Here is a 54,833-nt window from a genome sequence, read left to right as displayed (position 1 = left end):
AATTGCGAATAGAATAATGATTATAGCGGGAAACCACATAATACCGTTGCGAAAATAGTTGAATTGGCCCTGAGCTTCTTTGAAGCGCCGAACATGATATTGAACAATATCCAGCCCGGACAACAACAGATCAAAGAATGAGGCGCTTACGACCAAATATGTCAGGTAGTCGTCCCATCCCCAAGTGCCGTTGCTTTCACCAAGAATCGCCAATGCTGTAGACGCAATTAAAATCACCAGCGGCAGGCAAAATCGAACGACCTGGAAGGTGAGTTTGTCCCCAATAGTCGCGATACAATGGAAATGCATTGGGGTTTTGGTTCTTGTTCATGGTCTTATCCGGTTGAATGAAGGGCGCAGAAAATCGAACAGACAGTTCAAACGCAAGTGCATGGGTGTCGTGCGGTCGAGAATCGGTGTTCAATGAAGGCGAGTACGGTTGTTTGGATGTAGTGAGTTGTGCTCAGGACGTCACAGAAGCCCCTCGGTTCTAAGCAATTCCTGCATATTCGCCTCGGGCCGCGGGCCGATATGGCTGATCACCTCGCGGGCGCAAACATTGCCGATGCGGGCACAGGTCTCGTAATCGCGGCCTGTTGCCATGCCATAAAGGAACCCGGCGGCGAATTGATCGCCCGCGCCGGTCGCGTCCACGGGTACGACCTTTTCAACCGGTACATCGATGCGCGCGTCGCCGTTCAGAACGGTCACCCCGTCGCCTGACCGGGTGCAAACAACCAGAGGGCAAATCTCGGCTGTCTTGGCCAATGCCTCTTCCAGATCGTCGGTTTCGAACAGCGATTTGATCTCGGCCTCGTTGCCGATCACAAAATCCAACTCGTTCTCGATCAGCAGCAGGAAATCCACCCGGTGCCGTTCTACGCAGAACGGGTCAGAAATGGCGATACCCGCCTTGCCGCCGCCCTTGTGGCAGTTGCGCGCGGCCTCCAAGAACGCCGCCTTGCCCTTTTCCTTGTCGAACAGATAGCCTTCGAGGAACATGATCTGGCTATTGCCCGCCACCTCTTCCGAGACGTCCTGAGACGACAGTTCAGACGAAATACCCAGATAGGTGTTCATTGACCGCTCACCATCGGGCGAGACAAAAATCATTGAACGCGAGGTCGGCAGCTCTCCGCCCGGCACTGGCGGGTTGACGAAATCCACGCCATCCTCGTTCATCGCATCGGCATAGAACCGGCCCAGCGCGTCATCATGCACCCGCCCGATGAAAGCGGAATCCAATCCCAAAGCGCCCGCCCCGGCGATGGTATTGGCGACCGAGCCACCCGGCGTCTGAACCCTACCCTCCATCGAGGCATAGAGTACCTCGCCGCGTTCCTGCTCGATCAGCTGCATAATGCCTTTTTCGATGCCCATCAGCTCGAGGAAACTGTCATCGGCCTGGGAAATCACGTCCACAACGGCGTTTCCGATGCCGGTCAGTTGGTAGGTTTTCATTCGGTTTTGTCCTCAAATTCGCAGAGATCGCGGATGATACAGGTCGGGCACTGCGGTTTGCGTGCCTTGCAATGATAACGGCCATGCAGGATCAACCAGTGATGCGCATGCAGCTGGAAATCGGTCGGGATGTTGTCTTCGATGGCGCGCTCAACCGCGTCCACGTTTTTGCCCGGGCAGATGCCAGTGCGATTGCCAACGCGGAAGATATGCGTATCAACCGCCTGCGCCGGATATCGCCACCACATGTTCAGCACCACATTGGCCGTCTTGCGCCCCACACCGGGCAGCGATTGCAGCGCAGCGCGGGAATTGGGCACCTCGCCACCATAATCTTCGACCAGAATGCGGCTCAGCTTAATCACATTCTTGGCCTTCTGGCGGAACAGGCCGATGGTCTTGATATGCTCGATCAGACCCGTTTCGCCCAGATCCAGCATTTTCTGCGGGGTATCGGCGATGTTGAATAGCTCGCGTGTTGCCTTGTTGACCCCGGCATCGGTCGCCTGCGCCGACAGCGCGACAGCCACCACCAGTGTATAGACGTTCACATGATCCAATTCGCCCTTTGGCTCGGGATCAGCCTCCTGAAACCGGGTAAAGATCTCGCGGATCCGGTGATATCCAAGCTGTTTTGCCATTCCGGCCTTAATGCCGCCCGCCGGGCCGCGATACAAGCCCAAAGCCATTGCGCATGTTCCGGGTCGCGGGGGCGTGACCTGCACGCTATGATTTACCCAAGCGAATGAGGTGAGACCCATGAACATCCAGAACCCGGAAAGCGGATATCACTACAACGTCATGCGGCGCGCGATTGAGCTGATTGATCAGGGTGGGGAAAGCCTCAGCCTTGATGAGCTGGCGCGCCAGATGGACATGAGCCCGGCGCATTTCCAGCGCCTGTTCTCGCGCTGGACCGGGGTATCGCCCAAGCGGTATCAGCAATACCTGACGCTGGGCCATGCCAAGGCCTTATTGCGGGAACGGTTCACCACCTTGGAGACCGCACATAACGTGGGTCTGTCCGGCAGCGGGCGCCTGCACGATCTGTTTCTGAAATGGGAATCTATGAGCCCCGGCGAATACGCCCGCAAAGGTGCGGATCTGACAATCTATTGGGGCTGGTTTGAAAGCCCCTTTGGCCCCGCGCTGGTTATGGGAACCGATAAAGGTATATGTGGCATGGCCTTCGGCGCTGAAACCGGCGAAGAAGACGCGATGGAAGACATGCTGTCCCGCTGGCCGCAGGCCGCGTTTGTCGAGGACCCTATGCGCCTGCGCCCGTGGGTGCTCAGCGCCTTCGGTGCAGCCAGCGACCGGTTGGAGCCGACGCCTTTGTACCTGATCGGCTCACCGCTGCAGATCAAAGTGTGGGAAGCGCTGATGCACATCCCCTCGGGCCAGGTCACCACCTATTCCGAGATCGCTCAGCGCGTGGGTTCGCCACAAGCGGTGCGCGCCGTGGGCACCGCCGTCGGTCGCAACCCGGTCAGCTGGCTGATCCCGTGCCACCGGGCCCTGCGCAAATCAGGTGGCTTGGGCGGCTATCACTGGGGCCTGCCGGTCAAACGCGCCATGCTGGCCTTTGAGGCAGCCCAAGCCGACGCCTGATTGACATTCTGGCGCGTCGTTGCCATATGGCACGGCAGGTTCGGGTCCCCTGCCGTTCGCGGCCTTTGGCTTTGGTGAAACCCGGTTGAATCACATCTGTTGCCTTTTCCAGGCGCGCGGATGGCAATGCGAACCCCGTCCAGATTTCGCGCCCGTTTCAGGAAACGAGGCACATTATGACACATACTCAAAACATCGCTCCGGTTGCTGGGCTGAAAGAGCAGGCAAAGCGCTTGCGCAAACGTCTGCAGGACACCGGAGTGAAGCTATCACATAGCGAAGCACTGGAACTGCTGGCGCATCAACACGGTGCGCGGGATTGGAACACACTGCATGCCATGGCCGGTAACCGAATGCAGTTGCGCGTCGGTGACCGGGTTGAAGGCCGCTATCTCGGGCAGCCGTTCACTGCTGAAATCCGTGGCCTGACACTGTTGGGTGATGGATCGCATCGCCGGGTGACCCTTCAGTTCGACGCGCCCGTGGATGTGGTCCGGTTTGACAGCTTTTCGTCCCTTCGCCAGCGTGTGACCGGAGAAATTGGCTGGGATGGCCGCTCCACCCGCCACACCTCGGACGGAGAGCCGCAGCTTATCGTCCGACCTGCCTAAAAACAAAGCGAGGCACCCTTGGGGTGCCTCGCATTTTTGATACCACCAAAACCGGGTTATTCGGCGGCCCAGCCCCCGACGGCCTTGACCTCAAGAAAGTCCTCCAGACCCCAAACTCCACCTTCGCGGCCGTTTCCGGACTGTTTCATCCCACCAAATGGGGAGCCCGCGCTGCGCGACTGGCCATTCATTTCAACCATGCCCGAGCGCAAGGCCCGCGCCATGCGATTGGCACGTGCACCGTCTTGGGTCTGGACATAGTTGGTCAGACCATAGGGCGTGTCATTGGCAATCTCGATGGCCTCTTCCTCGGTGTCGAAGGGGATCATGGTCAGAACCGGGCCAAAGATTTCCTCGCGCGCGACGGTCATCTGGTTATTGGCATCCGCAAAAACCGTTGGCCGCACATAATAGCCTTTGTTCAGCCCCTCTGGCCGGCCCGTGCCGCCCGCAACCAGACGTGCACCCTCATCAATACCCTTCTGGATCAGGTCCTGAATCTTGGTCCACTGCACCTCATTCACCACCGGCCCGATATGGCGACCTTCCTCGGATGCGCTGGCAACAGTCACCTTGCCCGCCACCTCGGCGGCCGTCTCAACCGCCTTGTCATAGACCGGGCGCTGCACCAGCATCCGGCTGGGCGCGTTACAGCTTTGGCCGGTATTGTTCATCATATGCAGCACACCGCGCTTGACCGCCTTTTCATCCGCATCCGCGAAAACCACATTGGCGCCTTTGCCGCCCAGTTCCAGATGCACTTTCTTCAGTGTATCCGCCGCGTTCTTGGAAATCGCGGTGCCCGCGCGGGTCGAACCTGTGAAGCTGACCATATCCACATCCGCATGCCCCGAGAGCTGAGAGCCTACGCCCACGCCATCGCCATTAACCAGATTGAACACACCCGCGGGGAATCCAGCCTCATCCATCATCTCGGCAAAGATCATTGCGTTCAGCGGACTTTGCTCGGACGGCTTCAGAACCATCGTGCAGCCCGCAATCGCCGCCGCGCCGACTTTGAGCGTCACCTGATTCATCGGCCAGTTCCAAGGGGTGATCAGGGCGGCCACACCCACCGCTTCATAGATGATCCGGTCATTCGGCGCATGATCGCCCAAAGGGCGCTCGAATTGGAACGCCTTCGCGGCGCGGACAAAGTTTTTCAGGTGAAAGATACCCGCGCCCGATTGCTGGCTGCGCGCCATATCGATCGGTGCACCCATCTCCATCGACATCGCCTGTGCCAGGTCCTCGGAACGCGTGGCATAGATATCGACCAGTTTCTCGACCAACGCGATACGCTCTTCGACCGGGGTTGCCATCCATCCGGGCAGGGCGGCTTTGGCCGCAGCAACCGCGGCGTTTGTGTCCGCCTCTGATCCCAGCGAGATCACCGCGCAGGGCTCTTCGGTCGATGGGTCGATCACCTCGAAATCATTCGGTGCTGAAGGGGCGACCCATTTGCCGTTAATATAGAAGTTTCGTTTTTCGATCATGGCTCATCCTCCGGAACAGGAATCAATCGACCGGTCGGTCGGTTTTCAAGTGCACTCTGTCACCCAGCCGGGTGTCGGGCAAGGGCAAATCATAATTTGATCAAATTATCTATCCACCGAATCTTCTGACAGAGCAACATGAATGGTTTAACCTGCGCACAAAGTGATTAGGTTGGCAGCAACCGACTCGCGATTGTTCACAGGAGAGGAGTTTCCCAATGGGTTTGCGCATCAACGATACGGTCCCGAATTTCACCGCAGAAACGGATCAGGGCACCATTCAGTTTCATGACTGGATCGGCGACAGCTGGGCCATCCTGTTCTCGCACCCCAAGGACTTTACCCCTGTTTGCACCACCGAATTCTCAGCCGTTGCTCAGCTGAATGATGAATGGGCCGCGCGGGGCACCAAGGTGATCGGCGTTTCGGTCGATGGGGTTGAGGACCACAAGAAGTGGAAGAAGGACATTGAGGCCTATGGCAACGCCAACCCTGGCTTCCCGATCATCGCTGATGACGGTTTGGCCGTGTCCAAAGCCTTCGACATGCTACCGGCCGAGGCCTATCTGCCCGATGGCCGCACCCCTGCCGACAGCGCGACCGTGCGTTCGGTTTTTATCATCGGACCCGATAAGCAACTGAAACTGTCGATGACCTACCCGATGACCGTGGGCCGCAACTTTGCGGAAATTCTGCGCGCACTCGATGGCCTGCAGATGAGCGCCAAGGGTGTTGCCACCCCCGCCAACTGGGTGCCGGGTGAGGATGTGATCATTCCACCTGCGGTCTCCAACGATGAAGCCAAAGAGAAGTTCGGCGAGTTCGAGACGATATTCCCCTATCTGCGCAAAACCAAAGCGCCATCGTGATTGGATAATGGGCGGGGGCGCAAGCCCCCCGCCTTCTTAGTGCGCAAATGCTGTAGTAGCTCCACAAGGGGCACATAATTCCGGGCGCAGCATCTGCACTTCGAACGGCTTCAGAACCGGCAGCACAGTATCCCCATAGCCGCTTGCGCCAGACTGCAGCTCAGGGAACAGCTCGAACAGTTCCTTTTGCACCGCTTTGCTCATCGCACCCAGCGTGCAACCGCCGGGGTAAAACGATTCCGACCACAGGCCTTCGACATTCACAAGCTCATGCTGGTCGAAGAGGATGTGTATATATTCGACGCCTCCCTCGGGTGGCACTTGAATGATGGTCCTGCCATTGATCAAGGATTTGGCCGTTGCCAGCATCATCTGGTGACTGTGATGCAGCTCCATTGCAGGAGAAGACACCACTACCCGATGCTGTGGCGACAGCAGCATATCCCGCGACGGTGTCTGCGGCCCAAGGCTGCCCGCACTGATCCGGATCGGACAGTGTTTTGGGCTCCGCTTCAAATCGGCTTCGCTCAGACGCCGCCGGCCAACCCAACGTACGGCTTGGCTGCTGCCATCCGCCGTGATCACATGATCCCCTGCCTTGAGCTTCTCAATTAGACGACGCCCCGAAGGTGTCAGAATATAAGACCCTGCGGTAAAGCAGACAAAGCTCGGCAGGCTGTCATAAGCCACTGGCGGCGCGGTGCCTTGCACCAGCGCGTTGCCCGACAATGTGCTGCCGACAGTCACATCGCCCGAGGTCACAACGATATACTGCGTGCCTGAAAAGTGGATCAGTGTATATGTGACTGGTGCGCCTGCAACTGTGGCGCTGTAGCCTTCAAAAATCTGGAAATTGGCCGAGTTGTTCAGGTTGGGCAGCGAACTGGTATCAAACTGTGGGTTTGTATCCGGGTCTTGCAGAAAGTTGTCATCATCGGTGATTTCGACTTGATATCCTTGTGTGACCGTCACACTCGGATTACCGAACGGGTCTCCGTCGATTTCGAAAATTGTGATTGAGGCCACTGCAGAGCAATTTCCCGGATGGTTTCGAATTCCTTAACTTCCGGCTAACTCAACTTATAAGTGTTAACATATCGTTTACCTTGACGGTCTGCATCCTGGCGGCAATGAAGGCTGTCTCAGAATTTGAATTGATTAGCCGATGCATACCTTTCGAGGCCGACAATGAGTTCACTATCCACGCTTGGGCAGCGCATCGTTATCGTTGGCCCGTCAAATTCTGGCAAATCGACACTTGCGGTTGCGATTGCCCAAAAGCTGTCGCTTCAGGCAGTCCATCTTGACCAATTGCGGCATTTGCCAAACACCAATTGGCTTGAGCGCCCTGACGAGGAATTCGCGCAGCAGCATGATGCCGCGATCTTGAAAGAAAGCTGGGTAATGGAGGGGAACTACTCGCGCCTTGTACCTCAGCGCCTTGATCGCGCATCCGGTATCATCCTGCTCACTTCGAGTGTCTGGCTGCGTTACTATCGATATCTCAAGCGTACATTGAACAACAACAGCACGCGTGCGGGTCATCTAGAAGGTAGCCAAGACAATCTTTCATGGAAGATGACCAGATGGATCATCAAGACCCGCAACAAAGCCGCCAGGTATGAGGAGATCATCCGCAAAACTGGTAAGCCCTTTGTAAAGTGCAGCACGTCAAAAGACTTGCGTACTCTCTACCGCGATTGGGATTTGTCGCTGCGTTGACAGCCGCCACAAAAAAGGCCCCGGCAGATCACCGGGGCCTTCGCTTTCATGAAAGAGGGCAGATTACTCCGCGCTTTCCTCTTTCTTTTCTTTCTTCTCGGGAACGATCTCTTCGCCGGTTTCCTGATCGACCACTTTCATCGACAGGCGCACCTTGCCGCGATCGTCAAAGCCCAGCAGCTTGACCTTCACTTCCTGACCTTCCTTCAGAACATCCGACGGATGGTTCAGGCGGCGGTTTTCGATCTGGGACACGTGGACCAGACCGTCGCGCTTGCCAAAGAAGTTCACGAAGGCACCGAAATCGACGATCTTCACGACCTTACCGGTGTAGATCTGACCTTCTTCCGGTTCAGCGACGATCGAGTGGATCATCTCATAAGCCTTCTTGATCGATTCACCATCCGGCGAGGCGATCTTGATCACGCCGTCGTCGTTGATGTCGACTTTAGCACCCGACACTTCAACGATTTCGCGGATGACCTTACCGCCCGAACCGATCACTTCGCGGATCTTGTCGGTCGGAATGTTCATGGTCTCGATGCGCGGAGCGTGGACCGAGAACTCGTTGGTCTCGGACAGGGCTTTGCCCATCTCACCCAGGATGTGCATCCGGCCGTCCTTGGCTTGCGCCAGGGCTTTCTCCATGATCTCGGGTGTGATGCCCGCAACCTTGATGTCCATCTGCAGCGAGGTGATGCCGTTTTCGGTACCAGCCACTTTGAAGTCCATGTCGCCCAGGTGATCTTCGTCACCCAGAATGTCCGACAGGATGGCGTATTCGCCGTCATCTTCCAGGATCAGACCCATGGCCACACCGGCAACCGGTGCTTTCAGCGGAACACCCGCATCCATCATCGACAGCGAACCGCCGCAGACCGACGCCATCGAGCTGGAGCCGTTGGATTCGGTGATCTCCGACACGATGCGGATCGTGTAGGGGAAGTCGGTTGCCGCAGGCAGAACCGCCTGCAGGGCGCGCCATGCCAGCTTGCCGTGGCCGATCTCACGACGGCCGGGGCCACCAACGCGGCCAACTTCACCTACCGAATAGGGGGGGAAGTTGTAATGCAGCAGGAAGTTCGATTTGAAGTTGCCATGCAGCGCGTCGATGAACTGCTCGTCATCACCGGTGCCCAGCGTGGTCACGGCCAGCGCCTGTGTCTCACCACGGGTGAATAGGGCGGAACCGTGCGTACGCGGCAGCATCGAGGTTTCCGCAACGATCGAACGGATATCGGTGGTCGAACGACCGTCGATCCGCTTGCCGCCTTTAACGACGTCGCCGCGCAGAATGCCTGCTTCCAGCTTTTTCATCGCGGACCCGAGGTTGCCGTCTTCCAGCTGTTCTTCGGTCAGCGCTTCCTTGATCGCTTCACGGGCAGCGGCAACAGCGGCGGTGCGCTCTTGCTTGTCGGTGATCGCGAAAGCTGCGCGCATCTGCTCTTCACCGGCGGCCTTAACGGCAGCGGACAGCTCGGAGTAATCCGGCGCCTGGAAGTCAAACGGCTCTTTCGCGGCTTCTTCGGCCAGCGAGATGATCAGGTCGATTACCGGCTGAATCTGCTCATGCGCAAAGTTCACCGCGCCCAGCATTTCCGCCTCGGACAGCTCGTAGGCTTCCGATTCCACCATCATCACGGCGTCTTTGGTGCCGGCCACAACCAGATCCAGGCGCTGTTCGGGGTTCAGACGCAGGTCCTGCATGTCGTCGACGGTCGGGTTCAGGACGTATTCGCCATCCTCAAATCCAACACGGGCACCGGCGATCGGGCCACGGAACGGCGCGCCGGAAATGGTCAGTGCAGCCGAGGCAGCGATCATCGCAACGATGTCGGGATCGTTGACCAGATCGTGGCTCAGCACGGTGCACATCACCAGAACTTCGTTCTTGAAGCCGTCAACAAACAGCGGACGGATCGGACGGTCAATCAGACGCGCGGTCAGCGTCTCTTTCTCGGTCGGGCGCGCCTCGCGCTTGAAGAAGCCACCCGGAACCTTACCGGCGGCATAATATTTCTCTTGATAATGTACGGTCAGCGGGAAAAAGTCCTGACCGGGCTTTTGGCTCTTGGCAAAGGTCACGTTGGCCATAACGCTGGTTTCGCCCAGCGTGGCAATCACGGTGCCGTCCGCCTGACGGGCAACCTTGCCGGTTTCCAGTGTCAGCGTCTCTTCGCCCCACTGAATCGATTTCTTTGTTACATCAAACATATGCGTATCCTAGAACGGAGCACTCCCGCCCCTGCGGGTCTCCGGTTTGCATGGCGGCCCCATTGCCGCCGACCCCACTTTATCTTCCATTCGAGTGCCGGGGTCAGGGCACAACGTCTCAGATGACTGGCCCATACATCAGTTTGGAGGCTTTGGAAAGTCGGGAGTTTTTGGGGGCAGGGGATTGCCTAACCCCTGCCCAAGCAGGGCAGGGGCTGATATATCAAAGGATCGCGTGCGCCAATATCATCACCACGCCGCAGCCCAGCGCATAGCCGGTGTCGACCGCGATGGCGAAGCCGCTTTTCTGCGCCCATGCCCCGACCGATGCGGCCTGAGCAGCCACCGCAAGGATCGCCAGTACCGCAACGCCAAGGCTGTTGGTGGTCTCGGTCACCGCGATCACGGCGGCCAGCAGGATCAGGAACACGATTTGGGCCGCCATCTGCGGCAGGGGTGGAGATTCGGGCGGGGTGGGGTCGATCCGTGTTCCCTCGGCCCAGCGTTTCTGAAAGCCGACGGGTCCATAGACCAGCCAGCCCAGCAGAAAGGCCGCGATCACACCCACGCCAAGGGCCAGCCAGTTGATCACAGCGCACCCTCCAGTGTCTCAAGGATACGGGTCCAGCCGCCTTCATGGTTGTTGCGGCTTTCTTCTGAAGGGAAGCGGATGTGGTGCAGGCGCAATTCCGTACCCTTGTCGGTGGGTGTGAAATCCAGCGTCACAGTGGAATCGTCCTGACTGTAGGGTGAATTCCAGGTGAATTGCAGCCGGTTGGGCCGGTCGATCACCTTGTATTCGCCTTCATGCGGCAGATCTCCTGCCTCAGGCGCGCGCATGATGATCTTGAAACGACCGCCCACCTTGGCGTCGGATTTCGCCTCGGGTACGGTCATATTGGGGCCGGGCAGCATGAACTTGGCCAGCATTGCCGGGTCGAGCCACGCATCAAATACCTTTTCAGGCGGGTGCGGGATGGCGCGGGTGATTTCAAGGGACAGTTCCGTCATCTTCTGGGTCCTCCAAAGCAGTTTCCAAGGCGTCCAGCCGAAGCGCCCAGATCGAACGCAGCCCGGCGAACCAGTCATCCACGGCTGACAAGGGGGCCATCTGCACCTCGATCAGATGCTCGCGCCATTCCGTCCGGCGCTGCACCAGCCCGGCATTCTCAAGCACCTTGATGTGCTTGGATACCGAGTTGAGGCTCATATCGAATTGCCGCGCGATATCCGTCACCCGCAATGGTCCCTGCTGCGCAAGCATCGTCAGGATCACGCGGCGGGTCGGGTCGGATGCGGCCTTCAATATTGCATTGAGGTCATAGCGACTCTCTCGTTCAACCATTTGGATGAATTACCTGCCTTTTCTGCTTCAGTCAACCTTTTGGGTGAATAACAATTTATCCACGGTACTGAAAGCTGAATCTACAGCTTTCCCGGCGTAAGCATTCGTAAAATCGAATATATTTGGTGAAAATTTAGTATCCGTATAGGCTGAAACCACCATACCTGCGGTCGAGACGACGGAAACGCGCCAAGGGACTACGAATACCACCTCCGTCCGCCGGTCGAATACCTTGGCGTTTGCATATTGCGAACAGAAGGGTAGACGCATGGCACAAACCAAGAAAATGCTGGATCCGGATCCCCGGATTTACGATTTTGAGACCGAATATGAGCTCGGGCAAGACAATGTCCGGCCCTTCGGTCTGGATATCCATAACCCGGTCTTTTTGATCTCAAGCATCCTGATCTTTGCGTTCGTCCTGATCGCGCTGGCAAATCAGGAGGCAGCGGCAACCTTCTTCGGCTGGCTCCGGCCCTGGCTGACCAGCACGTTTGACTGGTTCCTGGTGCTGTCAGTTGACGCAATCACCCTGTTCTGTCTGGTGCTGATCATCCTGCCTGTCGGCAAAGTTCGCATCGGCGGCAAGGACGCCAAGCCTGACTATTCCTATGCCGGTTGGATCGCGATGATGTTCGCCGCCGGTATCGGCATCGGGCTGCTGTTCTTCGGTGTGATGGAGCCGGTCTATTACAACTTCGCCGAAGGCGGTAATGCACGACCCTTAGGCATCGATATCGCGGTGCCTGGCAATGAGTATATTGGCATCGTTGGCACGATCCACCACTGGGGTCTTGAAGGCTGGGCAGTTTATGCCGCAGTTGGTTTGGCACTGGCGATCTTCAGCTACAATCTCGGTCTGCCGCTAACCCTGCGCTCGGCCTTCTACCCGATCTTGGGCGAACGAGTCTGGGGCTGGTGGGGCCATCTCATCGACACGCTGGCCGTGTTTGCGACGCTCTTTGGCCTGACCACCTCACTGGGACTAGGCGCTCAGCAGGTGGCTGCTGGCTTGAACGAGGTCTTTGGCATCGAACCCAGCCCCACTGTCACCGTCCTGTTGATCATTGGCATCACCTTGATCGCATTGGGATCGGTCCTGATGGGCATGGATGCAGGTGTCAAACGGCTGAGTGAGATCAACATGATCATGGCCGTGGGCCTGTTCATCTTCGTCATCGTTGTCACCGGTGTTGGCACCGCCATCGCGCGGTATTTCAACGTAATGGTGGATTACGTGACGCACCTGCCTGCTCTGTCCAATCCGTTCGGTCGGGAAGACACCAGTTACTTCCACGGTTGGACAACCTTCTATTGGGCTTGGTGGATCGCATGGTCGCCTTTTGTGGGCATGTTCATCGCCCGCATCTCCAAAGGTCGCACAGTGCGTGAATTCGTGATCTGTGCCTTGCTGGCTCCCACTGCGGTATGCGCCTTGTGGATGTCGACCTTTGGCGGCGCAGCCATCGACATGCTGAACGCAGGCGGCGCAGAAGGTGTCCGCGCCACGGTGATCGACAGTTACGCCCCAGAAGGTGCGCTGTTCGGGTTCCTGAAGGAACTGCCGCTCTATGGCATCATCGCACCCATCGCTCTGATCCTGATCGTGGTGTTCTTTGTAACCTCGTCGGATTCGGGCTCGCTGGTGATCGATACGATTACCGCAGGCGGCAAGATGGATGCACCGGTTGTGCAACGCGTGTTCTGGTGCACGCTTGAAGGCCTTGTTGCAATCGCACTGCTGCTGGGCGGAGGGCTCTCAGCCTTACAAGGGGCCGCTGTTTCGACCGGCATTCCGTTCACCTTGGTGGTTCTGATCATGTGCTACTGCCTGTGGCTGGCGCTCAAGTCAGAGAAGGCCAAGATGTAGCTGAAGCAACCCTGAGAAAATCGAAGCGCCCGCCAAATTGGCGGGCGTTTGTCTTTCATGACAGAGAATTCGTGTCCGTCTTATACGGCATCAACACAGATACACTTCTAATGTTAGTGCAGCGAATCCTCTTGGATGCGCTGGGTCGGATGCTGCATTTGTTCATCCTCCAAAATCCCCTGAAGGATTGCGGCGGTCTCTGTTTTCGTGATCGTTTCTTTCGGTGCAAACGGATCGTCCAGAATCGCGGGTGCTTTTGCGACTTTGGTATCGCCCATAGCTTTGGCCGCGCGCAGTCGGTTCAGAATTGTCTTAAATGGCATTATTCCCCTCCAGCAATTTATCGTCGTCAAATCCTTGCCGCTGCGGGCCAAGTCCGAACCACGTTTGGAAAGGGCTCAAAGACCTACTTCCGTGAGTGTGAACCCGCAGCGACACCGCCCATGTAAGAAAAAGCAGAACCAGAAATAGGGGGAAGAAATCGGTGTTTCGCATCATTTTTTGACCGCCTGATCAAAAGTGAAGAGATTGCTTACGCTTACGTCAACATTCTAAGCCAAGGCCGTACATTCATGACGCCACGTCACAGCCCAGGACCCGATGGTTGCACGCATGCTCGAGGTTCTTGGGCTAAAAGAAAAAACGGGCGCGCCCACCACAGGCACGCCCAGTCAACAGGGAGGACTATTAAAAACCTGACGCTCGAAAAAAAAGAAGCGCCTACTCAGTAACAAACCCAGAATGACGCATTCCTGGGTTTCGTTCAGTGAAGTGGTTCACATGAGTCTAAGAAAATTTGCAGTTTTTTGAGTAACCGAAAAATTGCCAGCCAAGGGCAGGCGCGTGGTGGCCGTCAAAATAGCTCATGGTTTCTTGCCGCGCCGCGAATAAGGAACCGGATCAGTACGCCTAAAACAAATACGCCCACCAGATGGCGGGCGTAAAAGATGTACAATTTGTACAAAAGGGCTTTCAGAGCCTGTACAACACGAACAATTCGCGTTTAGCGGCGGATGCCCAGCTTTTTGATCAGGTCCTGGTAACGCGCTTCTTCTTTGCCCTTCAGATAGTCCAGCAGTTTACGGCGCTGGGCAACCATCTTCAGCAGACCACGACGACCGTGGTTGTCTTTCTTGTGGGTCTTGAAGTGCTCGGTCAGGGTGGTGATGCGCGAGGTCAGGATAGCGACCTGAACTTCAGGCGAACCGGTGTCGCCTTCTTTGGTTGCGAATTCTTTCATGACGCGTGCTTTTTCAGCGGCAGTGATCGACATCGGGGTCTCCTTTGAAGGTTAGAGTTGATGGCGCAGGCCGGGATGTCGTCCAGCACAGGCCCATGGAGAAAACCGCACCGATTCCGATGCGGATGGGCGCGTATAGGCGCATTTGGGGCAAATGGCAAAGGGATTCTGCCGGGTCAACCCGCGAAGGCAAATTGCTCTAGTTGCGCCTCGGTTACGAACTGAATGTCTTCAACGGTTAACCCTTCGGCCCTATAAAGCTGCGCGACGTCTTCGCCATTGACCCGAACATGGGTCAAGTCATTGTTTTCACGATCCTGTTCGATCGTCAGGTCTGGCTCGTCATGGCTGTCCCAGGTGATCAGAAGCTTGTCATGGCCGATCTGGAAATCCATGATTGTCGTGGGTTCTTGCGTGGGTTCGGATTGCACAACGATCTCGTCGTCGCCTTCCCCGCCGGTCACGACGTCGCCGCCCTCTGCCAGAATGACGTCATCCCCCGCGCCCCCGTTCAGAAAATCGGGTGACGTCTCATCTGGGCCGTCATCACCGCTTAGGATGTCATCGCCGTCGCCGCCGAACAGGGCGTCCTCACCCGCACCCCCGACGAGGTTGTCATCGCCATCGCCCCCTTGCAGCGCATCGTTTCCGTCATCGCCACGCAGCGTATCATCGCCCTGACCGCCAAAGATTTCGTCATCTCCTTCGCCCCCGTCCAGTTCGTCCGCGCCGTAATGGCCATAGAGGGCGTCTTCGCCCGACCTTCCGTCCAGACTGTCATCGCCATATTCGCCATGCAGCACATCATCCCCCAGATTGCCAAACAGCTGATCGTCTCCATCACTGCCATAAAGGACGTCATTGCCAGCCCCGCCGTCGATGACGTCGTCGCCACCATATCCGTTGATCTGGTCGTTTCCGTCTTGCCCGGTCAGAACATCCGCACCCTCATCGCCTGCGATGACGAGATGGCCATCATGTTCGGAAATAACTTCGCCAGAATCGCTGTCATCGGGCGAAACGGGATCTTCTACATTCTCGTCCGCGTCCAGGAGGTCGCCTTGCGTTGCCTCGTCTTCGGCGCTTTCCTCTATTCGCTCTTCTTCATCATCATCGCTCGCGTCTTCTGGCACAAGAACATCGCTGAGCGCATAAGCGGCGCCACCCATGGCCGCCATTCCGAACAAGCCGATCAGAAACATGATTACCCTCCGCAAGCACATTGGCTCCGAGTGTAAAACATCTCATGCAATCAAGAGGTTGGTCAAAGCCAAGTTGCAGGCGTGGTTAACCCTTTGTCACCACGGTTCCGGCTGCTGGGTGTAGGCGATATAAAGCGGGTGTTTCGGGTGCCCGCCCTTGGTCAGCCCAAGATGGAACAATGGCTGACCGGTATCCCGCAGCAGAGATTCAACGGCGGAGCCACGATCCAGATGCGCGCCATGGGTGCCCCAGGCAGCGATGACCTGATCGGCCCATTGTACGCCATCCAAGATCGCCCGGTCATTCTCAGAACCCACCGGATCAGCGGCAGCGCGCATCTTGCGGGGGTCGGTATCGCGCCAGGCAAAGATGTTGGTGACCTGAAAAGCACCGAATCCCAGCGCCCGCGCGCGGCGTTCGCAACGCTCCACCGTGGGATCGTTCTGAACCTCGGTCGCAGTCGACGGATTCAGCATCACAAACAGCGCCTTGCGCCCACTCTCGTCCCACACACGCGTCAGGCTATAGCGATAGTTCTCGCAGTCCGAATAGACAGCGGTCGAGGGGGCATCGCCCTTTGTGTGAGTACGGGTGATCATGCAGCCGGGTTTGGCCGGAATTTAGCAAGTTTACAAGGGGCGATGCCGTGATCCTTAACTTGTGCTATACCTGCCGTCATTTGATCGACATTTTCTTGGGGGGTAAGATATGACATTTGAAACACTGGATCCGGCAGATTGGGAACAGACCCGAAATTTGGCGCATGAGATGTTGGATATGGCGTTGGATCATACCCGCGACGTGCGTGATCGGCCAATCTGGCAGGATATGCCAGATGCGATACGCAGCGGTTTTGAAACACCCGCACCTCAGCAGGGTATGCCGCTGGCTGATGTGATGGATGATGTTCAATCTCAGGTCATGCAATATCCGATGGGCAATATTCATCCCCGGTTTTGGGGCTGGTATATGGGCGCGAGCAACTTCACAGGCGCGATGGCCGACTTTCTGGCGGCGGTGCAGGGGTCGAACTTAGGGGGCGGAAACCATGCGGCTGCCTTGATCGACCGGCAAGTCGTCGACTGGCTGCGCGAAATGATCGGATTGCCGGACGGGGCCAGCGGAACATTGGTAAGCGGTGGCAGTGTGGCCAACATGATCGGGCTGACGGTGGCCCGTAACGTGAAATCCGGCATCGACATGCGCGAAGAGGGTGTTGCCGCCATGGAAAAGCCGATGCGGTATTACGGATCGGATCAGATGCACAGCTGCCATCAAAAGTCGCTCGAAACACTGGGTCTCGGCAACAAAGCGCTGCGGCGTGTTCCTACACGGAACGATCTGACCATGGACCTTGAGGCGCTTGCCCGCTTGGTCGCGCAGGATCGCGCAGATGGCCTTAACCCCGCCTGTGTGATTGCCACTGCCGGGACCGTGAACACCGGTGCCATTGATGACCTGTCTGCGATCGCGGATTTTTGCCGAAACGAGGGTCTTTGGTTCCATGTCGATGGTTGTATCGGTGCGTTGATTGCAATCGCCCATGACAACAGTTGGCGCGTGTCCGGTATTGAGCGCGCAGATTCCGTCGCGCTTGACCCACATAAATGGCTGCATGCCCCGTTCGAAGTGGGCTGTGCTCTCGTGCGGAACCATGATGCCCATCACGCGACATTTACCCTGACCCCGGAATATCTCAAGCCGCAGACCCGTGGTGTCGCGGGCGCGGCCTTCTTGCACGATTACGGTATTCAGACATCACGCGGTTTTCGAGCCCTGAAAGTTTGGATGTCATTGAGGGAACACGGCGTTCAGAAATTCGGCAGGCTGATCGATCAGGATATCGAGAAGGCGCACTATCTCACGTCACTGATCGAAGCTGAGAATGACCTAACGCTGATGTTTCCGACCAACATCAACATCGTCTGTTTCCGCTATGATCCGGGCGGGCTAAACCCCGAAACTCTGCGTGCAATAAACTCAGAAATCATGTTGTGCCTGCAGGAAGAAGGCACAGCGGTTTTGTCTGACACCACAGTTCATGGTGCACATTGCCTGCGGGTTGCTGTCAATAATCACCGCACGCAAAAGCAGGACCTAGAGCTTCTGGTTTCCGAGATACTTCGGCTGGGTCAAAAATTGCGGGCTGCTGCCTGAGCCGACATCAAGTGGCGACAAAGACGCGGCTTGGGTGCAATTCGCCCGACTTATAAATTCCCACGGCCACTGCCTTGCCGTCCAGCGAGGCCCAGGCCTCGTCGCCGTATTCCACGTCGGACGCCAGCACCATGCCCGGGTTGCCGTTGCGCAGACGCGTGGCGCCTTCGGGGGTGCACTTTAATTCTGGCAGGTCCGACAGGCCGGTTTCCAGCGGATGCAGATGGTCGTCCAACGCAGTGGTTTTTGCCATCTCGTCGATCTGTTCGATGCTCAGCCCGTCTTCGGCTTCGAACGGGCCAGACCAAATACGCCGGAGTTCTTTGACATGACCGTGACAGCCAAGCGCCTTACCCAGATCGCGCGCAATGGAACGGACATAGCCGCCTTTGCCGCAGGTCATCTCCAGTACGACATGGTCATCGTCGGGTCGGTCGACGAGGATCAGTTCCTCGACCCACAAGGGGCGGGCAGACAGTTCAACTTCCTCGCCATCGCGGGCTAATTTATACGCGCGCTGGCCGTCGATTTTGACAGCGGAAAACTTAGGTGGGACCTGCATGATCTCACCCAGAAACGGGCCCAACGCCTGTTTGATATCGTCATCTGAAGGGCGCGCATTGCTTTTTGCGATCACCTCGCCCTCGGCATCGTCGGTGTTGGTGGCTTGACCCAGACGCACGGTGAAGGTGTAGGCCTTCAGCGCGTCGGTGATATAGGGAACGGTCTTGGTCGCCTCACCTAAAGCCACGGCCAAAACGCCAGTTGCTTCGGGGTCCAGCGTGCCCGCATGGCCTGCTTTCTTGGCGTCCATCGCCCAACGCACTTTGTTGACCACCGCAGTCGAGGTCATACCCGCGGGCTTGTCCACCACCAGCCAGCCTGAAATGTCGCGGCCCTTGCGTTTGCGTCCCATTTTACATCCTGAATCTTATCGAGGCGCGCGAGTTAGCGGATCGCCCAGCCGCTGTCAATTTGCCGGTACGTCCTCAACAACGCCCACGATGGGACCCAGCGAAAACCCGATATCTGATCGGTTGCTGGCGCGTTCGTACATGCGCGAGATATTGCCATCGAGAAACAGCGCATTTGGCATCTCAAGCACATCGCGGAACAACCTGCCGAATTCGTGGAATGTCACCGAGTCTTCGGAGATGGCAAACACCGCTCGCGCGCCATCAGCGCTGGTACCCACCCCGTTACGTATATAGCGCGAGGTTGAATCGGGCAGAAAGCGCGGATGCAACTCGCCTTCGATCACCAACATGGGGCCGGATTGCGTGGCAAAGCGGCACTGGGGTGCCTGCTCGACGAATTCCAAAGTCTCAAACACATCTGCGCGGGTTTCACGAATACAGAACACGCCATTGGGTAGCAGGCCGAAGTTGCCCGGCCCAGCATTCGGAATCACGCGCATCTGTTCCTGCCCGTCTTCGACATAATGGCCAACGGGCGCGCGGTCGTCATGGTACATCCCCGCGTTCATCGCAAAAGCAAGCCGCTTGCCCTGCGGCTCCAGCGCCTCGTTCACCGACGAAAAATGGCCCAGCAGATCGCCATTTTCGTCGTTCAGAAACAGGCGCAAATCTTCCGAGGCATCCACCTCGCAAATGGTATAGCGCTTATCCTCATGGGTCAGCTTCTCGCAGGTGACTGCGGCGGCTTGCGCAGCCCACAGAACCGCGCCCAGCGTGACAAGCGTGCGGATCACTCGTCCAGATCGCGGCGCACCGCGTCCTGTTCGAACATGCGACGGGTATCGTCAAGACGGTCGAACGTGTCGTCCAGACGGAACCGCAGGTCGGGCGAGAATTTCAGGTTAAGCTTTTTGCCGATCACACGCCGCAGCTCTCCCTTATTGCGGGCCAGCAGATCGATTACATCCTCCTGCCCCTTACCGCCTAGGGGCAGCACATAGGCGGTGGCGATCTTCAGATCGGGCGAGGTGCGCACCTCACCCACGGTGATCGACATGCGGTTCAAGTCGGGGTCGTGGACATCTCCGCGTGCCAGAACTTCGGACAGGGTGCGACGGATCAGTTCGCCGACGCGCAGCTGTCGTTGGGACGGGCCGGGGCCATCGTGGAATTTGTTCTTTGCCATAAACCTCGATCTAAGCGCAAAGCGGGGCTTTGCCAAGCGGGTGCGAACGGGGTAGGAGGCTTTGAGCCGACTGCAACAAGGGAACAAAGCAATGACCCATATTCCGGGGATCGTCATCACAGGGGCTTCGGGCCGTATGGGGCAGATGCTGATCAAGACCGTAACGGACAGCGATCAGGCGCGTCTGGTTGGGGTGGTCGAGCGTAAGGGCCATGACTGGATCGGTCAGGACGTCGGCGAGGCGATGGGCGGGCAGGCACTGGGTGTGAATGTGACCGACGACCCGCTTGAGGCGTTTGCACAGGCGCAGGCGGTGATCGATTTCACCGCGCCAGAGGCCACGCTGGAGTTTGCGGCACTTGCAGCGCAGGCGCGCTGCGTTCATGTGATCGGCACCACAGGCATGAGCGATGAACAGATCGCCGCGCTGGAGCCCGCCGCACGTCATGCGGTGATTGTGCGGGCGGGTAACATGAGCCTTGGCGTGAATCTGCTTGTGCAGTTGACCAAGAAGGTTGCCGCCGCGCTGGATGAGGATTTCGATATCGAAGTGATCGAAGGCCACCACCACCACAAGGTCGATGCCCCGTCGGGCACAGCGCTGATGCTGGGCGAGGCCGCCGCCGAGGGGCGCGGGGTCAAGCTGGCAGACGTAGCTGACCGGGGCCGCGACGGCATCACCGGCGCACGTAAACGCGGTGACATTGGTTTCCACGCCATTCGCGGTGGAGATATCGTGGGCGAACACGACGTTCTGTTCGCCGCGCCCGGTGAGCGTATCGTGTTGCGCCATCTGGCAACCGATCGCGCGATCTTTGCGCGTGGGGCGCTGAAAGCAGCACTTTGGGGGCAGGGCAAAGCACCCGGTCAATATGATATGGTGGATGTTCTGGGGCTTTAGAGTTTACCGGAACGCAGCCAATCCAGGCGGCTCCGCGCCGTCGTGACTGACCTGCGCAAACAGAGCGTCCAGCCGTTCATCCCATGTTGGGAACTGGCCTGTCAGCGCATAGGTCAGCCGCTCGGCCCCGATGGAAATGCCCAAGGGTGCCGCTTCGCCGCCAATGATGATCTCTCCGATCTCGGTCCAATTGGCGGATGGGGGATAGGCTGTAGGTGCCGGGGCGTCCTCATCGCCCATGCGATAATAGACGCCCATCGTCACCAGATAATCCTCGCCAAACGGGTCAGGAAAGAAAAAGCCCGAGGCGTCGCGCGCGGCCAGCGCCTCGGCCTCGTCGCGTAGCAGGACCTTTTCCGCAAAGGGCAAGTCCATCGCATCCAGCACCGGGCGCATCTCATCTGCCTGTGGGACGCTGACAAAGGCGATGCGTCTGAGGTCGAGGCCAAATGCCTCGGTCAGAAGGCGCAGCATCAGTTGGGTTGTGTCCTGACCACTAACCGCTCCGCCCGGATGGCAACCGACCTCGTGAAACAAGGGCAGAACATCAAGGCGAGTTTTCTCCGCGACATCACCGACGCGTGCCAGAGGTTGCACGATAAACGCATTTACCGGCAGCACGGATTGGTCGAAATCGTGCCTGAGCCCGCCATTGTAGTCAGCATTTCCGGTGACGATCGGCAGGGGCTGACTTTCGGCAAAGCCCAGATCCGTGAAGGCTGCGCGCAGCCGTGTGAGTGTGCTGTCGAACGCGCTTTCAAACCCTGAGTTCTGTGCCGAAACCAATCGAGGCATCAGCGTTCCCGCCGCGGCGGCGGACCCGAGCTGAACGGCTTTGCGTCGGCTTAGTCTCATCAGAACTCTCCCGATTGCGATTGATGCTCTCGGGAACAGTATCTCAGAACTTTGCGCGAAGGGTTAAGGAATTCTGAATCTTGCCGCGTGTGGCCACTCACCCAGCGACAAGGTGCTTGTCGACCATCCGCTGCACCATCGGGGCAAAGTGAGAGAAATCGGGTGTCTCCATATCGGCGCGCTTTCCTGCCTCGTCCAGATACCTGACCTGAATGATCTCCTTCAGATTGGGATTGGCTTCGAACGCGGCGACCTCATCGGTAGTCATCGGACCGCCTTGCAATTCAAGTGTATGGACGGAAGCGGCGGATAGACGATTGAAATAGTCCGGCTTGGTGGCGCAAAGGTAGCGTTTTGCCGCCACATGATACCGGCAGCAATCGGTGATGACCGATGGGAAAAATTGCTCCAGCACCTCGGCACCCGCATCCTCGTGATGGCGGTCTTCGGTGTCATCCGGATGATAGGTGCCGAATTCCGAGGTGAAGTGACCGATATCATGCAACAGCGCGCCGACGATGATTTCTTCCGGCATCCCGTTCTGCTCGGCAATTGTTGCGCCTTGCAGCATGTGTTGGGCCATCGTGACGGGTTCGCCTAGATACTCCTCGTCCCCTCGACGATCGAAGATATCACCGATGAAAGCCACGATATTGTCCCGGTTCAGGGTCGTGAAATCGGGTTTCATTCCGCGGCCTCCGGCTGTGTCATTTGCATCGCCGCCAGGGTGGACAGAAGACCATCCTTGTCAGCATAACATCCCTGCAACCAGCGCGAGCCTGCGCCGGAGTAGCCAAGCCGGGCATGCAGGACGCGGGTGTTGTCGACGATAAAGCTTTCGCCCGGTTCCAGCTTGAACGACACGCCCATCGCAGGATCGTCGATGATTTCGCCCAGCTGACGATAGGCGGCGTAATAGGCCTCCATCTTGTCGAACGGCACATCCACGAACGGGGCGGATGAGCGGTTGTTGAAGCGGACGCCGATCAATTCACCGTCTGGAGACAGCTCGATCATGGGCCGGCGCGCTTGCAGGCAGACGCCGTCAGAGCCCTTGAACTCGAACCGCGCCGGATAGCCTGCCAGCAACGCGAAGCCCTCGGGGTTCTGATCGCGCAGACGTTCCGCCGCGCGGAATCCGTCGACGACGATGGAATCCCCACCTTCGGCGGAATTCTCAAGGCAATAGAGGATCTGCAGCGTTGGCACCGGGTCGCGGTAGGGGTTGTCGGTGTGGGCCTGCAGACCCAGACCGGTATAGGCGAGGTTGGTTGGGTTCACCTCAGTCCGGACCTCGAAATAGGGGCCATAATTGGTCTCGCGCACATAGCCGAACAAATCCGCCACTTTTAGCAGCGATTCAGGCTCGGTGGGGCCGCCCGTCAGTTTGGCAAAGCCGTATTCGGCCACTGCGGCCAGCCAGTCGCGCTTGGCCGCAGGATTGGCATGCACGTCGCTCCAGTCGCCGCTGGGCGCATCGATGCCGCGTTCCCAGGTTGTGATGCCCGCTGCGACGCGACCAAGCTTTTGATCGTGGTTCCGGTCATAGATGTGTTCGGCCAACCAGTTGGCTGGAAAGGTCACGGTTTTGCCTTCTGGCTGGAGGGTAATGCGCAGATCACCGCCCTCGACCTCTGCTGCGCTGATCGACACATCGGCAGGGATATCGCCAATTGTGATCAGCCGCTGACCGTTGCCGGGCGCGCGGGTCTCGGGGTCCAGCGCGTTGTCGCGCAGCCAGATGGCATGAAAGCGGGCTTGGGTGCCGTTGGCAAATTCGACAGTAACGATCGACGGGTCATAGGTGGCAGAGCGCAGCATGGGGAAACTCCTGTTCAGCGCGGGCTTTGCTTGAGCAGATACGGGCTTTGTGGCATTACCACAATTAATCCTTATTTCTGCTGAGGCTTGGAAAATCTTATGGCCAAGAAAAAGGTCGGCCTGCCGCCACTGGATTGGCTGCGCGTGTTCGAGGCTGCTGGGCGATTGGGTGGGTTCTCAGCTGCGGCCCGCGAGTTTGGGCTGACTCAGGCGGCTGTCAGCCAGCGGATAGGCAATCTTGAGGCGTGGCTGGGCAGGTCGCTCTTTGTGCGCGAGGCGCGGGGCGTGTCACTGACGATCGAGGGTGAAAGCTATCTGCCTTTGGTACAAGACAGCTTGCAGGCATTGGAGCGCAATACCGAGGATCTGTTTGGTAAATCTCCGCGTGAGCTTCGAGTCGCGGGGCTTTCGTCACATATCCATGCGCTGGTTCTGCCCGCTTTGCCTGCGTTTCTAAAGATGCAACCCAAGGTGCGCATCATGACCGATTCCATGACGCGCCGCGCCTCGCTTGAAGAAGAGCGGACATGGCTGCAAATCCGCTATGGCCGCGGTGTCTGGCCGGGCCGAAAGGCCAAACTTATCGCATCTGAAGTGCTGGCACCTATTGCAGCCCCGGGCGTTGAATGGGGCGCGCCGCTGATCGATCTGCGAGGCGAGCGCCCGGGCTGGCAAGACTGGGCACAGATTGCGGGGATCAATGAGTTGCCAGTAGGCCGTATCAGTTTCGATTCTGTCGGTCACGCCATCTCGGCGGCGCGGCAGGGGATGGGGATCGCGTTGGGGTCGCTCCCGCTGGCTGCGGGCAGCTTGGAGGCTGGCCAGCTGCGCAGACTGGATCTGCCCGAGCTTGCGACAAAGGATGGATACTGGCTGACATGGCCCGAGGACCGGGTGCGTTCAAAACGACAGCGCGCTTTGGTCGATGACTTCCTGCAAGCACTGCGCGGCTGATCAGAAATCGATGGCGATGCCTTTTTTCTCCCAATCGCCATAGCGGGCGGGATCGGGGCCGTCACGCCCGCCCAATTCTTTGGGGCGCGCTTCTGCCTCAGCCTCGGCCTTCTTTCGGCGTTCTTCGGCTTCGGCAAGGGCGCGCTGGGCGGCGGGGGGCAGGTCTTTGCGCTCGACACTCATGACATCGGGTTCCTTTCCGTGCAGGGCCTTGATATACGCCCTCGTCCGCTCAAAGCAATGCGGGCAAAGGTCACGAAGGGCACTCAGCATCATGTCAAATTCCGCAACCGCCGCGCGCCGCAGCGCCATTTATCTGTTGGATCAGATATTGGGTGAAGGGCGGTTGTTGCCCGAATGTCTGGCAGCGGGTGCACTTGATCGCTTGGCCCCTGAGGATCGCGCGCGTGCGCAACGGCTGACGATCGAAACCCTGCGCGGGCTGGAACGTGCGGACCGGTTGCTTGCCGATCACCTGCGGCAGACGCCTGCGCTGACCGTGCATAATGCGCTAAGGCTGGGCACGGTTGAGCTGTGTCAGGGCGAAGCTGCGCATGGTGTGGTCAATTCGATGGTCGAGATCGTGGGTCGTTCACGCAAGCATGGTCGTCTTAAGGGGCTGGTGAACGCGGTCCTGCGCAAGATTGCCGCTGACGGACCGGAAGCTTGGCCTAAAATGCGTGTGCCCCGCCTGCCCGAATGGCTGCGCGACCCGCTGATCATGGCGTGGGGCGATGACGCGGTAAAAAGCATGGAGCAGGCACATTTCAGCGGTGCGCCTTTGGATGTGACGTTGAAACCGGGCGCTGAGGTGCCTGGTGGAGAAGCCCTGCCCACTGGCTCGATTCGGCTGCAGGATGCGGGGCAGGTGTCGGCGTTACCGGGGTATACGGACGGAAACTGGTGGGTTCAGGATGCGGCGGCGGCCTTGCCTGTGCGCGTGCTGGTCCCAAAACCCGGGGAAAAGGTGCTGGACCTTTGCGCTGCGCCCGGGGGCAAGACATTGCAATTGTCTGCGGCAGGGGCAGAGGTCACGGCGCTGGATGTCTCTGAGTCGCGGTTGGAGCGGGTGCGGGAAAACCTGAAGCGGACAGGTCTTAAGGCAGAGGTCATCGTCGGCGACGCATTGGACCATCAAGGCCAATATGACGCGATCCTGCTGGATGCGCCCTGTTCGGCAACGGGCACGATTCGCCGCCATCCGGATTTGCCTTTCGCCAAGGACGGCTCGGAATTCGGCGGGTTGATCGAGTTGCAGGCGCGCATGCTGGCCCATGCATGGTCTTTGCTGAAACCTGGTGGGCGTCTGGTCTATTGCACTTGCTCACTGTTGCCGGACGAGGGTGAAGTGCAGATCGAAGAGGCGCTGGATCAGCTCCCGGATATGCAAGTGGACCGTGCTGCGCTTGACATAGCGGGCGTCGAGCCAAGTTGGATCACGGAAGAGGGCGGCTTGCGCCTGCGGCCCGATTACTGGCCGGATTGGGGCGGTATGGACGGATTCTATATCGCTTGTCTGAACAAATCCGCCTGACGCGACGCTTTTCGATGACTTGACGCGCGGACCGGTCTATCGTGTGCTCAAGCGCCCGCAGAGCGCAAGGGGCAGAGTCGCAAGCGTCATGTCAAACTCGGACACAATGGCCAATCGCTGGACGCGGTTTCAGAACCGTCTTTATGCGCGCCTGAGCCAACGGCGAAAGGCGGTCTCAGGATTCGTCGGTCAGCCCGAACCCCGTACGGTCGGGTCTTTTGCCCGTGGGCGGCAACTGGTGGCGGGAAACCTGCTGTTCGCCGGGTATCTGGTCGAGGCGGATGATACCGACCTCTGGGATGTGGTCGCGCCAAGTCTGGATTTCGATGATGAGCGCCATGGTTTTGTCTGGCTGGACGATCTGGCGGCCGTGGGTGATATGCGAGCGCGGGAAAAAGCACAGCGCTGGGTCTGGGGATGGATTGATGCCCATGGGCGCGGCAAAGGACCGGGTTGGGCGCCGGACCTGACCGGACGTCGGATCATACGCTGGATCAATCACGCGCTTTTCCTGTTGCGCGGCGTCGATGAGGCGCAAAGCCGGGCGTTCTTTCGATCGCTATCGCAGCAGACCTGGTTTTTGTCCAAACGCTGGACGGCGGCAACCCCGGGATTGCCGAGATTCGAGGCCTTGGCCGGGCTGGTGCAGGCCGGTCTGGCGCTGGAGGGGCTGGAACAGATGGCGGACCCCGCCCTGCGCGCGCTGGCGCGCGAATGTGAGCGCCAGATCGATGCCGAAGGGGGAATTCCCACGCGCAACCCCGAGGAATTGCTTGAGGTGTTTACGCTGCTGTCCTGGACCTCGGCCGCACTGAGTGAAGTGGGCCGGGGTACGCCTGCGTCGCAGACCGAGGCGATCAAGCGCATCGCACCGACCCTGCGTAATCTACGCCATGCGGATGGGGCGCTGGCGCGGTTTCATGGCGGTGGGCGCGGGCTGGAAGGGCGATTGGATCAGGCGCTTGCGCAAAGCGGGGTCAAACCGCAGCAGCATTCGGATCTGTCGATGGGGTATGCGCGTCTGGCGGCCTCACGCACCACGGTTCTGGTAGATGCCAGTGCGCCACCGAAAGGTGCTGCGTCCTACAATGCCCATGCCTCGTCCCTTGCCTTTGAACTGACCTCGGGCCGTCGTCCACTGATCGTGAATTGCGGCTCAGGCGGCAGTTTCGGGCAAGACTGGCGCAGGGCTGGTCGCGCGACCCCGTCGCATTCGACCCTGTGCGTCGACGGCTATTCCAGTGCTCGACTTGCCGAAACGGCCAAGGGGTCGTCGCAAGAGGCGCTGGTCGCTGGTCCTCAGCACGTGCCGGTGGATTTCGAAGATGCGTTTGAAGGCACCCGGTTCATGGTCGGCCATGATGGCTATGCCAAAGTGTTCGGCTTGACCCATGCCCGCACGCTGGAGCTGCGATTTGATGGGCGTGAGTTGATCGGCGAGGATATTCTGCTGACCGCAACCGACAAGGCCAAACGGCAATTTGATCGAGCCATGGACGGGGCGGGCCTGAAAGGGATCGCTTTTGACATCCGGTTTCACCTGCATCCTGACGTTGATGCGGCATTGGATTTGGGCGGCGCGGCGGTGTCGATGGCGCTCAAAAGCGGTGAGATATGGGTTTTCCGTCATGATGGCGTTGGAAAGTTGTCAGTTGAACCAAGCGTTTATCTGGAAAAAGGCCGATTAAAGCCACGCGCGACAAAACAGATCGTTCTATCTGGCCGCGCAATGGAGTATGCGACGCGCACCCGGTGGACGCTCAGCAAGGCTCAGGATACAGCCTATGCCGTGCGGGATACACATCGGGACGAGCCCGTTTTCGACTGACGCCAAAAGGATCTTTGGACCCATGACCGACCTTCACCCCGTGCGCCGCGCGTTGCTTTCTGTTTCCGACAAGACCGGGCTGATCGAGCTGGGCAAGGCACTGTCAGACCGCGGGGTTGAACTGCTTTCAACCGGTGGCACCGCAAAGGCGCTGCGCGATGCCGGGTTGGATGTGAAGGATGTCAGTGAGGTCACGGGCTTTCCCGAAATGATGGATGGCCGAGTTAAGACGCTTCATCCGATGGTGCATGGCGGGCTGTTGGCCCTGCGAGACAACGACACACACGTGGCCGCAATGACCGAACATGGCATCGGCGCAATCGACCTGCTGGTTGTGAACCTCTACCCGTTCGAGGCGACCGTGGCGAAAGGCGCTGACTATGAAGAGTGCGTCGAGAATATCGATATCGGCGGACCTGCAATGATCCGTGCAGCCTCGAAAAACCATGCTTTCGTGAATGTGGTTGTGGACGTTCAGGACTATGACGCCCTGCTGGCCGAATTGGCGGCAAATGACGGTCAGACCTCTTATGCCTTCCGCCAGAAACTGGCACAGACGGCTTATGCCCGGACTGCCGCTTACGACACTGCTGTGTCGAACTGGATGGCAGATGCTCTGGCCGCTGAGGCTCCGCGCCGTCGCGCTTTTGCGGGTGAGCTGAAACAGACCCTCCGCTATGGCGAGAACAGCCATCAGCAGGCGGCATTTTATACGGATGGAACGAACCGTCCTGGCGTTGCGACCGCTGTGCAGCATCAGGGCAAGGAACTGAGCTATAACAATATCAATGACACCGACGCGGCGTTTGAGCTGGTCGCAGAGTTCGACCCATCCGAAGGTGCGGCCTGCGCGATCATCAAGCACGCCAACCCGTGTGGTGTCGCCAAAGGCGAGACATTGATCGAGGCCTATAGGTCAGCCTTCGATTGTGACCGCACCTCGGCCTTTGGCGGGATCGTCGCCTTAAACCAGCCGTTGGATGCGGAAACCGCGCAAGAGATCACGGGGATTTTCACTGAGGTAGTGATTGCCCCCGGCGCGTCGGATGAGGCCAAGGCAATCTTTGCGGCCAAAAAGAACTTGCGTTTGCTGACTACTGAGGCTCTGCCGGATGTGACCGCAGGCGGAAAAACCGTGCGTCAGGTGGCAGGCGGGCTGCTGGTGCAGGATAAAGATAACGGGTTTGTCGGTATGGATGACCTCAAGGTCGTCACCAAGAAGGCCCCGACTGATGAACAGATGCGCGACCTGCTGTTTGCGTGGAAAGTGGCGAAGCACGTGAAATCCAACGCTATTGTCTATGTCAAAGACGGCGCGACCGTTGGTGTAGGCGCGGGGCAGATGAGCCGCGTCGACTCGGCGCTGATTGCGGCCAAGAAAGCCGAGCGTATGGCTGATGCGCTGGGGCTGCCTCAGCCGCTGACCATCGGTTCGGCCGTAGCGTCGGATGCGTTTTTCCCCTTCCCCGATGGTTTGATGGAAGCCGCTGAAGCAGGCGCGACCTGCGTCATTCAGCCCGGCGGCTCGATGCGCGATGATGAGGTGATCGCAGCGGCGGACGAGGCCGGTCTGGCGATGGTCTTCACCGGCATGCGCCACTTCCGTCACTGATGCGCAGCCCGCTTCTTCTCTGGGCCGGTCTGGCGGCGTTTCTGATCGACCAGATCAGCAAATATCTGGTCGTTCACGTCCTGCGTGTTGCGCAAGGCAATGTCGACGTGCTGCCGCCGCTTCTGGTGTTCAAATACGGCGAGAATCGCGGCATCAACTTTGGTTTGTTTCAGGGTGACAGTGACACGGCACGCTGGGTGTTGATTGGCATTTCGCTGGCGATTTGTCTGGGTGTTCTGATTTGGCTGACGCGAATCGCACCTACAAAGTTCCAGCTGTTCTGCGGCGGTTTGCTGATTGGCGGGGCGCTTGGAAATGTCGTGGATCGTGTGCTTTATGGCTATGTTCTCGATTTTTTGAACATGTCATGCTGCGGCATCAACAACCCGTTTGTGTTCAATCTGGCCGATGTTTTCATATTCGCAGGCGCGTTGGGGCTGGTTTTGTTCGATGGCAAAAAGCCCTCGTGACCTGCCGGGTGATATGCGATAAAAGCGCCTGAAACTGGCTGGAGACACTGATGCGTATGCCACGCGCCATTCTTGTTCTGACGCTCGCCGCTGCCGTCGCGGGCTGTTCCGATATCGGCTTGCGCAATCTCGAACCGCCAGGGGCGGGGCCGGACGAGTTCTCGGTTCTGCCGGTCAAGCCGCTGACCCAGCCCAAAGACTATGCTTTTTTGCCAGCGCCCACGCCGGGTGGTGCCAATCTGACCGATCCCAACCCCAAGGCGGATGCGGTTGTAGCATTGGGTGGTAGTGAAGCAGCGCTGAACCCGAATACAGCCATTCCGACTAGCGATGCGGCGCTTGTGACAGCCTCAAGCCGGTATGGTGTTCCGGCCAATACGCGTCAGGTTACAGCCGAAGAGGATGAGGCATTCCGCAAGAGACGTGGCCGTTGGACCCGCTTGCGCCTGTTTCCGGTTGACCGATATGCGCAGGTTTATGATCGCGAGGCCATCGACGCGAACAGCGTAAACGAAGCCGCACGTCAACGTGGGATCGAAACACCTTCGGCTCCTCCGCTTGAATGAATTCTTCTTAACTTTCCGTCATTGACCTTGAACCCAGGCACCACCACCGTAGTTTGAATACCAGAAACGAAACGGAGGATGCCCCATGGTTCGGGCCCTGGCACTGTCGGCTGCCCTGATCGCCGCTACCCCCTTGTTCGCGAAAGAGGGGCACGAGGCGGTCACCACATTCACGCTCGACAACGGAATGGATGTCGTGGTGGTTGAAGATCACCGCGCGCCCGTGGTGCAGCACATGGTCTGGTATCGGGCCGGGTCCGCTGACGAGCCGATTGGATCCTCTGGCGTGGCGCATTTTCTGGAGCACCTGCTGTTCAAGGCTACTGATACGATGGAAGCAGGTGAGCTGTCGGCCACCGTTGCGGCCAATGGCGGCAATGATAATGCGTTCACCTCTTACGATTACACCGCCTATTTCCAGCGTGTTGCGGCCGATCGGCTTGAGCTGATGATGCGGATGGAAGCGGATCGCATGCGCAACATCCGCCTGACCGAGAACGACATTCTGACCGAGCGCGACGTGATATTGGAAGAACGCAATCAGCGCACCGAGAATAACCCGCGAGCGCTGTTCGGTGAGCAAATGAATGCAGCGCAGTATCTGAACCACCGTTACGGAGTACCGATTATCGGTTGGCGTCACGAGATGGAGACGCTGGATTTGGACGATGCACTGTCCTTTTATCAGACGCATTACGCGCCCAATAACGCCATCCTGGTCGTGACCGGCGATGTTGATCCGGATGAGGTCAAGGCGCTGGCTGATCAGTATTATGGCGTCATCCCCGCAAATCCGGATTTGCCGGAACGGGTGCGCTCGCAAGAACCGCCGCAGACCGCCGAACGCCGTCTGACCTTCAAAGATGCCCGTGTTGCCCAGCCGTATGTGCAACGCAGCTATCTGGCCCCGGAACGCGACCCCGGTGAACAGGAGAAAGCTGCGGCTTTGTTCTTGTTGGCAGAGTTGCTGGGGGGAAGCACGACCTCGTATCTGAACGAAAAGCTGCAGTTCGAGCAGCAGAAAGCGGTCTATACCGGCGCATTTTACCGGGGCGTCTCGCTGGATGACACGACCTTTGATCTGCTTGTTGTGCCAGCCGAAGGTGTCTCACTGCAGGAAGCAGAAGACGCGATGGATCAGTCTGTCGCAGATTTCATTGCTGAAGGTGTGAATGAAGAGGATCTTGAGCGCATCAAGATGCAGCTGCGCGCGTCTCAGACCTATGCGCGCGACAATGTGGACGGTATCGGAAATCGCTATGGTCGCGCGTTGACCAGTGGGCTGACGGTCGAAGACGTGCAAGCCTGGCCAGACATTCTGCAGGCTGTCACCGGTGAAGAGATTATCGCCGCGGCCCGAGAGGTGCTGCAACCTGAATCATCCGTAACCGGCTGGCTGATGCGCGACGATGAGGTGACGCAATGAAACGGATATTTGCACCGCTGATCGCGCTGATCATTGCGCTTCCCGCCTGGGCTGAGATCGAAATCAAAGAAGTGACATCCCCCGGGGGCATCACCGCTTGGCTGGTCGAGGATCACTCCATCCCGTTCACGGCGCTGGAACTGCGGTTTCGCGGGGGGACATCGCTGGATGATCCCGAAAAGCGCGGCGCGGTCTACCTGATGAGCGGTCTGATCGAAGAAGGCGCAGGCGATCTGGACGCACGCGCTTACGCGCGAGAACTCGAAGCGCTTGCCGCGTCGTTCAGCTATCGTGCAACCGACGATACGGTGTCGATTTCTGCACGGTTTCTGACCGAGAACCGCGATGACGTGATTGATCTTTTGCAGACCACAATCCACGAACCACGGTTCGATCAGGATGCGGTTGACCGGGTGCGCGCGCAGGTGATTTCGGGGCTGAAGTCGGATCAGACTGACCCAAATGATATCGCCGGGCGCATTTTTGCTGAAATGGCGTACGGGGATCATCCCTATGCTTCGGACGGCAAAGGAACAATCGAAAGTGTGTCCAGCCTGACCCGCGATGATATCGTTACGGCCTATAACAATGTGTTTGCCAAAGATCGGCTGTATGTCGGCGCGGTGGGTGACATCACTGCCGAGGAACTGGGAGCGCTGTTGGACAAGTTGCTGGCAGATTTGCCGGACACCGGAAAGCCAATCCCCGAAAAGGCCGAGGTCACAATTGGCGGCGGTGTGAATGTTGTGGATTTCAACACGCCGCAATCGGTGGCCCTGTTTGGCCAAAAAGGCATTGATCGCGACGATCCAGATTTCTTTGCGGCCTTTATCCTGAACCACATTCTGGGTGGTGGCGGGTTTGAAAGCCGCCTGATGCAGGAAGTGCGCGAGAAGCGCGGCCTGACCTATGGCGTTGCGACCTATCTGGTGCCCAAGGATCTGGCTTCGGTCTATCTGGGCTCGGTCTCATCCGCCAATGACCGCATCGCAGAAGCAGTTGACGTGATCCGGCAGGAATGGGCGCGCGCGGCAGCAGAAGGTGTGACGCAGAAAGAGTTGGATGATGCCAAAACCTATCTGACCGGGGCCTACCCGCTGCGGTTTGATGGCAACGGCCAAATCGCAGGGATCATGGTCGGTATGCAAATGGAAGATCTGCCCATCGACTATATCGCCACCCGCAATGACAAAGTGAATGCGGTGACGCTGGAGGATGTGAACCGGGTGGCGGCGGAACTGCTTGATCCTGAAGGTCTGCATTTTACGGTGGTCGGGAAGCCCGAAGGTCTGGGCGGCTAACGCTCAGGCCGCAACCGACATGTTGCGCGCTTTGACTGTATAATTGTTGCTGCTGAGCAGTTTCTGGCGCGCGTGTCGGAAATGCGCAGCTTTAAGGGCATCGTCGATCTGCCTGTTGCGGCGCAGCAGGCGTGCTAGGCGTTGGCTGTCGAAGACCAGACAAGTTGTTGGTTCATCGGCGCACACCGTGGCTGTTGCGGGTAGCCCAATACCGAAGGTAAGCTCACCCAGTATCTGATCGGGGCCACATTGGTTGATCACCTGACCGTTCTTGAAAATGGTAGTGCGGCCCGACAGGACATATGCCAAATAATCGCTCGTGATGCCCTCTTCGATCAGAGTGTAACCGGATTCGTATGTGGTTAGTTTTGCTGTATTCAGTAGCCTGCGTGCATGATGCGGCTTGAGCGTTTCGAGGTAATTCGCCACGAATTGCCTCTCGGGCGCTGAAAATCGCACGAGGTGGTGCGAGAGATACCCGCGCAGCAAGCCCAGAACCGAGATCACGATATAGGCAAGCTGAATGATCGCGCCCGCCAAATTGAACTCTTCCGCCATGCTGATCAGAACGCAACTGGCGGCGATGATCACCAAGACGGGATATAAAACGCCGGACCCGCGAACGATCCCCATTTGCAGCAAAAAATAGTTGAGGATGTACAGCCCGGCACCAAACACCCCGATCATCACGATCAGCTGCGCCATGTCCGTCATGTCGATCGGCAATGTCAGCATCTTTTGGCCCACCCAGGCAATCTTATGCGTACAAATTGATCGACGGGCTGTCCAATGTATATGAACAGCTTCACATGTTATCGGGGTTTATGTTTAAGCCTTTGCCTGCGCCCGCAGCATCTGCCCCATCATTTGACCGAACTTGCCTGATCCGCGCTGATAAAGTGCTCCGTCAACCGCCAGAACAGTCCCGCTTACATAGCTCGCCATGTCCGAGCTGAGGAACAGACAGGCGTTCGCCACGTCTTGCGGCTGGCCCCAACGCCCAAGCGGCACGTCCTTGCGCAAGGCCTCTCCTGCATCCGGTGTGAGGGCGAGACGTCTGGCCCCTTCGGTGCCTTCGATAAAGCCCGGCACGACCGAGTTCACGCGGATACCTTCGACGCCCCATTCCATCGATAGCGTCCGGGTGATCTGATCCACGCCAGCCTTCGCTGCGCAGACATGAGATTGCCCTTCGTACGGCAGATAGGCTTGCGGGGCAGAGATATTGATGATGCTGGCACCGGGTCGATTGAGATAGGGGTAAGCCCCTTTCATTACGTGGATTGTACCCATCAGGTCGATATCGATCACGGTTTTGAACGCATTGACCGACATCTCAGCAGCGAGCGCCGGGAAGTTGCCTGCCGCGCCCGAAATCAGAATGTCGAAATTTCCGAATGCGTCGTGAAACTGCTTCAGGCCCGCTGCCACTGCTTCGGGATCGCGTACATCAAACGCTGCACCAATAGCGTCCTGCGCGCCTGCTGCCTTGAGCGTCGCGACGGTGTCATCGACCTTCTCCTGCGATCGGCTGGCGACGGCCAACTTAGCGCCCGAGGCTGCAAAAGCCTCGGCAATACCCCGGTTGATCCCGCTGGTGCCGCCAATCACGATGACGGTTTTTCCTGAAAAGTTCATGTAGGCCTCCCTTGGCGGGGAGCCCTACTCGCCGTAGGGCACCCAGATGTTTTTCACTTCGGTTGCAGCCTGCAGGAAGCGGCGGGATTGGTCCACGCTCCAATCAAATGCCGTGGCGTTATTGACCCATGTGCGCTTGAGGTTCCCGGCTGATACCGCCTCGATCTCTTGCGACAGATCGGTGGACGAGAAGGACCAGACCGCATCCACGTTCAGATGCGAGGCCAGTGGTTTGGCCAGTTCTGCGTGGCTGCCGGTCAGGATGTTGACCACGCCTGCCGGAACGTCCGATGTCTCTAAGATCTGGTAGAAATCGGTTGCAGCCAACGGATAGGGTTCGCTTGCCGCCAACACCACCCGGTTGCCCATCGCAATCGCAGGCGCCATGGCCGAGACCAGACCCAGCAGCGGTACCTCATCCGCGCAGAGCGCACCGATGACACCCACCGGTTCTTTCATCGCAATCGCAACGCCCCGGATCGGAACGCCATGCACCTGACCGTCATATTTGTCGGCCCAGGCGGCTGCGGTGAACAGCCGCTGGATCGAGGCATCTACCTCTTTCGCGCCGTCCTTCTTGCCGGTCAAAGCATCGATACGGGCAGCGAATTCAGCCGCGCGTGCCGAGAGGTTTTCGCCGATATAGTACAGGATCTGCGCCCGCAAATGGCCGGTGGTCTTGGACCAGCCCTTGGCCCCCGCCGCGGCCTCAACCGCGTTGCGGACGTCTTTGCGGTTTGCAAGGCCCACATGACCCAACAGGCCGGATTTGCCCCAGACGGGTTTCGAATACCCGCCATCGGGCCGTGCCTGTTTACCGCCAACATACATCTTGGCGGTGCGGTCAATCGGATCCACCGGGGCACCTTCGCCCATGGCTGCCTCGACCTTTGCCAGCGGTTTGGCCTTGCCCTTGGGTTTGGTATAGGCCGCCAGTCCTTCCCATCCACCTTCACGGCCAAAGCCGCTCTCGCGCACGCCGCCGAACCCGGCGGCTGCGTCGAATAGGTTGGTGGCGTTCACCCACACAACCCCGGCGACCAGCTTGGGCGCGATGTCCAGCGCGAGGTTCACATTCTCGGTCCAGACCGTTGCGGCCAGGCCGTAGCGGGTATTGTTGGCCAGTTCGACCGCCTCTTCCGGAGTGCGGAAGGTCGAGGATACAAGGACCGGGCCAAATATTTCCTCCTGCATCAGAGGGTCAGAGGTTTCGAGACCTGAGATCAGGGTCGGCGGGTAGTAGCAGCCGTTTTCGGGCAGCTCACACGCGGCCTGATGCACATGCCCAACCGTGTTGCTTTCGACCATGCCCTTAATGGTCTGCAATTGAACCGGGTCCACGACCGCGCCCACGTCGATGCACTTGTCCAATGGGTTGCCGATACGCAAACCGTCCATCCGGGCGCGCAGTTTGTCATGGAAACAATCGGCGATGCCTTCCTGCACCAGCAGACGCGACCCCGCACAACAGACCTGACCCTGATTGAACCAGATCGCGTCCACCAGACCTTCGATGGCTGAATCAATGTCGGCGTCGTCGAATACGACATAGGCGGACTTACCACCCAGTTCCAAGGTCAGTTCCTTGCCCGATCCAGCCGTCGCTTCACGGATGCGCCGTCCCACAACGGTTGAGCCGGTAAAGGCGATCTTGTCCACGTCTGCGTTCACGATCATCTCGCCCACCGCACCGTCCCCGGTGACAATGTTGACCACGCCATTGGGCAAACCGGCCTGCGAACAGATATCTGCAAACAGCAGTGCGGTCAGCGAGGTGTACTCTGCTGGTTTCAGAACCACTGTATTGCCCATCGCCAGCGCCGGAGCGATCTTCCACGCCAGCATCAGCAGCGGGAAATTCCAGGGGATGATCTGGCCGCAAACCCCCAGGGCCTGCGCGTCAGGCAACTCGCTTTCCATCAACTGCGCCATACCCGCGTGGTAGTAGAAATGCCGTTGCGCCAGTGGGATATCGATATCCCGAGACTCGCGGATCGGTTTGCCGTTATCCATGCTTTCCAGCACCGCAAACAAGCGCGAATGTTTCTGCAATAGCCGCGCGATGGCATAGAGATACCGTGCACGACCCGCACCGCCCAGCTTTTCCCATTTTGGCTGCGCCTTGCGGGCGGCGGCAACGGCAGCGTCCACATCAGCCTGTTTGGCTTGTGTCAGCTTGGCCAGAACCTCTCCGGTTGCCGGATTACGGCTCTCGAATCCCTTGCCCGGCTTGTTAAAGGCCCCATTGATGTAATGTCCGAATTTGTCGCCCTGATCCACCAGCCACGCCAACGCCTCGGCAGCGCTTTCAGGGGCGGGTCCATATTCCATGGTTTCGAAGATTTCTTTGACTGTCATAACTTCATCTTTTCCCAAATACTCACTGCCCAGACGTCTCCAGGGGGTCACCCCATCGAATGTCTGTATCCAGCCGAGTATGCCCCAGTGACATAATGTTCCAACTGCCGCTCGATATCGCCCAGCAGCGATGACGCGCCAAAGCGGAACAGATCGGGTTCCAGCCAGCGGTCGCCCAACTCGTCTTTGATGAGCGACAGGTAAACCAGCGCATCTTTGGCCTTCGAGATCCCGCCCGCAGGCTTATATCCGACGCGGTATCCTGTGCGGTCATAATAGTCGCGGATAGCCCTGATCATCACCAGCGAGACGGGCAGGGTGGCGTTCACGCTCTCTTTCCCGGTCGAGGTCTTGATGAAATCCGCCCCAGCCATCATGCAGACCAGCGAGGCGCGGGCGACATTGCGCAGGCTACCCAGCTCTCCAGTTGCCAGAATGGCTTTGACGTGGGCTTCGCCGCAAGCCACGCGGAAGGCCTTCATCTCATCATAGAGCGCCTGCCAGTTACCAGACAGCACATGACGGCGAGAGATAACGATATCGATCTCTTCAGCGCCGGCTTTCACGCTTTCTTCGATCTCGGCTACGCGCAAGTGGAACGGGGACAAACCCGCCGGAAAGCCGGTCGAAACGGCCGCGACCGGAATGCCGGTGCCTTTCAAAGCTTCGACCGCCGTTTCGATCATGTCATGATAGACGCAAACGGCTCCGGTCGTGATCGGCGGCATGTCTAGCGCCTGCAGAACTGAAGACGCAACAGGCTGACGAGCCTTTGCGCACAGACGACGCACCCGGCCAACCGTATCATCACCCGACAGGGTGGTCAGGTCGATCATTGTTATCGCCTTCAGCAACCACGCGGCCTGATAGTCCTTCTTCACCGATCGCCGACCCGGCAATGTCGCTGCGCGGCGTTCGATGGCCGATGTATTGGCCTGCACGGCGCGCACCCAATCCAGATCCAGATCCATTCCCGGGTTCCGGGGTTCGGTCACCTGCGGCAGATGCGGGGTGCGCACGGGGCTTTCTGAGCTCTGCGTTTCCATATTTCCATCCTTTTGGAGGTTTGCGTCAAATTCGCATGGGTCGTAGCGAAATGGAAGGTGCGCCGGCGCTGTGATTGGTAAATTTTTGACCAAATGGACAAAATAAGCGTTTTCTTGCGAGTAATTCGCATTTGCATTGACTTAGTTGCGAATGGTTCTCATATTTAAGCTAAGAAGGATAACCGTTCGGAGCCCGACATGATTCGTCACACAGTTATTGCAGTATTGGCCGTCATGCTTGCGTGGCCCCTTGCTGTAATGGCCCAATCACCGCTGAAAGTGGTCGCGACCACAGGCATGATTGCTGACGCAACCCGTCAGGTCGGTGGTGATCAGGTTGAGGTGAAAGGCCTTATGGGTCCGGGCGTCGATCCGCATGCCTATCGGCAGACCCGCAGTGATATCGTGGCAATGACCCGCGCCGATCTCGTGTTATGGCACGGTCTTTATCTCGAAGCACAGATGGAAAGCTTCTTTGAAGACCTGGGTCGCAAGAAGACCGTTGTCGCGGTGGCTGAGGGGATCGATAAGGCTAAGCTGCGTGCCCATGACGATTATGCCGACAAATATGACCCGCATGTCTGGATGAGCCCGGTTCTGTGGCGCGACGTGGTGCTTGAGGTGCAAGATGCGCTAACCCAAGCCCGTCCCGAAGCTGCTGAAATCTTTGCCGCCAACACGCAGGCTTTTCTGGCCGAGATCGATGCGCTGGGCGCTTATGGCGAACAGATGCTGACCTCTGTCCCTGAAGACAATCGTTTGCTGCTGACCGCCCATGACGCATTTGGCTATTTCGGCGCTGAATATGGCTATGAGGTGCTGGGCGTTCAGGGTATCTCGACCCAGTCCGAGGCGGGTCTGAGCCGGATCGGCGAACTGGTGAACACTCTGGTGGATCGTCAATTGAAAGCCGTGTTTGTCGAGAGTTCGGTCTCGGACCGCTCCATGCGTGCCCTGATCGAGGGTGCTGCAGCCAAGGGCCATAAAGTGGGCGTTGGTGGAGAGCTATTCTCTGACGCCATGGGTGAGCCAGGCACCTATGAGGGCACTTATATCGGGATGCTCGATCACAACATCACCGTGATTGCCGGGGCGCTGGGTGCAGATGTGCCTCAGCGTGGCATGAACGGCAAATTGTCGGCGGGGTTTTGAGTGATGCTGGAACTCGCCACAGTGCAAGGCATTTCCGTAGAAGGGCAGGATATTGATCGCTGCCCTCTCGCCATTCGTGGGCTGACTGTTTCATACGGTCAAAAGCCTGCCGTCTTCTCAGTAGATATGACGGTGCAGCCCGGAGCAATGACAGCGATTATCGGGCCGAACGGGGCCGGGAAATCGACCTTGCTCAAGGCCGCTTTGGGGATTGTGTCACCGCTGTCGGGTCAAGTGACCGTGTTTGGCCAACCGCTTGAGGATCAGCGGGCGCGCATCGCCTATGTGCCGCAGCGTGCCAGCGTGGATTGGGATTTCCCGACGCGCGTGATTGATGTGGTGCTGATGGGACTTTCCCGCCAGTTGGGACTGCTGGGCCGCGTGCGCGCCCGCCACAAGGCGCGCGCCATGGACTGTCTGAACCGGGTCGGAATGCGAGAGTTTGCGGATCGCCAGATCGGACAGCTTTCCGGTGGTCAGCAACAGAGGGTCTTTCTGGCCCGCGCACTGGCGCAGGATGCCGATCTTTACCTGCTTGATGAGCCCTTTGCCGGGGTCGACGCCGCGACCGAGAAGGCCATCATTGCCGTGCTGAAATCGTTGAAACAAGCAGGCAAGACCGTTGTTGTGGTCCATCACGATCTGGCCACGGTCACCGACTATTTCGACCATGTGTTCCTGATCAACACCCGTAAAGTGGCCGAAGGCCCGGTGGCACAGGCCTTTACTGCCGAAACACTGCAATCCGCTTATGGCGGGCGTCTCGCGACCGCCCAAATCGATCAGATTTCGCGCGCGCTGGGATAATCATGCTTTGGGAAGCTCTGACGCTGCAGCTTGGCTATAACGCCACGCTGGTCGCCATTGGTGCGACGTTGCTTGGAATCTCTGCGGGGGTGACGGGGACGTTCCTGTTTCTGCGCAAACGCGCGCTGGTCAGCGATGCTATCAGCCATGCGACCTTACCGGGCGTTTGCCTTGCCTTCATGGTGCTGGTGGCGCTTGGCGGGGATGGGCGAAACCTGATCGGCTTGCTTGCGGGCTCGGCCATATCCGCGTGGGTTGGTCTGCTGTGTATGAACTGGCTGACGCGCCATACTCGGTTGGCAGAAGATGCCGCAATCGGCGCGGTTCTCTCGGTGTTCTTCGGGTTTGGTGTGGTCCTGTTGACCGTGATTCAAATAATGGGCGTTGGGCGGCAAGCCGGGCTGGAAGGATTCTTGCTGGGCTCGACCGCGGGCATGCTTTGGGCGGATGCCTTGATCATCGCGATCGGAGGAGCTGCGACGCTGGTGCTGGTCATGATCATCCGCCGTCCGATGACGATGGTGGCCTTTGATCCCGAATATGCCGCCGCGCGCGGATTACCAGTGCATCGGATCGATTTGGCGATGATGGGTTTGGTGATGGCCGTCACCGTGGTCGGGCTTAAGATCGTCGGCCTGATCTTGATCGTTGCGCTGCTGATCATACCGCCGGTGACGGCAAGGTTCTGGACGGAACGGTCTGATCGCGTCGTGTTTCTGGCCGGTTTGGCCGGGGGTCTGGCGGGGTATCTGGGGGCCGGGCTGTCAGCCTCGGCACCAAATCTGCCAACCGGCCCGATCATCGTTCTGGTCAGCTTTGGGTTCTTTGCGCTGTCACTCTTGTTTGCACCGGTGCGGGGCGTGTTGGCAGCTGTTCTGCGTCATCTGCGGTTCCAGCGTCGGGTGCATATCCGGCAGGGCTTGCTGGCCCTTGCGCAAGGGCAGCAGATTTATGAGCCTCTGACCATTCGACTGTTGCGCCGCGCCGGCGTGGTGCGCGCGGACGGCGTAGCGACGGATGAAGGGAAAGCACGCGCCGCCAAAGCCCTGCGGGATGAAAAGCGTTGGGAGATCGTGCGCGCTGATCAGGCGCATGAGGCCACCGCAGCGCTGTATGACGGGCTGCGCGATATTGAGACTGTCCTGACCCGTGACCAAATCGCCGAAATTGACCGCCGTATCGGTGGGCCGCAGGAGGTCACTCTATGAGCGGAGAAGAGTTCGTCCCCCTGTCGCTGACGCCTTTGTTGATCGGAACATTCGCGGCCATCGCATGTGCGCTGCCCGGCAACTTTCTGGTGCTGCGGAAGCAGGCCCTGATCGGGGATGCGATCAGCCATGTAGTGCTGCCAGGTATTGTCGTCGCCTTTCTTCTGACCGGTGCGATTTCAACCTGGCCGATGATGCTGGGCGCAGCAGGGGCCGCGATCGTGGCTGTGGTGATGATCGAGGCCATTCGGCGATTGGGTCAGATTGAGCCCGGCGCGGCCATGGGTGTTGTGTTCACCACCATGTTCGCAGGTGGTGTTCTGCTGTTGGAACAGACCGACACCTCGACCGTGCATCTGGACGTGGAGCATGCGCTTTATGGCAATCTGGAGAGCCTGATCTGGCTTGATGCGACGGGCTGGTCCTCGCTGCTCGATATGCAGGCATTGGCTGGTCTGCCACCTGAACTGCCACGCATCGCGCTGACACTGGTGGGGGTCACGTTATTCACCTGGCTGTTCTGGCGACCGCTCAAGATCTCAACCTTTGATGAAGGCTTTGCGCGCACGATTGGTATCCGCACTGGCGCGTTGGGGATGGCACTGGTGATTACCGCCGCGATCGCCGCTGTTGCGGCTTTTGATGCGGTGGGGTCGATCATCGTGATCGCCATGTTCATCTGTCCGCCTGCCGCTGCACGCATGATGACCAATCGGCTGGAAACTCAGATCCTCTGGAGTGTTCTGTTTGCCGCCATCTCTGCTGTGTCCGGTTATGTTGTGGCGGGGTATGGCCCGTTATGGCTTGGCGGCGCGGATGCTGTCAGCGCTGCAGGCATGATCGCGACGATATCGGGCCTGATCTTGGCCCTGACTGCAGCCTTTGGCCCCTGCCGCACCCGCAGCGGAGCACCCAGCCAAGCTTGACTTGATTTGCTTATGCCAGAGGTTTCCACTAGGCCTCGGCTGAACACCGCCAAATGGAAACAATCGGCGATTTTTTCAGGGATTTATTCCAAATAAGATGTTATTAAGATTATAACAGAGTACATTAAGACCACCACTCACTTTGGTACGTCCGGCCAATCATGATCTTAGTCGCTACCCCCTTATCGGCGCGGTCATGCTGGCCGGACGCCTCATTTCTTAGTCTCTCTTCGCAATTTAAGCCGGTGGTCGAATCGCGCCGATCCATGCTAGGTCTAGCGGTATGGTGTACGCAGACCCCAATATCAGCGATAATCGGCCCGTAATTCGGCAGCTCGATGATGCGGCGATCAACCGGATTGCTGCGGGTGAGGTCGTGGAGCGGCCAGCCTCGGCGGTCAAGGAACTGGTTGAAAACGCCATTGATGCCGGCGCCACACGCATTGCCATTGATGTTGCGGATGGCGGAAAGACCCTGATTCGAGTCACCGATGACGGATGCGGAATCGCTGACGAAGATCTGCCGCTGGCTCTGTCGCGCCATGCAACGTCCAAGATCGACGGGTCGGATTTGCTGAATATCCACACTTTTGGCTTCCGGGGTGAGGCGCTGCCCTCATTGGGGGCGGTCGGGCGTCTGACCATTACCAGCCGTATTCCGGGCTCTGATGCAGCCTCGATCCAGGTATCGGGTGGCAAGATGGAAGCGGTGAAGCCCGCAGCGCTGCGCTCAGGAACGGTGGTTGAACTGCGAGATCTGTTCTATGCCACCCCGGCGCGGCTAAAGTTCATGCGCACCGACCGGGCCGAGGCTCAGGCAATCTCGGACATTGTAAAGCGTCTGGCCATGGCGGAACCTGCGGTCGCCTTCACCTTGCGTGACGTCTCAGGCGGGGGTGAGGGGCGCGTCACCTTCCGCGCAGACCGCGAGAATGGCGATCTATTCGATGCGCTGCAGGCCCGTTTAGCGCGCGTGCTAGGGCGCGAGTTCGCCGAGAACGCGCTGCAGATTGATGCCACACGCGAAGGGCTCAGGCTTTATGGCTACGCCGCGCTTCCGACCTATTCGCGGGGCGCTGCGGTGGCGCAGTACCTGTTCGTGAACGGGCGACCCGTAAGGGACAAGATGCTGACCGGTGCCTTGCGTGCAGCCTATTTCGATTTCCTCAGCCGCGACCGACATCCGGCAGCAGCGCTGTTTATAGACTGCGATCCGACGCTGGTGGATGTGAACGTGCATCCGGCAAAATCCGAGGTCCGGTTTCGCGATCCGGGTCTGGCACGCGGTTTGATCGTGTCGAGCCTGCGCCATGCGCTGGCTGAGGCCGGGCATCGTGCGTCTTCGACCGTGGCCAATGCAACCTTGGTCGCTATGCGGCCCGAGTCTGCACCTGCAGCCCCGGCGCGGGTGTACCAGATGGATCGACCTTCATCTGCGGCCCGTCAGGCGGCCTATCGGGCGCAGTCTCCGGGTTTTGCAGAACTGTCCCAGGACTATAGCGGTCGCATCGTTGAACCGGTGCCCGAAGCCCCGCCGGTGGAAGAGCCGCAGGACCTGCCCTTGGGCGCGGCACGTGGGCAGGTGCACGAGAATTACATCATCGCCCAGACCGCCGACGGCATGGTGATCGTGGATCAGCACGCGGCGCATGAGCGGCTGGTTTATGAAAAGCTCAAGGCTCAGATGGCAGAAAACGGGGTCGCCGCACAAGCGCTCCTGATCCCCGAAATCGTCGAACTGACAGACGGCGATTGTGCGCGACTGATGGCCGTCGCGGATGATCTGACACGTTTCGGGCTGACCATCGAATCCTTTGGTGGCGGGGCAATCGCTGTTCGTGAAACCCCGGCCATACTGGGCAAGGTCGATGCCCGCGCGATGATACTTGATATCCTTGATGAGCTGACTGATCAGGGCGAAAGTCAAACGGTGCAAGCGAAGATCGAGGCAATCCTGAGCCGCGTGGCCTGCCATGGCTCGGTGCGGTCCGGCCGCCGTATGCGCGCCGAAGAGATGAACGCCTTGCTGCGCGAGATGGAGGCGACGCCCCATTCCGGCCAATGCAACCACGGGCGGCCGACCTATGTGGAACTGAAGCTGAGCGATATCGAACGCCTGTTCGGCCGCAGTTGATCTGATGGCCCGCAAGGGCTATGAAGAATAAAACAAGAACATCTGAGGCGACATGATCGAGATTGCTGGCACCCAATATGCGCTGAATGACCCCGTGATCCTGGTTGCGGGAAGTGTGGTCGCGTTGATTCTGCTGCTCTTGTTTCTATCGCTGCGGGCGTCACAACGCTCAGCCCGGATGGCGGAACCGCTGGCGCGGCAGATGGCGCATCTTGGGCAGCATGTGCAGCAGCTGGGGCAGGGACAGGAGCAACTGCGGGGTGGCTTGCAGCACGTTTCAGACACCCAGGCCAATGCGCAGGTGCAGGTCATCCAGACGGTCGAGACCCGCTTGTCATCAGTGCAGCAGCAGATGAATGACCGGCTGGCGGATAACGCTATGAAATCCGCACGTGCGCTGGCCGAAATGCAAGAGAGGATGAAGGAATCCTTGCATGGTTCGTCCAAACAGACAGCCACTTCGCTGACGCAGCTTCAGGAGCGCCTGGCTGCCATCGACAAGGCGCAGGACAACATCACCAAACTGTCTGGAGATGTGTTGAGCTTGCAGGATATTCTGTCGAACAAGCAGACGCGCGGGGCTTTCGGGGAAATTCAACTGAACGATATCGTCTCCAAAGCGTTGCCATCGGACAGTTTTCAATTACAGGCGACATTGTCGAACGGACGGCGGGCTGATTGCCTGATCAACTTGCCCAACCCTCCGGGGCCGATTGTGATCGACAGTAAGTTCCCGTTGGAAGCGTATGAGGCGCTGATCGGATCAACCAACGACATGGAGTTGAAAGCTGCCGTTCAGATGTTCCGTTCCACGGTACGTAAGCACATCAACGACATCGCCGCGAAGTACATTCTGGATGGTGAAACAGCCGATGGCGCGTTGATGTTTCTGCCATCCGAGGCGGTCTATGCCGAGCTACACGCCAAGTTCCCCGAGCTGGTGCAAGAGAGCTTTGCGAAGCGCGTTTGGATCGTGTCACCCACCACGTGTATGGCGACCCTGAATACGATGCGAGCAATCCTGAAAGATGCCCGCATGCGTGAACAGGCCGGAGCGATCCGCAAGGAACTTGGGATGCTGCACAAAGACGTGGAACGTCTGGGCGATCGGGTCTCGAACCTTGACCGCCATTTCGGGCAGGCCGCCAAGGACATCTCGGAAATCAAGATCAGCGCTGAAAAAGCAGGTCGCCGGGCGCAACGACTGGATAACTTCGATTTCGAAGAGATTGCGCCTGACGATCAGTCCAACGTAGTCCCCTTGGGCAAGTCCGAGGGCTGAATTCTACTGGATCGAAAGATCCAGATTATAGCCAACTGTCTTGCCGGTATCGCGATCATTCCCCATCAAATAGACGCGGATCGTATAGTTCCCATCTTCGGGTAGATCGATCCGCGCAGTGTTGCCATCGATTGAGCCGTTGTAGATCGCGACGCCGTCACTGTCTGGCGGCAGGATATTGAAATATATTACGCCATTTCCGTTGGTATCGCTGACCTGAAGCTCGGCGAACATTTCCTGCCCAGCCTTTGCGCCCAAGCTATAGTCGAAATACGCATCACCGGTGATCGTACCACTAACCATGGTGCCAAAATTACCCGGTTCGAATTTTACGTCAGCTGATTGCTGTGCCCAAACACCAGTCGAAAGAGTTGCCAATAGGGTGCTTAAGATCAAACGATGTTGCATAGCTTACTCCATACAAGCCATCGGAGCAGTATAGCACGATTGGCTCAACTGCCTCAGATGCGCAGAAACGGTTGGAACAGGCGCGGCATCAGTTTGCTGAACTTCAACGGGGCATCTGTGACAGCCAAACAGATGCAGTCCTCGGATATGTCTGCCGTCGGCGTATGGTGAATGTCCTGGTCCGCGATTTCGACATCGCCACGGGCGAAATGATCAAGCTCATCCGAGAAGGCACCTTGCAAGACCATTGTCAGCTCAATGCCGCGATGGCTGTGATCGGGGACTGCCGCACCTGCGGGGATGAACAGCAACCGGGCGGTCGCTTCGCTGGTGGTGGGCAGGATGGCCTGCTTGACACCCATGCCGATCGGTTTCCATTTGATGTCGCTCACATCTCCACCGACATAGTCTTGCAGCGGCGCAGGCAGCACCGAACAGGACGGTCGCGCAGGTCTGGGCATCGGCGCACCCTGAGCGATCAGGGCCATCGTCGCAGCCAAGGACCCGTCGCTCATACCGGCGGTGGCGTCTTGTTCCTGCAGCACACAACCGCCCACGGCATCAAAGCTTTCGGCACGGGCGCGGCAGTGATCGCATAGCGACAGATGCGTCGCGACCATCAAGTCGAACGCCTCGGGCAGGCTACCCGCCGCATAAGCCATCAGGATCTCGTCCGTCAGATGATGTTTGATCTTGTTACTCATAATCGTCATCTCAGTTCATCGAGTGGCGCAAGCGGTCCAGCGCCAATCTTATTCGTGATTTGATCGTTCCCAAGGGCAGCCCGGTCTGAGATGCGATTTCTCGATGGCTCAGATCACCGAAGTAGGCCTTTTCGATCAGCTGTCTTTGCGCCTCGGGTAACGCCGCCATGGCGTCACGCAGCTGCGCGGTTTCTTGTTGCAGCGCCAGAACGTCTTCCTGTTCGGGCTCTGCTTCGGGGCCCCAACCCAGATCTTCAGGCTCAGGGCGGCGTTGTTTGCGCAATACATCGATGCGCTTGTTTCTTGCGATCGTGAACACCCAGGTTGCAACCGTCGCCCGTGTCGGATCGAACAGATGCGCCTTGTGCCACAGCGTCGCCATCACCTCTTGCGCACATTCCTCGGCCAGCGCGGCGTCCGATCCGGATTTGATCAGGAACGCTTTGATACGCGGTGCGAAATGTTGGAACAGTTCGGCAAAGGCACTCTGATCCTTTGATTCACGAATCCTGAGCACATGACCGACCCATTCCTGTCTGGCGTCACAAGTATCGTTTTGTCCGTTCACCGACTTACCCTTAAAGCGTCTGCGACCGCTCAATGCACCAATAGCAGCCGTTTGGGCCGCCGGTTCGTCCAAGGTCGCGGTGTCAGTCTCGGTAAACATAACCACAATACGCGGCGTGACCCAAGGTGGATCAGTTTAGGACATAAATTTCATCCAATTCGAGCCAGGTTGCGTATTATATTGAGAAGAGGCAGGCCGAAAAGCACGCCATTTGAACAGTTTGCAGGCGGAACGGACAATCTGCGTCATGAGCACAGTTGATTACATTGCTGGCCATACCTTTCATGGGCGAAAAGGCGCCATTGAGAACGCGTTTCGCTATTCTGTCGACTATATTTTGTTCGACCCCGAAGGCTGCCCTGAGACGCCTTCACTGTTCTCGATCAATCGGCGAAACCTGACCAACTGGCGCGACCGCGATCATGGGGGTGAACCCGGGCAGGGACGTGGTGCAATCTGGCTGCGGGAGTGCCTTGAGGCACAGTCTGTCCCCCAACCGGATAGCGTCATGCTGCTGACTCAGCCCCGCGTGTTTGGGCATGTGTTCAACCCGGTCAGCTTCTGGTTTTGTTTTGACGGCCAGAACCAGCTTTATGCCGTGGTGGCCGAAGTGACCAACACCTATGGCACGCGGCATAGCTATCTGTGCCACAAAGTCGATTATTCACCGATCTTGCCCAACGATCGGATTCTGGCTGACAAGTTGATGCATGTTTCTCCGTTCCAGAAGATCGAGGGCACTTATACATTCCGATTTGACTATCGCGAGGATCGTGTCGGTGTCTGGATTGACTATGGGCGCGCAAATGGCGGTTTGATTGCAACACTGACCGGCCCGCGGCAACCGCTGAGCAACCGGATCATCCTGAGGTCATTCTGGCGGCGACCGTTCGGGGCGCGACGGGCGGTGTTTCTGATCCACTGGCAGGCGGTCAAGCTCTGGTTCAAGCGTGCGCGCTTCAGCCCTTTCCGCACCGCGCCGGTCCCGGATCAACCGGTTTCGCGGTCGCGTCAGTAAAGCCCCGCGCTTTGCGCAAGATCAAAGACGCTGGCGTGTGAGATTGTTCAGATATGTCTGAACCGCGAACACGAGGAGTTGGGACATGCTGGAAATCTCGGCAAGAAAAATCGCCCAGGTCGCCATGATGGGGCGAGAGCTGGACCGGGCCGAGGGCGAATTGCGCGCCTTCATCGAACGCATGAGCGAGGATGAGCAAGCAGAGCTGGTGGCCGTCATGTGGGTTGGGCGCGAAAGCTTTTTCGCCGAAGATTTGGCTGAGGCAATCGCGACCGCGAAATCCGAAGCCTCGACACCTTGTGCGGATTATCTGATCGGAACGCCGCATTTGTCTGATCATTTAGAGAATGGGTTGGACGCGCTGGGCATATCCGCCGAAGATGTCGAAAACGATCTGATGTAGCCTAGAAATACGCAACCTGGCGGTCCGATATGTGCGATAGATCAACAGGATGCCGGGCATTAAGTAACATTAATGCGGCCTTTTTCCAGGCTTAATGTCGAGTTCTTTTATCAGGTTCATCAGAGGCAACGATGAATACCGGAGGAACTCGACATGTCACATATCAATGCAACCGCAGCTGATCATCGGAATCTGTTCTTCGGCCAGTTTGCGAACCAGCCTGAGGCGTCATCCCCATGGCAACGCCGTAGGGCGTATAACAAGACGATCCGAGCGCTCGAAAAGCTCAGCGATCATCAGCTTTGCGATATCGGAATCCCACGATCTGAGATACGGCACCGCGTTTACCAAAGCGTGTATCACAACATGCCTTACCACGCCTTTGCCTAAGCGTTACGGGTACGTTCCGCAAAGCAATGTTTAGATATCAGTAAGGTGACGAGTATGCTGGATACCAACCCAATCCCAAACCTGAAGACATCCAATAGCACGTTGTTGCTGTTCGATCGGGCAATGAGAATGCGTGCGATCAGCGCAGATATTGTTCGCGCTGCCCAGGATTTAAATCGGCTGTCAGATGTTGAGCTGTCAGAACTGGGCATCAACCGCTGCGATGTTGAAGCAGTGATCGCGCAATACATCTGATAACAATCTGTCGTTTCAAGATGAGTTGGCCGCCCCGACACGTTCGGAGCGGCTGATTTATACTTACGCGGTGTGATCCACGATTTGCAGATGCTGCGCCAGCGTGTCGATCTCGCCCATCCAGTCCTGCACCAGTTTCGGGTCGCTCGGTGCGGCGTGAACACCTGCAGGTATCGCACGATTCAGGACGGCCTCGACAGCCAGTGATACAGGGATCGACACAAGCCGCGCCATCGCCGTGCCACGCGCATCGCCCCAGGCATCCATGACATATGTTTTGTGCCAAACTTCGATGCCATCCTTCTCGGCCTTGAGGCCGACGCAAAGAACCACGCGATCAGGCTCGCCCTCGTCATAGGCGTTCTCGGCCCAGAACTGATCTGACATTTCTTTCAGACGCGCTTCGCCCTCGGGGCCTGACAGAGTTTCGATTTCGGCAAACACGTCTGACCAAGCATCGGCCCAGCCGTTCAGGCGCAGCGTGCCGCGGACGAATTCCTTGACGGGCCAATGATCCTCGAACTGGTATTCGGCCTTGAAGGGGATTGAGTCACGGTTCGGGTAGACCTCAAAGCTCTCCGGTGTCGGCAGCGGCGCGATGTAGCTGGTGATCGCATCCCAAGGGCGGACAACGTCCAGTGGCGCATAGTCGCGGATTGATTTGGACGGCGAACGCAGGGCTTTCAGCACGCCCAATGGCGACCAACTGAATTTATAGCGGAACGGGTTGGGGTTCTTGGGAACGCCACCGCAATAAGAAATAAAGCTCAGGTGGTTCTGCGGATCAAATGCCTCCGAGGCGCGGTAATCGGCAACCAACGCATGCGCCATCAGGTGATCGATGCCCGGGTCCAGCCCGACCTCATTGACCAGCGCAACCCCGGCCTCGCGCGCCTTGTCATCCAGTGCGCGCATTTCTGGCGCGATGTAAGAGGATGAGACAAAATTGGCTTCTTTCGAAATCGCCAGTTCTGCTAGCGGCACATGCCAATCCCCAGGCAGCATCGAGACGATGACATCGCCCTTTTCCAGCACCGCGCCAAGCGTGTCGATGTCGAAGGCGTAAATGTCATCAGTCAGGTCTCCAACCTCGGCCTTGGCCTTTTCAACCGTTCGGTTCCAGACGGTGACTTTATGCCCGCCTTCGATCAGGCGGCGCAGGCCGGGGATGGCTGAAAGGCCGGTGCCGCACCAGTGAATCGTCATCTCTCAGATCCCTTCGATATGAGTTTTATAAGTTGCTTCTGCCCGACCCCAGACGCCACTGTCCAGATCGGTCAAGGTCAGCAGTGAGGGCAGCAATTGCGCTGCGTAATCTTCCGAGCTTTCGACCGGCAGCATCGACGGCAGGTTGTCGATCGCCATCACGTCCATTACCGGGTCGTCGGCGACACGCAAGGCAGGCGCGTCCCAAGTGGTGGCGCGATCATAGACCGGTACCGGGTTATAGTCGCTATCAGGGTCACAGGCCACGTCGCCGATGGCAGTCAGCTTGCGAGGGGCGCTCAATGCCTCGCGCGGAACAAAGACCGGTGTGCCGGGGCGTGCAAAGATGCAGTTGAGAAACAGGTCATGGTCGAGGATTTCGGGGAATGGCCCGCCGCTGGCGGTTTCCGCCATATCCCATTTGGTGACCTTTACGCCCATGGCCTCGCAGAGGTCAGCAGCGCCCGTACCGACGCGACCCAGAGCACCTATTACGATCGCATCAGGACGCTCCGCACCCGCCGCATCCAATTCGGTAAGTAGCTCGGCGTTCAGCGTGTCTTTGCTGGCATAGACACCCACGGGTGGGCATTCCTCGCCACGTTGTTGCGCGGCCCATGTTTTCAGAGTAACAGCTGCCCCGGCATAACCGGCCCAATAGCCAAAGGCGGCAACTCGGCGACCATCCTCGTCCACAAGATATTCCAGGTCATAAAGCGTACCACCGCCGGCCTTGAACCGTTGCAACAGTGCGCGCCCCGAATGCTGACCTTTGTAGGCGTGACCGAACATGATGTGACGATGGGGCAGGTCTGTGCCATCTTCGGGCAATTCCTTGAGGCCAAAGATAATCGCGTCGAGCGGAGCTTTGGGCCACGAATTCTCGGCCGCGATCTCACAGCCTACGTTCTTGTAGCCATCGATTGGAATGGCCCTGACGGAACTTTCCTCGACCGTCACGCGGATACCTGCGGAGATCAGCGCAGCCGCACCTTCGGAGGTCAGCCCGACCCGTTCCTCGTTCGGGCGCTGTTCTGCCCGGACCCAGAGATGTGTCATTCCTATTCCTTTTGTCAGAGCATTCCGGCGACGCGGACCGCTTGTACCGAGGGACGCGCCTCCATCACTTCGCGGAAGGCGATGATCTTTGGAAAGGCCGAAACGTCAACGCCGTCGCCTTCCAACCAGCTGCACACCACATAAAGATACGCGTCGGCCAGCGAGAATTCAGCGCCGAGTACAAACGGCCCGCGCAGCCCGTTTGACGAGATATACGCGCAGCACTCAGCCATGTTCGACGCGACCTTGTCTTTCATGTCTTTCCAGCTGGATTTCTTGTCCGCCCAGCGATGCCCGCGCATCTTGTGGGCGTGGTTCACATGCATGGTCGAGGCCAGATAGAACATCACTTCGCGCATCCGTCCTGCCATGACCGGATCGGATGGGACGAGTCCTGCCTCGGGCGCTTTGACCGCGATGTATTCCAGCAACGCCCCAGTTTCTGTCAGGATGCCGCCGTCCACCACCAGCGCCGGAACCCGTCCTTTAGGATTAATTTGATGATAGGCGGGCTTGGTCTGTTCACCTCCGGCAAAGTCCAGCTTGATGGCTTCGTACTCAAGCCCGGTCTCTTCCAGCGCAATCGCCACGGCGACCGAGATCGTGCGGGGGGCATAATAAAGTTGCATCGGGGCCTCCTTACAGGTGGGTCTGCGCGTATTGTCGGTCTGGCGCTTCCAGATGAGGCACCGCGTTGAACAGAACCGGGCTTAGCTGCGCACCAATCGGATGCAGACGATGCATCGACGTATTCATGATGGCAAGCGCGACCCGTGCCATCGATGGAATATCCAAGCCCATCGCCTGCCGCACAACCATCGAAATCAGCCCGCCCGATGTTACGATGATTGCAGGGCCACCTTCGGTGCCAATATCATGCAGAGCGCCAGAGACGCGCGCTTCAAACTCTCTGAAACTTTCCGGGGTGTCCTCGATCTCGCCCCGGGACCATGCGGCGAAGGTGCGGGGCAGATGTTCGACAAAACCTTCGCGGTCGGTTGGAACTTTGACCCCATGCTGCTGCTCGAACAACTGGGCGAGTGTGAAATACTCTATTTCATTTAGACGCGCGTCCTGGATTGGCTCGGGCAGCCCCATGCTGGTTGCGGTCTCCACATGCCTGTTCAACGTACCACAGTAAACGCGGGGATAGTGCGTGCGCGTGTCGCGCAGATGCGCGCCCAGCCAGCGTGCTTGCTGATGGCCCAAATCGCTGAGCTTGTCATAGCTCTGCTCGTCCCGCGCGGTTGTATTGGCCTGCCCGTGGCGCACCAGTGTTATATGTGACATGACGATCCCTCTTGGCCTGACGTCTTAGGGCAGGTTCGGGGCCGGGACCAGAGGGGTTTCGCAGGTGTCTGAAAAAACTCCTATGTCTGGCTTAGTTTACCGATATGGTTACGCGAACAGGAGGACCCATGGCTGTTGATCACACCCGGTTTCTGGCCGATCTGCACAAGCTGCGCTCGTTCGGCGCCTCGGGCGTCGGCAATGGCGTTATCCGCCCTGCCTATTCCGAAGCTGACAACGCAGCGCGCCAATGGTTGGCCAAACGTATGGCTGAGGCGGGTCTGACCCCGCAGTTCGACCCGGTCGGGAACTTATTTGGATTGGCGGACGGGCCATCGCTATTGATGGGCTCGCATTCCGACAGCCAGCCAGAAGGCGGCTGGCTGGATGGCGCGCTTGGTGTCATTGCTGCGCTTGAGATCGCGCGCTCCAGTGACCGGCCCATCTCGGTTGTCAGCTTTCAGGACGAAGAAGGGCGGTTTGGTGTCACCACCGGGTCGGCCGTCTGGTCAGGCGGATTGCCTTTGGAAAAGGCCGACGGGCTGACGGATGGCGCAGGCATCTGCTTTGGCAATGCGCGGGCTGAGATGGCAGAGATGTCGCAAGGCTTTGTCGATCCTGCCCGGTTCAGCGGTTTCATCGAAATGCATATCGAACAAGGCCCCGCCTTGGATGCCGCTGGCGAACAGATCGGGGTGGTCACCGATATCGTTGGCATCCGAGACATGGTGATCAGCTTTGAGGGCCAACAAAACCATGCGGGTACCACGCCGATGCTTCTGCGGCGCGATGCGTTTCAGGCCCTGTCGCTGTTCAACGCGCGTCTCAACGACCGGTTCCGAAATGTCGTCACACCGCAAACCGTTTGGACCATTGGACGTGTCGATCTGCATCCCAATGCATCATCTATCGTGCCAGGGCGCGTGCGCTTTTCAATGCAATGGCGCGATGGGGATTCTGATCGGCTGGCGCGCATGGAAGAGATCATCCGCACAACCGCGCAACAGGTGGTCCAAGAGATGGCAGTTGAGCTGAGCTATGGCCCGATGCTGGGTTTGGAACCCGTCCGCATGGATCCGACCCTGCGCGAGGCGCTGGAAACGGGCGCTCAGGCCATCGCGCCCGGTAAATGGCGCAGAATGCCGTCCGGTGCACTTCACGATGCTACCAATGTCTCGCGCCTGATGCCCGTGGCGATGCTGTTCGTGCCCTCGATCAACGGAATCAGCCATGACTTTGCCGAGGATACGGACGAGAACGACCTGATCGCAGGTCTTCACGTGCTGGATCACGCCGTTAGGTCAATGGATCGAAGCTAAGATAGACGCAGGTAAAACACATGTTTCCCAGTGGTTTGTCCGCAGCTCTGCTAGGCAACAACGGCTGAATTGCTTATTGCGCAGTTCGGTCCATCTGGCACAGCACAAGATGAGTTGCCTAACGGAAAAAAGTTTCCTATAGGAACATTATCGATGCATGCACCCGTATACATAGCGCTCACGATATAGGCGAATTGCCGAAATCCCAGGCTGAATCGTTGCAATCTATGCAGCTTGGGTCAGACTGACGGGAACGCTTTAGGGTAACTGACACAAGGCAGGTGGCCACTATGACATCTTCTTTAAAACGCACGCCTCTTTACGCTTTGCATGTTGAGTTGGGAGGTAAGTTGGTTGATTTTGCGGGTTGGGAGATGCCTGTTCAGTATCCATTGGGGATCATGGGGGAGCACAAGCAGTGTCGTGAGAAGGCGGCGTTGTTTGATGTGTCTCATATGGGTCAGGTGATTTTGCGGGGCGAGAATGTGGGTG

The 54,833-nt window shown here is 58.3% G+C and carries 57 protein-coding genes and 1 pseudogene (1 of these 58 running past the window's edge); 27 read left to right on the top strand and 31 right to left on the bottom strand.

Going from position 1 to position 54,833, the window contains the following annotated elements:
• The 3 genes from ACR0NN_RS18450 to nth all read right to left on the bottom strand — a co-directional run.
• Positions 1-309: the 5' portion of a hypothetical protein gene (locus ACR0NN_RS18450; RefSeq protein ID WP_170725218.1), read on the bottom strand. The gene continues 27 nt to the left of window position 1, outside the view; the window shows 309 of its 336 coding nt (coding positions 1-309); it begins with the start codon at positions 307-309; its stop codon lies off the left edge, out of view.
• Positions 310-471: 162 nt separating this feature from the next.
• Positions 472-1,461 (bottom strand): adenosine kinase, encoded by a 990-nt coding sequence (locus ACR0NN_RS18445; protein ID WP_170725219.1) that lies wholly within the window; start codon positions 1,459-1,461, stop codon positions 472-474.
• Positions 1,458-2,102, bottom strand: a complete 645-nt coding sequence (nth, locus tag ACR0NN_RS18440; RefSeq protein ID WP_170725272.1) for an endonuclease III — start codon at positions 2,100-2,102, stop codon at positions 1,458-1,460. The genes ACR0NN_RS18445 and nth overlap by 4 nt, the downstream gene beginning before the upstream one ends.
• Before the next feature lie 118 nt (positions 2,103-2,220).
• Between nth and ACR0NN_RS18435 the strand changes: the two genes are divergently transcribed.
• Positions 2,221-3,072, top strand: coding sequence for a bifunctional helix-turn-helix domain-containing protein/methylated-DNA--[protein]-cysteine S-methyltransferase (locus ACR0NN_RS18435; protein ID WP_170725220.1), 852 nt, complete (start codon positions 2,221-2,223; stop codon positions 3,070-3,072).
• Between the two features lie 176 nt (positions 3,073-3,248).
• On the top strand, positions 3,249-3,683 hold the full coding sequence (locus ACR0NN_RS18430) for a glyoxalase superfamily protein (RefSeq protein ID WP_170725221.1): 435 nt from the start codon (positions 3,249-3,251) through the stop codon (positions 3,681-3,683).
• Between the two features lie 56 nt (positions 3,684-3,739).
• Here ACR0NN_RS18430 and ACR0NN_RS18425 read toward each other — a convergent pair whose 3' ends face one another.
• Positions 3,740-5,179 carry an aldehyde dehydrogenase family protein gene (locus ACR0NN_RS18425; RefSeq protein ID WP_170725222.1) on the bottom strand — a complete coding sequence of 480 codons (1,440 nt, stop codon included), beginning with the start codon at positions 5,177-5,179 and terminating at the stop codon, positions 3,740-3,742.
• Positions 5,180-5,397: 218 nt separating this feature from the next.
• Here ACR0NN_RS18425 and ACR0NN_RS18420 point away from each other — a divergent pair, with 218 nt between their 5' ends.
• Positions 5,398-6,048 carry a peroxiredoxin gene (locus ACR0NN_RS18420; RefSeq protein WP_170684281.1) on the top strand — a complete coding sequence of 217 codons (651 nt, stop codon included), beginning with the start codon at positions 5,398-5,400 and terminating at the stop codon, positions 6,046-6,048.
• A 36-nt stretch (positions 6,049-6,084) separates the two neighbouring features.
• Here the strand turns inward: ACR0NN_RS18420 and ACR0NN_RS18415 are convergent, their stop codons facing one another.
• Positions 6,085-7,020 carry a Hint domain-containing protein gene (locus tag ACR0NN_RS18415; RefSeq protein ID WP_480685268.1) on the bottom strand — a complete coding sequence of 312 codons (936 nt, stop codon included), beginning with the start codon at positions 7,018-7,020 and terminating at the stop codon, positions 6,085-6,087.
• A 216-nt stretch (positions 7,021-7,236) separates the two neighbouring features.
• Between ACR0NN_RS18415 and ACR0NN_RS18410 the strand changes: the two genes are divergently transcribed.
• Entirely contained in the window at positions 7,237-7,770 is a 534-nt protein-coding gene (locus tag ACR0NN_RS18410) for a P-loop NTPase family protein (protein WP_170725224.1), read from the top strand.
• A gap of 63 nt (positions 7,771-7,833) precedes the next feature.
• Here the strand turns inward: ACR0NN_RS18410 and pnp are convergent, their stop codons facing one another.
• From pnp to ACR0NN_RS18390, 4 genes are all read right to left on the bottom strand, one after another.
• Positions 7,834-9,984, bottom strand: coding sequence for a polyribonucleotide nucleotidyltransferase (gene pnp, locus ACR0NN_RS18405; protein ID WP_170725225.1), 2,151 nt, complete (start codon positions 9,982-9,984; stop codon positions 7,834-7,836).
• Positions 9,985-10,207: 223 nt separating this feature from the next.
• Positions 10,208-10,576: a DUF1761 family protein gene (locus ACR0NN_RS18400; protein WP_170648798.1), complete on the bottom strand. Its 369-nt coding sequence runs from the start codon at positions 10,574-10,576 to the stop codon at positions 10,208-10,210.
• Positions 10,573-10,995: an SRPBCC family protein gene (locus ACR0NN_RS18395; RefSeq protein WP_170725226.1), complete on the bottom strand. Its 423-nt coding sequence runs from the start codon at positions 10,993-10,995 to the stop codon at positions 10,573-10,575. The genes ACR0NN_RS18400 and ACR0NN_RS18395 overlap by 4 nt, the downstream gene beginning before the upstream one ends.
• The gene (locus ACR0NN_RS18390) at positions 10,976-11,329 is read right to left on the bottom strand and encodes a metalloregulator ArsR/SmtB family transcription factor (RefSeq protein WP_170725227.1); all 354 of its coding nucleotides are present in this window, start codon (positions 11,327-11,329) and stop codon (positions 10,976-10,978) included. The genes ACR0NN_RS18395 and ACR0NN_RS18390 overlap by 20 nt, the downstream gene beginning before the upstream one ends.
• A 268-nt stretch (positions 11,330-11,597) precedes the next feature.
• Between ACR0NN_RS18390 and ACR0NN_RS18385 the strand changes: the two genes are divergently transcribed.
• On the top strand, positions 11,598-13,199 hold the full coding sequence (locus ACR0NN_RS18385; protein WP_170684275.1) for a BCCT family transporter: 1,602 nt from the start codon (positions 11,598-11,600) through the stop codon (positions 13,197-13,199).
• Between the two features lie 113 nt (positions 13,200-13,312).
• Here the strand turns inward: ACR0NN_RS18385 and ACR0NN_RS18380 are convergent, their stop codons facing one another.
• The 4 genes from ACR0NN_RS18380 to ACR0NN_RS18365 all read right to left on the bottom strand — a co-directional run bounded on the left by ACR0NN_RS18380 (position 13,313) and on the right by ACR0NN_RS18365 (position 16,241).
• A complete protein-coding gene (locus ACR0NN_RS18380) occupies positions 13,313-13,522 on the bottom strand; it encodes a hypothetical protein (RefSeq protein ID WP_170725228.1) in 210 nt (69 codons plus the stop codon).
• A 680-nt stretch (positions 13,523-14,202) separates the two neighbouring features.
• Positions 14,203-14,472: a 30S ribosomal protein S15 gene (rpsO, locus tag ACR0NN_RS18375; RefSeq protein ID WP_039528663.1), complete on the bottom strand. Its 270-nt coding sequence runs from the start codon at positions 14,470-14,472 to the stop codon at positions 14,203-14,205.
• A gap of 143 nt (positions 14,473-14,615) precedes the next feature.
• Complete coding sequence (locus tag ACR0NN_RS18370) at positions 14,616-15,641, bottom strand: calcium-binding protein (protein WP_480685264.1); 1,026 nt, start codon at positions 15,639-15,641, stop codon at positions 14,616-14,618.
• Between the two features lie 96 nt (positions 15,642-15,737).
• Complete coding sequence (locus ACR0NN_RS18365; RefSeq protein WP_170684272.1) at positions 15,738-16,241, bottom strand: DUF1643 domain-containing protein; 504 nt, start codon at positions 16,239-16,241, stop codon at positions 15,738-15,740.
• Positions 16,242-16,350: 109 nt separating this feature from the next.
• On the opposite strand from ACR0NN_RS18365, the gene ACR0NN_RS18360 reads away from it, so the two are divergent.
• Complete coding sequence (locus tag ACR0NN_RS18360) at positions 16,351-17,799, top strand: pyridoxal-dependent decarboxylase (protein WP_170725230.1); 1,449 nt, start codon at positions 16,351-16,353, stop codon at positions 17,797-17,799.
• Between the two features lie 7 nt (positions 17,800-17,806).
• Here ACR0NN_RS18360 and truB read toward each other — a convergent pair whose 3' ends face one another.
• Genes truB through rbfA form a run of 3 tightly spaced genes read right to left on the bottom strand, consistent with a single transcriptional unit; the run spans position 17,807 to position 19,902 of the window.
• Positions 17,807-18,715 (bottom strand): tRNA pseudouridine(55) synthase TruB, encoded by a 909-nt coding sequence (gene truB, locus ACR0NN_RS18355; protein ID WP_170725231.1) that lies wholly within the window; start codon positions 18,713-18,715, stop codon positions 17,807-17,809.
• A gap of 54 nt (positions 18,716-18,769) precedes the next feature.
• Positions 18,770-19,510: a phosphodiester glycosidase family protein gene (locus ACR0NN_RS18350; RefSeq protein ID WP_170725232.1), complete on the bottom strand. Its 741-nt coding sequence runs from the start codon at positions 19,508-19,510 to the stop codon at positions 18,770-18,772.
• The gene (gene rbfA / locus ACR0NN_RS18345; RefSeq protein ID WP_170401134.1) at positions 19,507-19,902 is read right to left on the bottom strand and encodes a 30S ribosome-binding factor RbfA; all 396 of its coding nucleotides are present in this window, start codon (positions 19,900-19,902) and stop codon (positions 19,507-19,509) included. The genes ACR0NN_RS18350 and rbfA overlap by 4 nt, the downstream gene beginning before the upstream one ends.
• Positions 19,903-19,993: 91 nt before the next feature.
• Between rbfA and dapB the strand changes: the two genes are divergently transcribed.
• Entirely contained in the window at positions 19,994-20,803 is an 810-nt protein-coding gene (gene dapB / locus ACR0NN_RS18340; RefSeq protein ID WP_170725233.1) for a 4-hydroxy-tetrahydrodipicolinate reductase, read from the top strand.
• A gap of 3 nt (positions 20,804-20,806) precedes the next feature.
• Here the strand turns inward: dapB and ACR0NN_RS18335 are convergent, their stop codons facing one another.
• From ACR0NN_RS18335 to tmpA, 3 genes are all read right to left on the bottom strand, one after another.
• Positions 20,807-21,658, bottom strand: a complete 852-nt coding sequence (locus tag ACR0NN_RS18335; protein ID WP_170725234.1) for a hypothetical protein — start codon at positions 21,656-21,658, stop codon at positions 20,807-20,809.
• A gap of 97 nt (positions 21,659-21,755) precedes the next feature.
• The gene (tmpB, locus tag ACR0NN_RS18330) at positions 21,756-22,346 is read right to left on the bottom strand and encodes a (R)-1-hydroxy-2-trimethylaminoethylphosphonate oxygenase (protein WP_170725235.1); all 591 of its coding nucleotides are present in this window, start codon (positions 22,344-22,346) and stop codon (positions 21,756-21,758) included.
• Positions 22,343-23,479, bottom strand: coding sequence for a 2-trimethylaminoethylphosphonate dioxygenase (gene tmpA, locus ACR0NN_RS18325; RefSeq protein WP_170725236.1), 1,137 nt, complete (start codon positions 23,477-23,479; stop codon positions 22,343-22,345). Before tmpA ends, tmpB begins: the two co-directional genes overlap by 4 nt.
• Before the next feature lie 99 nt (positions 23,480-23,578).
• Between tmpA and ACR0NN_RS18320 the strand changes: the two genes are divergently transcribed.
• Positions 23,579-24,433, top strand: a complete 855-nt coding sequence (locus ACR0NN_RS18320; protein WP_170725237.1) for a LysR family transcriptional regulator — start codon at positions 23,579-23,581, stop codon at positions 24,431-24,433.
• Here the strand turns inward: ACR0NN_RS18320 and ACR0NN_RS18315 are convergent, their stop codons facing one another.
• The gene (locus ACR0NN_RS18315) at positions 24,434-24,616 is read right to left on the bottom strand and encodes a DUF1674 domain-containing protein (RefSeq protein WP_480685312.1); all 183 of its coding nucleotides are present in this window, start codon (positions 24,614-24,616) and stop codon (positions 24,434-24,436) included.
• Positions 24,617-24,707: 91 nt separating this feature from the next.
• On the opposite strand from ACR0NN_RS18315, the gene ACR0NN_RS18310 reads away from it, so the two are divergent.
• The 7 genes from ACR0NN_RS18310 to ACR0NN_RS18280 all read left to right on the top strand — a co-directional run bounded on the left by ACR0NN_RS18310 (position 24,708) and on the right by ACR0NN_RS18280 (position 33,170).
• Complete coding sequence (locus ACR0NN_RS18310; protein WP_170725238.1) at positions 24,708-25,967, top strand: transcription antitermination factor NusB; 1,260 nt, start codon at positions 24,708-24,710, stop codon at positions 25,965-25,967.
• Between the two features lie 88 nt (positions 25,968-26,055).
• The gene (locus tag ACR0NN_RS18305; RefSeq protein ID WP_170725239.1) at positions 26,056-27,795 is read left to right on the top strand and encodes a heparinase II/III domain-containing protein; all 1,740 of its coding nucleotides are present in this window, start codon (positions 26,056-26,058) and stop codon (positions 27,793-27,795) included.
• A gap of 22 nt (positions 27,796-27,817) precedes the next feature.
• The gene (purH, locus tag ACR0NN_RS18300; protein WP_170725240.1) at positions 27,818-29,407 is read left to right on the top strand and encodes a bifunctional phosphoribosylaminoimidazolecarboxamide formyltransferase/IMP cyclohydrolase; all 1,590 of its coding nucleotides are present in this window, start codon (positions 27,818-27,820) and stop codon (positions 29,405-29,407) included.
• A complete protein-coding gene (gene lspA, locus ACR0NN_RS18295) occupies positions 29,407-29,877 on the top strand; it encodes a signal peptidase II (RefSeq protein ID WP_170725241.1) in 471 nt (156 codons plus the stop codon). The genes purH and lspA overlap by 1 nt, the downstream gene beginning before the upstream one ends.
• A 50-nt stretch (positions 29,878-29,927) precedes the next feature.
• Positions 29,928-30,443: a DUF3035 domain-containing protein gene (locus tag ACR0NN_RS18290; RefSeq protein ID WP_170725242.1), complete on the top strand. Its 516-nt coding sequence runs from the start codon at positions 29,928-29,930 to the stop codon at positions 30,441-30,443.
• 85 nt (positions 30,444-30,528) lie between these two features.
• Complete coding sequence (locus ACR0NN_RS18285) at positions 30,529-31,869, top strand: M16 family metallopeptidase (RefSeq protein WP_170725243.1); 1,341 nt, start codon at positions 30,529-30,531, stop codon at positions 31,867-31,869.
• Positions 31,866-33,170 (top strand): M16 family metallopeptidase, encoded by a 1,305-nt coding sequence (locus ACR0NN_RS18280; protein WP_170725244.1) that lies wholly within the window; start codon positions 31,866-31,868, stop codon positions 33,168-33,170. Before ACR0NN_RS18285 ends, ACR0NN_RS18280 begins: the two co-directional genes overlap by 4 nt.
• 3 nt (positions 33,171-33,173) lie before the next feature.
• Here the strand turns inward: ACR0NN_RS18280 and ACR0NN_RS18275 are convergent, their stop codons facing one another.
• The 4 genes from ACR0NN_RS18275 to deoC form a co-directional block, all read right to left on the bottom strand.
• On the bottom strand, positions 33,174-33,905 hold the full coding sequence (locus ACR0NN_RS18275) for a cyclic nucleotide-binding domain-containing protein (RefSeq protein ID WP_170725245.1): 732 nt from the start codon (positions 33,903-33,905) through the stop codon (positions 33,174-33,176).
• A 93-nt stretch (positions 33,906-33,998) separates the two neighbouring features.
• A complete protein-coding gene (locus ACR0NN_RS18270; protein WP_170725246.1) occupies positions 33,999-34,808 on the bottom strand; it encodes an SDR family oxidoreductase in 810 nt (269 codons plus the stop codon).
• 24 nt (positions 34,809-34,832) lie between these two features.
• A complete protein-coding gene (locus tag ACR0NN_RS18265; RefSeq protein WP_170725247.1) occupies positions 34,833-37,166 on the bottom strand; it encodes an aldehyde dehydrogenase family protein in 2,334 nt (777 codons plus the stop codon).
• A gap of 47 nt (positions 37,167-37,213) precedes the next feature.
• The gene (deoC, locus tag ACR0NN_RS18260; protein WP_170725248.1) at positions 37,214-38,212 is read right to left on the bottom strand and encodes a deoxyribose-phosphate aldolase; all 999 of its coding nucleotides are present in this window, start codon (positions 38,210-38,212) and stop codon (positions 37,214-37,216) included.
• Between the two features lie 198 nt (positions 38,213-38,410).
• On the opposite strand from deoC, the gene ACR0NN_RS18255 reads away from it, so the two are divergent.
• From ACR0NN_RS18255 to ACR0NN_RS18230, 6 genes are all read left to right on the top strand, one after another.
• Positions 38,411-39,364, top strand: coding sequence for a metal ABC transporter solute-binding protein, Zn/Mn family (locus ACR0NN_RS18255; protein ID WP_170725249.1), 954 nt, complete (start codon positions 38,411-38,413; stop codon positions 39,362-39,364).
• 3 nt (positions 39,365-39,367) lie between these two features.
• Complete coding sequence (locus tag ACR0NN_RS18250; protein WP_170725250.1) at positions 39,368-40,171, top strand: metal ABC transporter ATP-binding protein; 804 nt, start codon at positions 39,368-39,370, stop codon at positions 40,169-40,171.
• Positions 40,172-40,173: 2 nt separating this feature from the next.
• A complete protein-coding gene (locus tag ACR0NN_RS18245) occupies positions 40,174-41,379 on the top strand; it encodes a metal ABC transporter permease (RefSeq protein WP_170725251.1) in 1,206 nt (401 codons plus the stop codon).
• Complete coding sequence (locus tag ACR0NN_RS18240; protein ID WP_170725252.1) at positions 41,376-42,305, top strand: metal ABC transporter permease; 930 nt, start codon at positions 41,376-41,378, stop codon at positions 42,303-42,305. Before ACR0NN_RS18245 ends, ACR0NN_RS18240 begins: the two co-directional genes overlap by 4 nt.
• A gap of 283 nt (positions 42,306-42,588) precedes the next feature.
• Entirely contained in the window at positions 42,589-44,439 is a 1,851-nt protein-coding gene (mutL, locus tag ACR0NN_RS18235; RefSeq protein ID WP_170725253.1) for a DNA mismatch repair endonuclease MutL, read from the top strand.
• A gap of 52 nt (positions 44,440-44,491) precedes the next feature.
• Positions 44,492-45,721: a DNA recombination protein RmuC gene (locus tag ACR0NN_RS18230; protein WP_170725254.1), complete on the top strand. Its 1,230-nt coding sequence runs from the start codon at positions 44,492-44,494 to the stop codon at positions 45,719-45,721.
• A 3-nt stretch (positions 45,722-45,724) separates the two neighbouring features.
• Here ACR0NN_RS18230 and ACR0NN_RS18225 read toward each other — a convergent pair whose 3' ends face one another.
• From ACR0NN_RS18225 to ACR0NN_RS18215, 3 genes are read right to left on the bottom strand one after another with little or no spacing between them, the layout of a single operon-like run.
• Entirely contained in the window at positions 45,725-46,129 is a 405-nt protein-coding gene (locus ACR0NN_RS18225) for a hypothetical protein (protein WP_170725255.1), read from the bottom strand.
• Positions 46,130-46,182: 53 nt separating this feature from the next.
• On the bottom strand, positions 46,183-46,833 hold the full coding sequence (locus ACR0NN_RS18220; protein ID WP_170725256.1) for a ChrR family anti-sigma-E factor: 651 nt from the start codon (positions 46,831-46,833) through the stop codon (positions 46,183-46,185).
• 10 nt (positions 46,834-46,843) lie between these two features.
• Positions 46,844-47,500, bottom strand: coding sequence for a sigma-70 family RNA polymerase sigma factor (locus ACR0NN_RS18215; protein WP_170725257.1), 657 nt, complete (start codon positions 47,498-47,500; stop codon positions 46,844-46,846).
• 148 nt (positions 47,501-47,648) lie between these two features.
• Between ACR0NN_RS18215 and ACR0NN_RS18210 the strand changes: the two genes are divergently transcribed.
• The 4 genes from ACR0NN_RS18210 (at position 47,649) to ACR0NN_RS18195 (ending at position 49,467) form a co-directional block, all read left to right on the top strand.
• Positions 47,649-48,419: a DUF1365 domain-containing protein gene (locus ACR0NN_RS18210; RefSeq protein WP_170725258.1), complete on the top strand. Its 771-nt coding sequence runs from the start codon at positions 47,649-47,651 to the stop codon at positions 48,417-48,419.
• A gap of 85 nt (positions 48,420-48,504) precedes the next feature.
• Positions 48,505-48,822, top strand: a complete 318-nt coding sequence (locus tag ACR0NN_RS18205; RefSeq protein ID WP_170684241.1) for a DUF3775 domain-containing protein — start codon at positions 48,505-48,507, stop codon at positions 48,820-48,822.
• A 153-nt stretch (positions 48,823-48,975) separates the two neighbouring features.
• On the top strand, positions 48,976-49,212 hold the full coding sequence (locus tag ACR0NN_RS18200) for a DUF1127 domain-containing protein (RefSeq protein ID WP_170725259.1): 237 nt from the start codon (positions 48,976-48,978) through the stop codon (positions 49,210-49,212).
• A 54-nt stretch (positions 49,213-49,266) separates the two neighbouring features.
• Positions 49,267-49,467: a DUF1127 domain-containing protein gene (locus ACR0NN_RS18195; protein WP_170725260.1), complete on the top strand. Its 201-nt coding sequence runs from the start codon at positions 49,267-49,269 to the stop codon at positions 49,465-49,467.
• A 63-nt stretch (positions 49,468-49,530) separates the two neighbouring features.
• On the opposite strand, the gene ACR0NN_RS18190 is transcribed toward ACR0NN_RS18195, so the two are convergent.
• Genes ACR0NN_RS18190 through ACR0NN_RS18175 form a run of 4 tightly spaced genes read right to left on the bottom strand, consistent with a single transcriptional unit; the run spans position 49,531 to position 53,022 of the window.
• Entirely contained in the window at positions 49,531-50,673 is a 1,143-nt protein-coding gene (locus tag ACR0NN_RS18190) for a saccharopine dehydrogenase C-terminal domain-containing protein (RefSeq protein ID WP_170725261.1), read from the bottom strand.
• Positions 50,674-50,676: 3 nt separating this feature from the next.
• Positions 50,677-51,732 carry a saccharopine dehydrogenase gene (locus tag ACR0NN_RS18185; protein WP_170725262.1) on the bottom strand — a complete coding sequence of 352 codons (1,056 nt, stop codon included), beginning with the start codon at positions 51,730-51,732 and terminating at the stop codon, positions 50,677-50,679.
• 14 nt (positions 51,733-51,746) lie between these two features.
• Complete coding sequence (locus ACR0NN_RS18180; protein WP_170725263.1) at positions 51,747-52,361, bottom strand: glutathione S-transferase family protein; 615 nt, start codon at positions 52,359-52,361, stop codon at positions 51,747-51,749.
• A 10-nt stretch (positions 52,362-52,371) separates the two neighbouring features.
• On the bottom strand, positions 52,372-53,022 hold the full coding sequence (locus ACR0NN_RS18175) for a histidine phosphatase family protein (protein WP_170725264.1): 651 nt from the start codon (positions 53,020-53,022) through the stop codon (positions 52,372-52,374).
• A gap of 128 nt (positions 53,023-53,150) precedes the next feature.
• On the opposite strand from ACR0NN_RS18175, the gene ACR0NN_RS18170 reads away from it, so the two are divergent.
• On the top strand, positions 53,151-54,341 hold the full coding sequence (locus tag ACR0NN_RS18170; RefSeq protein WP_170725265.1) for a Zn-dependent hydrolase: 1,191 nt from the start codon (positions 53,151-53,153) through the stop codon (positions 54,339-54,341).
• Between the two features lie 290 nt (positions 54,342-54,631).
• A pseudogene (gene gcvT / locus ACR0NN_RS18165) lies at positions 54,632-54,833 on the top strand (glycine cleavage system aminomethyltransferase GcvT); the annotation flags it as partial.

The organism is Ruegeria sp. BA2, assembly GCF_056539605.1.
The sequence above is the reverse complement of the archived record's forward strand: the minus strand, read 5'-3'. Positions and strand labels throughout refer to the sequence as shown.

Excerpts from the sequence above, each read along its gene's own strand:
- pnp (WP_170725225.1), bottom strand. The coding sequence starts at position 9,984 with ATGTTTGATGTAACAAAGAAATCGATTCAGTGGGGCGAAGAGACGCTG.
- ACR0NN_RS18210 (WP_170725258.1), top strand. The coding sequence starts at position 47,649 with ATGAGCACAGTTGATTACATTGCTGGCCATACCTTTCATGGGCGAAAA.
- ACR0NN_RS18335 (WP_170725234.1), bottom strand. The coding sequence starts at position 21,658 with ATGAGACTAAGCCGACGCAAAGCCGTTCAGCTCGGGTCCGCCGCCGCG.
- ACR0NN_RS18370 (WP_480685264.1), bottom strand. The coding sequence starts at position 15,641 with ATGTTTCTGATCGGCTTGTTCGGAATGGCGGCCATGGGTGGCGCCGCT.
- ACR0NN_RS18290 (WP_170725242.1), top strand. The coding sequence starts at position 29,928 with ATGCGTATGCCACGCGCCATTCTTGTTCTGACGCTCGCCGCTGCCGTC.
- ACR0NN_RS18315 (WP_480685312.1), bottom strand. The coding sequence starts at position 24,616 with ATGAGTGTCGAGCGCAAAGACCTGCCCCCCGCCGCCCAGCGCGCCCTT.
- tmpB (WP_170725235.1), bottom strand. The coding sequence starts at position 22,346 with ATGAAACCCGATTTCACGACCCTGAACCGGGACAATATCGTGGCTTTC.
- ACR0NN_RS18230 (WP_170725254.1), top strand. The coding sequence starts at position 44,492 with ATGATCGAGATTGCTGGCACCCAATATGCGCTGAATGACCCCGTGATC.
- ACR0NN_RS18185 (WP_170725262.1), bottom strand. The coding sequence starts at position 51,732 with ATGACACATCTCTGGGTCCGGGCAGAACAGCGCCCGAACGAGGAACGG.
- ACR0NN_RS18265 (WP_170725247.1), bottom strand. The coding sequence starts at position 37,166 with ATGACAGTCAAAGAAATCTTCGAAACCATGGAATATGGACCCGCCCCT.
- nth (WP_170725272.1), bottom strand. The coding sequence starts at position 2,102 with ATGGCAAAACAGCTTGGATATCACCGGATCCGCGAGATCTTTACCCGG.
- truB (WP_170725231.1), bottom strand. The coding sequence starts at position 18,715 with ATGGGACGCAAACGCAAGGGCCGCGACATTTCAGGCTGGCTGGTGGTG.
- ACR0NN_RS18425 (WP_170725222.1), bottom strand. The coding sequence starts at position 5,179 with ATGATCGAAAAACGAAACTTCTATATTAACGGCAAATGGGTCGCCCCT.
- ACR0NN_RS18320 (WP_170725237.1), top strand. The coding sequence starts at position 23,579 with ATGGCCAAGAAAAAGGTCGGCCTGCCGCCACTGGATTGGCTGCGCGTG.
- ACR0NN_RS18190 (WP_170725261.1), bottom strand. The coding sequence starts at position 50,673 with ATGACGATTCACTGGTGCGGCACCGGCCTTTCAGCCATCCCCGGCCTG.
- ACR0NN_RS18180 (WP_170725263.1), bottom strand. The coding sequence starts at position 52,361 with ATGCAACTTTATTATGCCCCCCGCACGATCTCGGTCGCCGTGGCGATT.
- dapB (WP_170725233.1), top strand. The coding sequence starts at position 19,994 with ATGACCCATATTCCGGGGATCGTCATCACAGGGGCTTCGGGCCGTATG.
- ACR0NN_RS18200 (WP_170725259.1), top strand. The coding sequence starts at position 48,976 with ATGTCACATATCAATGCAACCGCAGCTGATCATCGGAATCTGTTCTTC.
- ACR0NN_RS18175 (WP_170725264.1), bottom strand. The coding sequence starts at position 53,022 with ATGTCACATATAACACTGGTGCGCCACGGGCAGGCCAATACAACCGCG.
- ACR0NN_RS18430 (WP_170725221.1), top strand. The coding sequence starts at position 3,249 with ATGACACATACTCAAAACATCGCTCCGGTTGCTGGGCTGAAAGAGCAG.
- ACR0NN_RS18445 (WP_170725219.1), bottom strand. The coding sequence starts at position 1,461 with ATGAAAACCTACCAACTGACCGGCATCGGAAACGCCGTTGTGGACGTG.
- ACR0NN_RS18205 (WP_170684241.1), top strand. The coding sequence starts at position 48,505 with ATGCTGGAAATCTCGGCAAGAAAAATCGCCCAGGTCGCCATGATGGGG.
- ACR0NN_RS18270 (WP_170725246.1), bottom strand. The coding sequence starts at position 34,808 with ATGAACTTTTCAGGAAAAACCGTCATCGTGATTGGCGGCACCAGCGGG.
- ACR0NN_RS18310 (WP_170725238.1), top strand. The coding sequence starts at position 24,708 with ATGTCAAATTCCGCAACCGCCGCGCGCCGCAGCGCCATTTATCTGTTG.
- ACR0NN_RS18360 (WP_170725230.1), top strand. The coding sequence starts at position 16,351 with ATGACATTTGAAACACTGGATCCGGCAGATTGGGAACAGACCCGAAAT.
- ACR0NN_RS18225 (WP_170725255.1), bottom strand. The coding sequence starts at position 46,129 with ATGCAACATCGTTTGATCTTAAGCACCCTATTGGCAACTCTTTCGACT.
- ACR0NN_RS18435 (WP_170725220.1), top strand. The coding sequence starts at position 2,221 with ATGAACATCCAGAACCCGGAAAGCGGATATCACTACAACGTCATGCGG.
- ACR0NN_RS18245 (WP_170725251.1), top strand. The coding sequence starts at position 40,174 with ATGCTTTGGGAAGCTCTGACGCTGCAGCTTGGCTATAACGCCACGCTG.
- ACR0NN_RS18170 (WP_170725265.1), top strand. The coding sequence starts at position 53,151 with ATGGCTGTTGATCACACCCGGTTTCTGGCCGATCTGCACAAGCTGCGC.
- ACR0NN_RS18250 (WP_170725250.1), top strand. The coding sequence starts at position 39,368 with ATGCTGGAACTCGCCACAGTGCAAGGCATTTCCGTAGAAGGGCAGGAT.
- ACR0NN_RS18380 (WP_170725228.1), bottom strand. The coding sequence starts at position 13,522 with ATGCCATTTAAGACAATTCTGAACCGACTGCGCGCGGCCAAAGCTATG.
- mutL (WP_170725253.1), top strand. The coding sequence starts at position 42,589 with ATGGTGTACGCAGACCCCAATATCAGCGATAATCGGCCCGTAATTCGG.
- ACR0NN_RS18275 (WP_170725245.1), bottom strand. The coding sequence starts at position 33,905 with ATGCTGACATTGCCGATCGACATGACGGACATGGCGCAGCTGATCGTG.
- ACR0NN_RS18220 (WP_170725256.1), bottom strand. The coding sequence starts at position 46,833 with ATGAGTAACAAGATCAAACATCATCTGACGGACGAGATCCTGATGGCT.
- ACR0NN_RS18195 (WP_170725260.1), top strand. The coding sequence starts at position 49,267 with ATGCTGGATACCAACCCAATCCCAAACCTGAAGACATCCAATAGCACG.
- ACR0NN_RS18285 (WP_170725243.1), top strand. The coding sequence starts at position 30,529 with ATGGTTCGGGCCCTGGCACTGTCGGCTGCCCTGATCGCCGCTACCCCC.
- lspA (WP_170725241.1), top strand. The coding sequence starts at position 29,407 with ATGCGCAGCCCGCTTCTTCTCTGGGCCGGTCTGGCGGCGTTTCTGATC.
- ACR0NN_RS18255 (WP_170725249.1), top strand. The coding sequence starts at position 38,411 with ATGATTCGTCACACAGTTATTGCAGTATTGGCCGTCATGCTTGCGTGG.
- rbfA (WP_170401134.1), bottom strand. The coding sequence starts at position 19,902 with ATGGCAAAGAACAAATTCCACGATGGCCCCGGCCCGTCCCAACGACAG.
- ACR0NN_RS18410 (WP_170725224.1), top strand. The coding sequence starts at position 7,237 with ATGAGTTCACTATCCACGCTTGGGCAGCGCATCGTTATCGTTGGCCCG.
- ACR0NN_RS18420 (WP_170684281.1), top strand. The coding sequence starts at position 5,398 with ATGGGTTTGCGCATCAACGATACGGTCCCGAATTTCACCGCAGAAACG.
- rpsO (WP_039528663.1), bottom strand. The coding sequence starts at position 14,472 with ATGTCGATCACTGCCGCTGAAAAAGCACGCGTCATGAAAGAATTCGCA.
- tmpA (WP_170725236.1), bottom strand. The coding sequence starts at position 23,479 with ATGCTGCGCTCTGCCACCTATGACCCGTCGATCGTTACTGTCGAATTT.
- ACR0NN_RS18385 (WP_170684275.1), top strand. The coding sequence starts at position 11,598 with ATGGCACAAACCAAGAAAATGCTGGATCCGGATCCCCGGATTTACGAT.
- ACR0NN_RS18305 (WP_170725239.1), top strand. The coding sequence starts at position 26,056 with ATGTCAAACTCGGACACAATGGCCAATCGCTGGACGCGGTTTCAGAAC.
- ACR0NN_RS18215 (WP_170725257.1), bottom strand. The coding sequence starts at position 47,500 with ATGTTTACCGAGACTGACACCGCGACCTTGGACGAACCGGCGGCCCAA.
- ACR0NN_RS18390 (WP_170725227.1), bottom strand. The coding sequence starts at position 11,329 with ATGGTTGAACGAGAGAGTCGCTATGACCTCAATGCAATATTGAAGGCC.
- deoC (WP_170725248.1), bottom strand. The coding sequence starts at position 38,212 with ATGGAAACGCAGAGCTCAGAAAGCCCCGTGCGCACCCCGCATCTGCCG.
- ACR0NN_RS18240 (WP_170725252.1), top strand. The coding sequence starts at position 41,376 with ATGAGCGGAGAAGAGTTCGTCCCCCTGTCGCTGACGCCTTTGTTGATC.
- ACR0NN_RS18365 (WP_170684272.1), bottom strand. The coding sequence starts at position 16,241 with ATGATCACCCGTACTCACACAAAGGGCGATGCCCCCTCGACCGCTGTC.
- purH (WP_170725240.1), top strand. The coding sequence starts at position 27,818 with ATGACCGACCTTCACCCCGTGCGCCGCGCGTTGCTTTCTGTTTCCGAC.
- ACR0NN_RS18280 (WP_170725244.1), top strand. The coding sequence starts at position 31,866 with ATGAAACGGATATTTGCACCGCTGATCGCGCTGATCATTGCGCTTCCC.
- ACR0NN_RS18395 (WP_170725226.1), bottom strand. The coding sequence starts at position 10,995 with ATGACGGAACTGTCCCTTGAAATCACCCGCGCCATCCCGCACCCGCCT.